Here is a 57,377-nt window from a genome sequence, read left to right as displayed (position 1 = left end):
ATCTGCTGAAGTAACAGCGTCTATTGCCGGATCTGCAGCAACACCAGCAATTGAACGCGTGGAGGATACAGAGCCCGCCTTATCCACTTTCCAGCTGCCGTCTTTCTGCACAATTTTAAGATCGATTAGACCCAGGTATCCGCCGCCGTAACCAGCCTGAACTGCCGGAGTACCGTTAATCTGACCTTTTGCATTGTCGATTTTAATGTCAGCTGAATTGTAAGGAAGTTTGGTACCGGGATCTTTAAAGGACGCATCCAGGTCACTTTCCTTTGCAGTCGGGAAAACTTTATGTGTATGAGAGAAAGTGATCGCGTCGATGCCTTCCACTTTACTCAGTTGGTTGATGTCGTTTTCTGCGCCGGAATCGGATGAAGCTGAAGAAGCATCAAACCCTGTATGCGCCATCGCCACAATGACTTGCGCACCGTCAGCTTTCATCAGAGGAACAAATTTCGCAGCAGTTTCACTGATATCCTCAACCTTTACTTTGCCGTCGAGCTTAGCCTTATCCCACTCCAGAATCTGTGGTGTAACGAGGCCAATCAGTCCCACTTTTACTTTGTATGATTGACCGTCTGAGCCTTTAACTTCCTTATCAATAATTTCGTAAGGCTTATATTTATTTGTGCCGTCAACGTTATAAATATTTGCATTGACATACTTGAAATCTGCATCAGTATCTTCTTTGTGTGTGGAACTTCCGTTAATAGTACGTTCGAGGTATTCCAAACCATAGTTAAATTCATGATTGCCGAAGGTAGCTGCATCATACTTCATTACATTCATAGCGGCAATTAGAGGATGAATCCGCTTGTCATTTGTTTCCAGGTCGGATTCGGTTGCCATGTACGTGCCCAGAGGAGTACCTTGAATCAAATCACCGTTATCAAGCAAAAGATTGTTGCTGTTCTGCTTTCTGGCTTCATTGACCAGAGTAGCTGTTTTGTCGAGACCCACTGTCGCTGAAGGGGCATCCTTGTAATAATCCCAGCCATAGACATTGGTGTGCACATCAGTAGTGCTCATCAGACGCAGATCTACTGTCACACCGGCTGCCGGAGCGGCCTTTGCTGTATCAGCTCCAAGAACTGAACCAACAAGCACACCCCCAAAAACCTGTGCAGTCAGAACTGTGGTTGCCAGAATTGAAGCTACCGGCTTGTTCCATCGTCTTTCTCCCATAAGTGATTAATCCTCCCAGTTTTTCTCTATTAGTGACCGAGGAGAATTGTACCATAAGCAAATATACGAATCTAGCAAAAAACATCAAATAGAGTCAATAGTTGTGTAAAATATCATATAATTCAGCGTGAATTTAGTCATAATGCCTTATTCCAAACCCAAAACCTTACATAATATACAAGGAAACGCGAAAAAGACATGTGAGATTTAGATACATTACTGAGTAAGATATCCATTAGTATAGTTCTTATAAAACAAACAGATCCATTCCCACTATCAAAAACTACATTATTCTATATTTATACAAAAAAATTCATAAACCCATCCCTTATTAAACGGTATAAATACTGACATGAACATCGGTGTCAGGGACAGAACATTGCCTGAATCTTTGTGAACTAGCAGCCTGTTTTGTTCACATCCAGCCGCCAATCATCCTTAGCCGGATCCGGGAAAGTACATTATAAAGGAAAATACCCCCCGCGAGGCAGTGGCTATACTGTCGCGGGGGGTAAAATTTTATATTAGGATCAGTTCTGCATTACAAAATCATTGTCAATCTTCGTATTCGCATCCTCGAAGGTACGCAGAATGTCATAACGCGTGTTGCGCTGTGCCGGGATCTTGCCTGCTTCACGGATCAGCTGGGTAATCGACTCAATGTTAACCTTGTAAGTCGCACCTGCCGAGGAAACGACGTTCTCCTCAATCATCGTGCTGCCAAAGTCGTTACAGCCGTACTGCAGGGACAGCTTGCCGACCTCAGGTCCCATCGTTACCCATGAGGACTGGAAGTTCTTGATGTTGTCGAGCACCAGCCGGCTGATCGCTACTGTCTTCAGGTACTCTTCCGGAGTCTGTCTATCCAGCTTGAGATTGGTGTTATCCGGCTGGAACGTCCAGGAAATGAATGCCAGGAAGCCCTCGGAGTCATATTTGTTCGCAATGCATTCATCTTGAGCTTCACGTACCCGCAGCAGATGCAGCGCGCGCTCCTCCATACTCTCGCCAAGGCCGATAACCATCGTAGCGGTTGTATTCATGCCGATCTTGTGTGCGGTCTTCATGACGTTCATCCAGTCTACCCAGGACCCTTTGAGCCGGCTGATCTTGCGGCGGGTACGGTCGTCGAGGATCTCTGCCCCGCCGCCCGGCAGCGAGTCAAGGCCGGCAGCATGAATCTCGCGCATCACCTGCTCCAGCGGCAATCCGGATACTTCGACCATCTTCATAATCTCCGCCGGGGAGAAGGAATGCATTGTGATCTCAGGGAACCGCTGTTTAATTCCGCGGAGAATATCCGTATAGTAGCTGAACGGCAGATTCGGGTTGGTGCCGCCCTGCATCAGAATTTCCGTACCGTTAACAGCAATGGTCTCGGCGATCTTCTGGTAGATGGTTTCATCAGGAAGCACATAGCCTTCCTCTGATCCGGGTCTGCGGTAGAACGCGCAAAAGCGGCAGTACACATCACATACATTGGTATAGTTGATATTCCGTCCAATGACGAATGTTGCCAGCGGATCGGGGTGCCAGCGCTTCATGATCACATCTGCGGCTGCGCCCATTTTTTCAATTTCGTTGCTCTCGAACAACCGGATTGTGTCTTCCAGCCCGAGGCGTTCGCCTTTCAGCGTCTTATCCAGAATAAGATCTATCGCACTCATCGTTCGCAGCCTCCTTCAAGTTCCATACATTATGGTTGATTAAATTTTAGAAATAAACATAGATAAGCATTCGTCCATCCATCGTAACACAATCCCGGCGGCTTGAGAAATCTTTTGATACCGCCCTGCATAACTCGGGACAGAAAAAGACGGCGGCGCATTAGCTGCGCTGCCGTCTCCCCTGTATATTTATTCAGCTGGTACAGCCTGCTCCAGTTCGATCCGGGCCGCTTCCAGCGCCTGGCCAAGATCAGCGATCAGGTCGTTTACATGCTCAATGCCGACGGAGAAGCGCAGCAGCCGGTCATCTACACCGACAGCATCGCGGATCTCAACCGGAATGTCGGCATGAGTCTGCACGGCCGGATAAGTCATCAGGGATTCAACACCGCCCAGGCTCTCGGCAAAAGCAATCAGGCGGATATGGCGGAGCAGCGGCTCCACGTACCGGGCATCCTTCACTTTAAAGGAGAAAATCCCGGTGTTGCCGGAGGATTGGCGGTTCTGGATTTCATACCCCGGATGATCCGGCAGCCCCGGATGGAACACCTCGGCCACAGCCGGATGCTCCAGCAGATAGCGAGCAATCGTCAAGGCGTTGCTCTCATGCCGTTCCATGCGCAGGGCCAGTGTCTTCATGCCCTTCATCAGCTGATAGCTGTCGTTCGGAGCAAGAACGGCGCCCAGCGAATTGTGCAGAACAGCCATTTCAGCAGACAGCTCGGCTCCTTTGGTCACGATCAGTCCGGCAAGTACATCGTTGTGGCCTCCCAAATATTTGGTTGCGCTATGAACGATGATATCCGCACCAAGCTCAAGCGGACGCTGGAAGAACGGGGTAAGCAGCGTATTGTCCACAATGGTCAGCAGCCCGTGATGGCCGGCCCAGGTACACACTGCTTCTATATCGGTAATCATCATCAGCGGATTGGTCGGCGTCTCGATAAATACAGCCTTCGTCTCCGGACGGCGGGCTGCCTCCAGCCCGTCAAGATCATTGGTATCCACATAGGAGGCCGTGATTCCGTACTTGGACAGAATCCGTTCCAGAAGACGATAGGTTCCGCCATACAGGTCAAGGGACACGACAAGGTGGTCGCCCTGCCCGAATAAAGCGAACACGGTGGTCAGGGCAGCCATGCCGGAGCTGCAGGCAAAGCCGGCATCGCCGGACTCCAGCTCAGCCGCAGCCGTTTCCAGTACGGAACGGGTCGGGTTTTTGGTACGGATATAATCAAAGCCGGTGCTTTGTCCAAGTCTCGGGTGACGGAATGCCGTTGCGTTGTAAATCGGATAATTAACTGCCCCGGTAGCGGGATCTTCCTGTGAGCCTATTTGTGCAAGTCTGCTTTCAATCCTCAGTTTCTCGTCCATCGTGAGCCTCCTAATGTGGGGTTATTGTACAGTTGCTTCTATATTATTAAATAATAGGGCCAATATCGAAGGGTGTCTCCTGGTATACATAGTAATTGAGCCAATTGGCGAACAATAAGTTGGCATGGGCGCGCCATACGGCCGGTGGTGTACGCTGCGGATCATCCTTGGGATAATAATGTTTCGGCAGCGCAATATCCATCCCCTTGGCAACGTCACGGTCATATTCCCATTTTAGCGAGAACGGGTCATATTCGGAATGTCCGGTAACAAAGATCTGTCTGCCGTCATGTGTCGCTACAAGGTAAACTCCGGCTTCCTCCGATTCGGCCAGAATCTGCAGCTCCGGGTTAGCTTCGATATCTTCACGCGATACGTCGGTATGGCGGGAGTGCGGCACATGGAATACCTCATCAAAGCCGCGCAGTAGCTTAACATTATTATGGCTCAAGGTGTGCGGGAACACTCCAAAGCATTTCTCTTCCAGGCTGACCTTGCGTACACCAAAGTGATGATACAATCCCGCCTGGGCGGCCCAACAGATATGCATGGTCGATGTAACGTTATGTTTGCTCCATTCAAAAATCCGCTTTAGCTCTTCCCAGTAATTCACATCTTCGAACTCCAGCTGCTCTACAGGAGCCCCGGTCACAATCAGGCCGTCGAACCGGCGGTTGCTGATTTCATCAAAGGTTGTATAGAAGCTCTTCAAATGTTCTGCTGAAGTATTCTTGGAGGTATGGGAGCTGGGATGAAGCAGGACTACATCGACCTGGAGCGGAGAGTTTCCGATCAGGCGCAGCAGCTGCGTTTCGGTCGTTTCCTTGGTTGGCATCAGATTCAGGATGGCGATCCGCAGCGGACGGATATCCTGGTGAAAAGCTTGGCTTTCATCCATTACAAAGATATTTTCTCCGGATAATACTTCTTTGGCCGGTAAACTGTCAGGAATTTTGATTGGCATAGCTGTGTCCACTCCTTAATCGAATTAGTACCTGATCTCAAACTGATTTCCATGCAAAAATGACCCTTCTCGCACGAGAAAGGTCATATAGGTTCAGTCATATGCGCCTCTCTCATCTGCCAGAACCAACGCCGGGGTTAGATCCCCTGCATAGCTTCCGCAAGAATTAGCACCGTGCGTATATACGCCGGTTGCCGGGTTTCATCGGGCCAGTCCCTCCACCTGCTCTTGATAAGATTTAGCTGTATTCAATTAATTTTCTTAAAATTCACTTTAAATCATGAACCTGCTTTTCGTCAAGTCCATACAATGCTGAAGAGCCCTTGAAATGAAAAGAATTTTGCTTGAAAGAGGCATACCCCGGCGTTATACTAGACAAGTGTTTCAACGGCACAAATGACGAGGAGCAGAGGTGAGAGAAGAATGGAAGGCGACCCGGGTACGCAGTTAAGCGTGCAAAGTGAGCAACCACACAGGATTAACATCAGCTTGCCGGCGGCGGGAGCACTACTTCTTCATGCTCTCGAGACGTCATTCTGGCCCGTTCATTGATTGTACTGCCGGCTAAGCTGATTTTTTCCGTGTGCTTTAATTAGCATAACCCTGGAGAAGACCGGGGACATAAGGAGTGAAATCAGATGAAAATCCGGCTGGTAAACGCAGGGGTTTTTACCCCGATTGATGACATTGAAGCAACACTGACCGCCCCCGCTGAAGGATTCTACTGGATTGATGCGGATGATGAGGATCTGGAGCAGCTACAGCCCCTGTTCAATCTGCATGATCTTGCCGTGGAGGACTGCCTCAGCGAAGAGGAGCAGCGGCCAAAAATTGAAATTTATGAGAGCCATTATTTTATAGTAGTAAACAGCATCCGGTTTGACGACGAGGAAATTTTCCTCCGGGCGCTGAATGTATTCCTGGGCAGACATTACATTATTACTGTCACCAAACAGAAGATTCACGAACTGCGCGTCCTGAAGCCCATTCTGTGGGAGCAGGAGGTCAGCGAGCCTGACCGCTTCCTCTACCATCTGATCGACATTGTTGTTGACAACTACTTCTCAGTCGGCGACCGGATTGAAGCGCGGATAGAGAAGCTTGAGGAAGATATCCTGATGCATACCAAGAAAACACATCTGAGCGAGATTATCGGTTTGCGCAGTGAAATTCTGTGGCTGAAGAAGATGCTTGGGCCGCAGAAGGAAGTCATCAACACTCTGAACAAAAAGGACCTGCGCCTGATCGACGACCAGCTGCAGAAGTATTTCAGCGATATTTATGAAAATGCGGTCAAGATCTCTGAAACCTTTGAGACCTACCGCGACCTGATGGGCAACTTGCGAGAAGCCTACCAGTCGAGTATTGCTAACCGCGCCAATGAAATTATGAGAGTGTTTACTGCAATAACTACAATATTCATGCCGCTGACCGTCATTACCGGTATATACGGGATGAACTTTGACAATATACCCGAGACCCATTCGCAGTACGGCTACTACGGCGTAATTGCTGTGATGGTAACGCTAGGCTGCGGGATGCTTGTTATTTTCCGCAAAAAGGATTGGCTATGAACGTTAACGGACGATTACGCTGAGGCGAAGGCTACCGCTACTGCAAAGTATGGGGAACCTTCGCCTTTTGCATATTCTAATAGCTTACCGCTTCTCCCATGAACTGGGACTCGCGGGTCCGCCGGAAGCGGATACGGATGAGCCGCAGGCGCTCATAATAGAGATCGAGCCCCTCCGCCGGCGAGAAATTATCACCGTACGCCTTATACAGCGCAGGCTTCAAAAAAGTATCGCCCATCAGCTCATAGGCTGTCCAGATCCTGTTCTGCTCCTCTGCTGAGACCTCCTTCAGCTCATTCTCGATCAGCTTCTCAACGGAGTAGCCCTCCTTCTCCAGCTCTTCAACCGCTTCCAGCACTTCACGGCGGCTGATCCCCCCGGTTGCCTGCAGCTGCTCCATGCCAAGCCCGTTCTCGATGCCCTGCAGCAGAATCCGCCGCAGCCGCAGACGTTCAAGCTGCTTCTTGTACTTGATCTCCTTCTGCTTGTACAGCCAGGACGAGAAACCCTCCTCCTCCACAGCCTCATTCACCCAGCCCAGCGGGTAGCTGTGCTCACGCGGAATCGCGGCCGTAATGCCCAGCCAGTCGCTGCCATGCTGCGCGGCCTTGCCCTCGCCGACTCCCGGAATCTGCAGCAGCTCCTCTTCCGTGCGCGGCAGATAAGCGCTGAGCATGCGCAGCAGACGGTTGCTGGCCAGAATATAAGGTGCCTTCCGCTCGCTGGACGCTTTGCCGCGCCGCCAGGCGCAGAGCTCCTCGTAGACGGCCTGATTGCCATATTGCTCACTGTAGTACTGCAGCTTCAGCTGCTCCCGGTTACGCCCTGCCAGCGTCTCTTCCTCGTGAAAAGCACCGTCAATCAGCGGGCGGTAGCCGTCCCCCATCTTTACTGCCAGTTCATGCCTGTAGACGCAGAGCATCTCATTCCATGAGCCGCCCTCATACCAGATATGCTCATCCGTTTCACGGGTTCCGGAGAAATCACGCCATCCGATGCGCCAGATCCCCTCCTCTTCCCCGATCCAGAGCTGGGCATATACCTCCTGATCCGCTCCGGACATTCTGGACAACCGGTTCAAAAACACAATCTGCATTGGAATCCCTACTTTCGTTGTCTTACAGCATGCATACAAGTAGAAACGGCTTCATCGTCCTAAACAGGACGGTATCCGGTTCTGCGAGAAAGATAAGGATAAAGGATTGGTGAAACCTATACTTTCTTATCTTTACGCAAAAAAGCACCTCTCCCACGAACTATCGTGAAAGAGGTGCTTCCTCGTAAACGCTATACTGTTAGAAACTACAATACCATATATTTCCGTACAGTCAATCCCTTTTTGAATCAGGCCCCCGCGAGCGCCAGCTTGGCCAGGCCAAGCGCCCCGGCAAGACCGGCGTTGTCGCCCAGCTGCGGCGGCACGATGTAGCTGCCGATCTCCTGATTCAGTGCAGCGTGCTGGACATATCCGCCGAGCAGCTCCTGCAGTTTGGAATGGATCAGCGGGAACAGCTGGCTCTGCTTCATGACTCCGCCGCCCATAACAATCTTCTGCGGGGACAGCACCAGCACGTAGTTCATCAGTGCATGAGCCAGGTAGTGGGCCTCCATCGCCCAGGCCGGATGATCCGCAGCCAGCTCGCCGGCAGGCTTGCCCCAGCGGCTGCCGATAGCCGGCCCCGCAGCCAGGCCCTCCAGGCAATCCCCATGGTAAGGGCAGAATCCGCTGTAGGTATCCTCAGGATGGCGCGGAACCAGAATATGTCCCATCTCCGGATGGGACAGGCCGTGAATCAGCTGACCGCCTATAACCGCACCGGCTCCAATACCTGTACCTACAGTAATATATAGACAGCTATCCAGACCCTGCGCAGCTCCCCAGGTATACTCACCGAGCGCAGCCCCGTTCACATCGGTATCAAAGCCGATCGGCACGTCAAAATGCTCCGCAACTGCACCCACCAGATTAAATCCTCCCCAATGAGGCTTAGGTGTAGTAGTGATATGGCCGTATGTTGGGCTGCCCAATACCGGGTCAATCGGCCCGAATGAGCCGATCCCGATGGCTTCCGCATTTTTTCCGGAAAAGTAGTCCAGCACAAGTCCCATCGTTTCCTGCGGCGTTGTCGTCGGGAAGCTGACCCGGTCGATTACCGACCCGTCCTCATGTCCGATTCCGCATACAAATTTGGTTCCCCCGGCTTCAATAGCTCCAAGTACTCTCACAGCAGCATTCTCCCTTCTAAAATAAGCGCAGGCCCCGCTTCCGGGCCGGTCAATGTATAATCCGCATATCAAAATAAAACGCTCTCTTAAAATGATTATACGTGCCTAGTGTCAGTATGACAAGCGGTTGACATACTCTCGGAAAAATAAAAAGAACCCGTCCCTCCACCATTATCTCCGGAAAAAGTGACGAGTTCTTATAAGCACCGCGTACGGACAACCAGCCATTTAATGCGGGAAATGGGCGGTTCTCCGCTCTCTGTAGAAGCGGCAGGCTGAGACGAATCGCTCTGCCGCCGGGAAATGGGAGGCGAGATGAATATGAGCATACGCGGCCATGACATTCCCCCGGAGATATCCTTCCGGCCGGCTGCCGCCCCGCCCCTTGCTCTCGTAGGCATACAGCCTGTCTTCCTGTTCATCGTAATTCATTAACGAGTAATGGAACTCATGGCCGCGCAGCCGCTCGCCCCGCTTCAGCAGCAGGCTGTCCTGCAGCGCTGTAACCTCTCGGTAGCCAAGCGCAGCACGGCGTTCCTGCATTACTGCGTCGGCAGGGATGACCCCGGCCATCCTGTGCACCGCTCCGGCACGGTCGGTAAGCGTCCGGGCCAGCACCATGTAGCCGCCGCATTCCGCATACAGCGGCATGCCGGCTTCAGCCGCTGCAAGCAGACCGCCAATAAAGCCGGTATTGGCGGAAATTTCTGCAGCGAATTCCTCCGGGAAGCCGCCGCCGAGATAGATGCCGTCCGCCTCCGGCGGAATCTGATCGCCGCGCAGCGGGCTGAACGGGATCAGCCGGGCACCGGCACGGCCCAGCAGCTCCAGATTGTCGGCATAATAGAAATTGAATGCCGCATCTTGTGCAACGGCGATGACCGGTCTTTGGACCGGCATAGCCGAACCTGCAGCGGCCGGGGCAGACCGCGCTGCCTCTGTTGGCCCGGCGGACGCAGCAGCGGATGCGTTCGCAGCGGTAAGCGCCGGGCAGGGCGGCAGCGGAGGCGCAGCCTGCGCGATCTGGAGCAGCTGCTCCAGATCCGCGCCAGCCGCAAGCGCATCAGCGGCATGCCCGAACAGCGCTTCCAGCTCGCCCCGCTCCACAGCGGGCAGCAGGCCCAGATGCCGCTCCGGGATGTCCAGCGCGGCATCACGCATCAGGCCGCCGATAACAGGGATGCCGCAGGCGGCTTCGATGGCCGTCTTTACCGTCTGGTAATGACTCTCGCTTCCGCAGCGGTTCACAATAACCGCAGCAATCCGCACCCGCGGCTCCAGCTCCCGGAAGCCGAGCACAACCGCGGCCGAACTGCGGCCCATGCTGCGCACATCCACGACCAGCACCACAGGGCTGTCTGTAATAATGGCAAGCTCTGCGGTGGAGCCTGTCAGCCCGTCCGCCTCTTTACCGTCATACAGTCCCATAACGCCCTCCACAACAGACAGTTCTGCGTCTTCTGAGGAATCCGCAAAATACTGCAGAAGATACGGGTGTGAGGTCATCCAGGAGTCGAGGTTACGGGCAGGCCGCCCCGTTACAGCAGCGTGATAGGCGGGATCAATATAGTCAGGGCCGCATTTGAAGCCCTGGACCTTCAGTCCGCGCCGGGCAAACGCCCGCATCAGCCCCAGTGTCACGGTTGTCTTGCCTGAACCGCTGCCGGTGCCGGCGACGATAACACGCGGGCGGTATTGTGGCAGCGAACGCCCAATCTCCCGGAATGGAACTCCTTTATTCATTTTCGGTCTCCTCCCTGCCGCCGCCGAAAGATATTCTGGCAACAGCAATGGTTACATTGCCGCTCTTTTTCTTGGCCAGCAGCAGCTCGCCGCCTCCTGAAGCCAGCAGGGCAGCCGGTTCACAGACGCCATAGGCTCCGGTTGCCTTGAATACAACGGCAGAGGGCTGCTTAAGCGGCACTGTATTCAGCTGCTCCGGTGTAAACAGGCTAAGCTCCCAGCCAAATTTACGGCAAAGCTCAAGCAGTCCGGCCTCATCGCCTTTAATCGTTATGGTCGCGGCGCCCCGGATGCTTGGCGGAGACAGCCGCAGCTCTGCCAGCGTCTCCATAACGACGGCCTCCAGCTCAGCCGCTGACGTCCCGCGGTTGCAGCCCAGCCCCAGCACCAGGCTGCGGGGCCGGTACACTGCAGCAGGCAGTCCGCGGAGCGCTGCAGCTTCAGTCTCATCCAGCAGCCGGTCGGTGATGACAACCGCCGCACGGTAAGGCTGCTGCAGCTCAGTCGTGCTGCCGCAGAGCCGGACATGCTCCGGCAATACGGCTCCCGCAGGCAGCCAGTCCGTTTCGCCCGCTTCCTGCAGCACGGCTACCGGTTCACCGTTGACCAGCGCTGCGCTGACGCTCTTCATCGGAGCAAAGCTCTCCGCCTGCCAGCCGAATTCCCGGCCCAGCAGATCGGCGGCAAAAATGCCCTGCACATCGGAGGCCGTCGTAATGACCGGACGGCTCTCCAGCAGCCGGGCGATGCGCAGGGTCAGCCTGTTCGCTCCGCCCAGATGGCCTGACAGTACGCTTATGACATGCGCTCCGCTCTCGTCGATTACAATGACGGCGGGATCATGCCGTTTGTCCTCCAGCAGCGGGGCCATCAGCCGGACGGCGGCTCCCAGTGAGAAGAACAGAATAACCGCCTCATACCCGCGGAATAATCCTGGCAGAAGCTCCTTGACCGGTCCGTCGAAAATCCGCCGTTCTCCCGGAATCTCCTCCAGCTCCCCGCTGTATTTGGCATAACAGTACACCTCGGTATCCGCCAGCAGGCCGCCCAGCTTCAGGGCCAGCCTGATTCCGTTGCGGGTAATGGCTACAGCAGCAAACTTACTAGCCATCCTGGCCGCTCCCCTGCCGGAAGCCGTGGGTAAAGGACCGGTCATAGAGCTTCGAGCGGTGGGCATCGCGGTTCACCAGCTCCGGGTCCAGCGCCCGGCCGGCCAGGATCATCGCATGCATGGTAATGCCGGCCTCCTGCAGATCCCGTTCCAGATGCTGCACGGTCGTCCGCACAATCTGCTGGTCCGGCCATGTAGCTCTCTTAACGACGGCTACCGGGGTATCGGGGCTCCAGCCGGCAGCTAGAAATTCAGCGGCGGCCTGTCCGGCAAGCGCTGCGCTCAGAAATAGCGCCACCGTGCAGTGATGGGCGGCCAGGGCACGCAGCTGCTCACGCTCCGGCACCGGGGTGCGCCCTCCGGCACGGGTCAGAATGACCGTCTGGGTCAGCTCCGGTACGGTCAGCTCGGCACCGAGCGCCGCTGCTGAAGCAAATACGGAGCTGACGCCGGGAATAATCTCACAGCTGACGCCGCACAGCTTCAGCAGCGACATCTGCTCGAGGATGGCCCCGTACATGGACGGATCGCCGGTATGCACGCGCGCCACACTCCGGCCTTCCTTGACCGTCCGGGCCATCAGCTCCACCTGCTGCTCCAGATCGAGCCCCGAGCTCTGCACAACCTGCGCGCCGGGCTTCGCACTGCGGACCAGCTCCTCGCTGACCAGCGAATCGGCATAGAGAACCAGATCGGCCGAGCGCAGAATCCGGCTGCCTTTGACTGTTATCAGCTCCGGGTCGCCCGGCCCTGCACCGACAATGTACACCTTTGGTTCAAGCCGCAGGCCGCTCATTTGCTCACCACCATCAGGCTCAGATACTCCAGCTCACGGCCGCGCAGCTCGCGGGCATCCCGCCATACCGTCTCATACGGTGAGGTTACTTTGGTCACCACGGAGGCTTTTCCGCCAAGACCCAGCTCGTCCAGCACATCAAGCACAGTATCCAGCACCTTGGCCACCTTCAAAAATACAACTGTGTCATGGTGCAGCAGCGCCTCCTTCAGCGCCTCCCGGTCCCCGGTTGCGGGAATGATGCCTACCCGCTGGTCGCCGTCGGCGAGCGGCTGTTCGAGAGCGGCGGCAGCGCCAAGCACCGAGGAAATCCCCGGTACGGACACTACCGGCACGCCGGGATGGAGCTCCTGCATCAGCCGGGCCAGATGGATAAAGGTGCTGTACAGATTCGGGTCCCCTTCCGTCACAAAAGCCACATCATTCCCGTGCCGCAGCTCATTCCAGCACAGCTCAACCGTCCAGCGCCAGCCGTTTGCCAGCTGTACCGGGTCTTTGGTCATCGGAAAGACAAGGCCGAGCATCGTTTTCTGCTCAGCATCCACATACATGTCCACGATTTCATGGGCGTAGGACTTACCGCCTTTGCGGGCCTCGGGGTAAGCAATGACCGGACATTCCCTTAGCAGCCGGCAGGCCTTTACTGTAATCAGCTCCGGGTCACCCGGACCGACACCAACCCCATACAGTGTACCCATGGCTAGCAGGGCAGGTCCATCTTCAGGAAGCAGTTCTTCCTTTAAGCTCATCTATGTATCCTCCTTTTAGTGTTAATTATGTTCCTCAATGCAGGTGGCAGTGGCACTGACTACGAAAACAGGATTCATCCCCTCGAACCGGGTCATGCCGAGAATCGGCCTGCCCCGCGATGCCTGCAGCTGCGTAACCTCTGTTTCCAGACCCGCCGCCGCCAGCGCCGTCAGGCTTCCGTGCAGCGTCTCCACCGTAATCGCCGCGATGACGATGACTCCCCCCGGCCGCAGCCGCTCAGCCGCATGGGCAATAATATCGGCAAGTTCGCCGCCGCTGCCTCCGATGAACACTGCATCCGGGTCGGGCAGCTGCTCCAGCCCCTCCGGAGCCCTGCTGTGAACAATGGTATAGTCGGCACGGAATTTGCGCCGGTTCGCCTCCATATTCGGCAGGTTAACCGCTTCTTTTTCCACAGCATATACTTTGCCAAGCCGGGCAATCCGCGCACACTCCGCAGCAACCGCCCCCGAACCGGAGCCGATGTCCCACACGACCGCATTCTCCGCCAGATTCAGCTCGGAGAGAACCAGTGCGCGGACCTCGCGCTTCGTGATCAGCCCCTTTTCCGGCTTGCGCTGGGCAAAGGCCTCATCCGGATAAGCAAATCCCCGCCTGCCGCCTCCTCCGCTTCCCGGCTTTCTGCGCAGAATAACCACATTGAGCGCAGCAAACTCATGCCGGGCCATGGCCTCCAGCTCCCAGAAGCCGCAGCACTCATCCCGGCCGCCCAGCCGTTCGCACACAAAGGCTTCATACTCCAGCATTCCGAACTCCAGCAGGTAAGCGGCAATGCGCGCCGGAGTGTTGACCCCGTCCGTAAGCAGCGCCAGCTTCGCTCTCCCGTCGATCCGCTGGGCCAGTCCTGCTATTGGACGGCCGTGCAGGCTGACCAGCTCCACATCCTGCCAGCTGTCACCCAGCCGGGCAAAGGCAAGCTGCACGCTGCTGTAATGGGGGATGACCTCCACATGCTGCGGACCAAACCGGCGCACCAGGTAGCCGGCAATCCCGAAAAACAGCGGATCGCCTGAAGCCAGCACAACGGTCTGACGCTCCCTGTATTTACCGTCCAGCCTTTCGGCAAAGGCCTCCAGACCGCCCTGCAGGACAAGCTTTTGTCCGCTGTACCGCGGGAAGAATGACAGCTGCCGCTCTCCGCCGCAGAGCACCTCACTTTCCTCAATTCTGCGCAGGCTCTGCGCGGTCAGCCCTCCGGCGCCGTCTTCGCCGATGCCTATGACATAAATAACATTATCCACGGATTTCCGCCCTCCCCAGCATCCGGCCCTTCATCGTAATCAGCACCATTTCCACTGTCATATCTCCGTCCATATGTCTGATACAATGCTTGCAGCCGTAACGGCACAGCAGCTCAAAAAAAGCACCGTTCCCTGCCTCCGTCATCAGATCGACTACCTGAGAAGCGGTATTCGCGCCTGTAATCTGCTGCACCAGCTGCACATCCGCCCCCGCCTCAGCGGCAACAGCCGAGAGAAAGCCGAAATCGACCGGTGCATTCTTCGAATGGATCAGCATCGCCCCTTGCGCAACCTTGGAATATTTGCCGGCCATGCCGACAAGCGTAACCTTTTGGAATCCGTAGGCTTTGGCATGGCCGAGCGAGAAGCCCACGTATTCCCCCATCTGGATAAAAGCTTCCTCCGGAAGCTCCGGGAACATCGCCATCGCGTATTTTTCACTGCTGCCGCCGGTGGTCAGGACCAGCCGGCTGTTCCCGGCAGCAGCGGCAACCGAAATCGCCTGGACGATGCTTGCCTGGTAGGCCTCGGTAGAGAACGGGGTAACCACACCCCGCGTACCAAGGATGGAGATGCCGCCCAGAATGCCAAGCCGCGGATTGAGTGTCTTCAGCGCAATCGCTTCACCTTCCGGCACACTGATCACAACCCGCAGCCCGCGTGCCGCGCCATGCTCTTCAAGTACCTCCGAGACAGCTTCGCGGATCATCCGCCGCGGTACCGGATTGATGGCGGCTTCACCTACGGCTACCGGCAGGCCCGGCTTGGTTACCCGGCCGACTCCGCGTCCGCCGTCAATCTCGATGCCGGGATGGTCCAGCCAGCTGACCGCCGCTTCAATCCTGGCCCGGTGCGTGGCATCCGGATCATCCCCGGCATCCTTTATGGTTGCACAGACTGCAGTCCCCTCCCCGCCGAGCTGCCATCCGGTCAATTCGAAGATGTGGCGGAAGCCGGCCGGCAGGTACAGCTCAACACCTCCCAGCTCCTCGCCTGTTATAAGCAGGTGTGCTGCTCCTTTGGCGGCTGCGGCTGCACAGGCTCCTGTGGTGTACCCACGGCGCATCGCCGGCGGACTCCCCGCAGCTTCCTTATTCCCGGTCATGGCCGCCCATGAGCGGCATCCGTTTCAGCCCGGCGGACCGCCAGCAGGCTCAGCGCATTGACGGCAGCAACAACGACAGTGCTGCCGCCCTTGCGTCCGATGTTCGTAATATATGGAATTTCCAGCCTGCGCAGCTCGTCCTTCGATTCAGCGGCAGACACGAAGCCGACCGGCATGCCGATAACCAGCCCCGGCCGGGCTTCGCCTGCTTTGATCAGACGGATCAGCTCCAGCAGTGCAGTAGGAGCATTGCCGATGACGTAGATACCGCCCGGAGCTTCCGCACAGGCCTTGCGTGTTGCCACAATAGCTCTGGTAAGCCCCTGTTCCCTTGCTGCTTCAATGACATCAGGATCGGAGATATGGACACGCACCTCCCCGCCGTAGCGCTGTAAACGCTCTTTGGCTATGCCCGCCTCCACCATCCGCACATCGGCGATAACCGGCTTTCCCGCGAGAATTGCCTGTATCCCTGCTTCCATAGCCTGCGGATGGAACACCAGACTCCGTCCGAGCTCAAAATCAGCCGAAGCATGGATGATCCGCTGCACGACCGGATACTGCTCAGCACTGAAATCATGGCTGCCCAGCTCCTCAGTAATCATCTGAAAGCTTAACTGTTCAATCTCCTGCGGCTGAACGGTCAGCGGTTTAAACTCTGTTCCGAAATCCATGTTCATCCCTCCCATTTCTCTCCTGCCTCACTTTTCCTGCCATAGTCCGCTGCCAGCTCCAACCGCCTCCGCCAGCTCTGCAAAGGAATCAAAAATCCTCCCGTTCCCTGCACAATGGAGCTGCGGACGAACGATCAGTATGACATACAGCCCCATATCGAGCGCTGCCTGCAGCTTTTCTTCAACCGAGCCCTCCGCGCCGCTCTCCTTGGTGATCATCACCTGTGTGCCATAGTGGCGGAACAGCGCTTCATTCATCTCCCGTGAAAAAGGCCCCTGCAGCGCAATCACATTACGCTGTTCAATTCCCAGCCTGCTGCACTTTTCCATATTCTCCAGGCAGGGCAGCAGTCTGACCGTCAGGCGGATCTCCGGATCACCCAGCAGCTGCTCTGCAAAAATCTCCAGCGTCTTGCCTCCGGTTGTCAGCATAACAGAGCCCTTGATCCTCTTCGCGGCAAGGGCCGCCTCCTCATAGGAATGCACTTTAATCAGCCGCGGATGCATGTCAAAAGCGAGACCCGGGCGCTCATAGCGGAAGTACGGCAATCCAAGTGCTGCAGCTGCCTGTATGGCATTCGCATGGGCTTCAAGCGCAAAGGGATGGCTGGCGTCTACGACAGCCCTATAATCCTCCTGCTGCAGAAGAGCAATCATCCCCTCCCGGTCCAGCCTGCCGGTTCTGGTGCTGACCCCGGCCTCCTCCAGCCGTTCCGCTGCACTCGCAGTAACGACCGAAGCCGTCAGCGGCAGGCCAAGGCGCACCAGGGATACCGCCAGCTCCCGTGCATCCCCCGTCCCGCAGAGCATCAATATCATCGCGGCTACAGCTCCCCGGGACTGCCTGCCGCAGCTGTCTCCGCTGCTGCGGTTCCGGACTCCTGCCTGCGGCCAGTTGCCTGGGCGGCAGATTGAGCCGGCTGACGGTCATGCAGATGGTCAGGCTCATGGCGGTGATGCTCAGGACTGTGCCCGTGTCCATGGGAGCCCTCATGCTCATGATGATGCCCGTGATGATGACCATGGTGAAGCTCGTGATGGTGCCCGTGATGATGTACATGTCCATCATTATCATGATGGTGGTGGTGATGGTGGGCTGCGGCTTCAGCACGGTATTTACAGGTATCGCAGTTGGCAAAAGCCCGGCCGCCCAGCGTCTCTTCGATCCGCTCCTTCAGCATCTCTGCCAGCAGCGGGTGGCTGCCGATACTGCTGCCTAACTCCACCCGGATCTCCGGATGAGCGGCCGCAAAGGCGGTCACGCGCTCCGTAAACTGCTGCATCAGCACTCCGGTGAACAGCAGGTACGGCAGCACGATTATTTTTCGTGCGCCCAGCGCCAGACAGCGCTCCAGCCCTTCGTCAAGGGATGGACCCGCAATCGCAATAAAGCAGCTCTCAACACTTTTGTATGCCGTTCTTTCCCACAGCAGCCTGGACAGCTTGCAGAAGTCACTGTTGGCGTCAGGATCACTTCCCCCGCGGCCCATCATAAGCACTACAGTATCTCCGGCCGGAACCGGAGCGCCCTGCATTTCAGCCTGCCCCTGTACTGCAGCAGCCTCCGCGATCCGGTCCAGCAGAATATCCACCGCCCGCTCCTGCACCCCGACCGGCCGCCCGTACACAAATTCCACTCCGGGATATTTCTTCCTGGCTTCGTCGATGGCCATAGGAATATCCAGCTTGGAATGGCCGGCGGCAAACAGGATAACCGGCACCACATATACGGTTGTTGCTCCCCCGGTTACACAGCGTTCAATGCCTCCGGCAATCGAAGGCGCTGCCAGCTCAATAAAACAGGTTACTATGTTCAGCTCCGGCATGCCGGCAGCAAGTCCGGCCGTAAAGCTCCTTAATTCCTCATTACCTGCTTCCACCCGGCTGCCGTGGCCTACAAGCAGTATTGTTTTTTTATTCATGCTGTTCTCCTCTTCGCTGCGGGCTGTGCTGCCCGTCTGTTCACTAACCCCTGCTCCGGACGTATCTACGTATTTTTCCGCAAAAAAGGCATGAAACTGCTCGCCCGGCTGGCCGTGTTCCCGGTATTGTCCGACAACCTCAGCCACAGCGGCAACGGTTTCGTCCTCATTCATGCCTGAGCGGACGCGGGTTCCGGCATGGGCCCCCCGCCCGGTTTTCTTGCCTCCAAGGTACAGCTCATAGCTGCCCCGGCTATAAACAACGCCTATATCCTCCAGCACAGCCGAGCTGCAGGCCATGCCGCAGCCCGCAACACTGATGTGCAGCTCCCGGGGAACCGGCTGGCCTTGCAGCAGCTTGTGCAGGCGGACCGCCGTTTCCCGGCCCTGGTCCTTCCTTAGCTCGCAGAAGTCGCAGGAGATTACCCTGACCGCATCGCCGGGCAGGCTGACATACAGTCCGGCAGCCGACAGCCGGGCAGCCAGCTCCGCCTGCTCAGCCTGGCTGCTGTGCAGCAGGAAATGCCCGTTCCGCGAGTACACGAGCTGGCCGTCATCGCCGGCCAGCTCCGCCAGCAGGCGCATCTGGGCGCCGCTGTATCTCCGGCTGCCGAGCTCCGGAGATACCTCAAGGCCGGCTGGCGCGAGCACCGCCGCGCTGCAGTCTAAGGCGGCAAGGGCAGCCGCCTGCTCTTTCCCGGCATCTGCCGGCGCGCCGCCGCCCGGCAGACTGCCGCCGCTGCCGGGGCTCAAGCCGGCAGCCAGCGACCACGGCTCCGCCGCCGGCCGGAGCCGCTCATGCGGCTTCAGCGCCTGCGCGTCGGCGCCAAGATTGTACTTGCGCTCGTAACCGCGCGGCGTAACCATCAGGCCTTCATAGACCGAAGTGGATGAGTTCCCGACGATTACCGTAGAGAGCATGCCGATTTCCTGCAGGGGCATGTCCTGCAGTGTGGTTATAATAATCTCCTGCCGCTCCCGGTAGGCATTCCTGACGATGCCGACCGGCGTGGAAGGAGCGCGGTAACGGAGCAGAATGCTGCGCGCTTCCTCGATCTGCCGGGTCCGCCGGCCGCTGCGGGGATTATAAAAGGCGATGACAAAATCCGCCGCTCCTGCCGCCTCAACACGCGCCGCGATGCTGTCCCACGGCGTAAGATGGTCGCTCAGGCTGATCGTGCAGGAATCATGCATCACCGGCGCCCCCAGAAGCGAGGCGCAGGACTGAATGGCCGATATTCCCGGAATGACCTCGACTTCAACTCCGCCTGAAGGACTCCAGCCCCGCTCCATCAGCACCTCATAGACCAGACCGGCCATACCGTATACACCGGCATCCCCGCTGGAAATAACAGCAATCGTCTGGCCTGCCTCGGCCCGGCGCACCGCTTCCTGGGCCCGGCTGACCTCCTCGGTCATTCCGGTGCCGACAATCTCCTGATGTGTCAGCAGCGGCCTGATCAGCTCCACATAGGTGTTGTATCCGATCACAGCCTCGCTCTCTTCAATTGCCGCCAGCGCACGCCCGGTAATCTGCTCAAGCGCGCCGGGGCCAAAGCCGATAATCAGCAGCTTTCCTTGCTTCTCCATTCCTGTCTCCCCCGTTCTAATGTAGATCTGTTACATGCTGCCCTCAGTACTTCAGAGCAGCTGCTGCAGAATGTCCTTGAAATCCCCCGCCGTCCGGGGAGCCGGGTATCCTGCCGTCAGACGGCCGGGCAGGCTGTACCACAGATCAGCCAGCAGCGGCATGCCAAGGCCGGTTGCCTGCAGCGCAGCGTGTCCGGCAAAAATCTCCCCGGGCGTCCCCTCCGCCAGGCAGCTTCCGCGGTCCAGCACAATAATCCAGTCCGCCCAGCGGTAAGCCAGGTTCATATCGTGCGTGGCCATCACAACTGTCGTTCCCGCAGCATGGATGCTCTCCAGACCGGAGAGCAGCTGCGCTTCAGACATTGGATCCAGATAGGCTGTCGGCTCATCGAGCAGAATCAGCTCCGGCTGCATTGCCAGCACACCTGCAAGTGCGGTCCGCTTTTTCTGGCCCAGGCTGAGCTGATGGATCGGCTTGTCTGTGAATTCCTCCAGCTTCAGCAGTTCAATCACTTCACTGCAGCGCCGGCGGATCTCCCTTTCATCCATCCCGGTACCCCGCAGCCCGAAAGAAATATCATCCTGCGGGGTACTCAGGATCAGCTGCTGCTCGGGGTCCTGGAACACCAGACCCGCAGTGCGCCGCAGCCTCCCCAGCTCCTTGCGCGAATAGACGAGCGGTCTGCCCGATACTGTGATGCAGCCCTGCTGCGGGCGCAGCACGCCGACGGCATGCAGGAACAGTGTAGATTTGCCTGAGCCGTTATGGCCGAGCACTGCCGTTCTGCTGCCCTGCGGGACCTTAAAGCTCAGTTCCTTCAGGGCCGGCTCCGCCGTGTCCGGATAACGGAACACGACACCGTCAAAAGACAGACTGTATTCCATATCTGTTGCAATCTCCTTAATTCCGGGCCTATCCCGGCTGAATGATTTGCTGTGCGGAATCTCCCGGGCCTTACAGCCCTCCGCTTGCGCGTCTTCTAATGACTTACAATCCACCACTGCGCGAGCAGCAGCAACACAATGCCCGCGTAGGCCTGCAAAGAATATTTAAGCGGTACCGGCCGCGCCACATAAGGGGGCAGCATGATCTCCCCGGTAAATCCGCGGGCTGTCAGCCCCTGGGACAGCCCGTAATAACGGCGCATCGTACCGGCAAACAAGGCTCCTGCCATTTCAGCAGTCTCACGCAGCCTGTCCCGGAAGCCCCTTTTCCCGCCGCGCAGTGTCCGTGCCAGCAGCATGCCCTGCGCCGTATCCCCGAGTATGAACAGGAAACGGTACATAATCAGCATCAGCTCCAGCACAATCTGCGGCATCCGCAGCCTGCGGAGCACTTGAAGAAGCTCATGGAACGGCGTTGTAAAAATAAGGAACAGAAAACAGCTCATGCAGGCGGCCACCCTTGCCAGCAGAAGTCCGGCACGCTGTAGCCCGTCCTCCGTGATGTACAGCGGCAGTGCCGGAAGCTGAATAAGGCCCACTTGCTGGCCGCCTGCAGAATGACCGAATTCCAGCAGCAGCGCCGGCATGCTCATAACGCAGAACAGCAGCGCCGTACCGGACAACAGCCCGTAGACACGCAGCGGAATTTGGGCATAGACTGTACACCATACCATCATCCAGACCGTAATCCCGGCCTGCAGTACCGGATGCAGCGTGCAGGCAAGGACGAACATCAGTGCAGCGAACAGGCTTTTCCACATGGGAGACAGCAGGCGCAGTGCATTCATGGATACACAGGCATCAATTCTTCTGATCATTCAGCTTCTGCCGGTCCTGCCTGCCTCTCAGCAGTCCTATGGTGTACCCGATCACTCCCGCTCCGATTGCCGCCTGCAGCGCAAACAGCATGCTCTCTGTTTCACCCGGCAGCTCCGTCAGCGGTCCGAACCAGGGCTTATAGTCCGGGGCAATCTCGGTGATTATTCCCTCCGCGGCATCATCGGCTCCGCCGAACTCCCCGTTCACAAACAGCAGCGGCAGCACCACCAGAAGGACAACCGCAAGCAGCATCAGCCCGTTTTTCCATATGCTTTTCATTACAGGCTCCCCCCTTTCGTTTGCCGCTTGAGCAGTGACAGCTCATTCGGACTGTATGACTTCAGCCAGTTCCACAGCAGCACCGTCAGCAGCCCCTCGCTTACCGCCAGCGGAATCTGGGTTATTGCAAAAATCCCGCCGAATTTCATCAATGAAGCAACCACACCACCGTCTGCCGCCGGAAAAGCAACAGCCAGCTGAAACGATGTCACCACATAGGTCATCAGATCTGCGGCCGCAGCGGCACAGAATACGGCCAGCTTTTCACGGTCGCCGGATTTCATGATCAGCCTGTACACCGCATAGCCGGCAAACGGTCCGGCCACCGCCATCGAAAAAGCATTTGCCCCGAGTGTCGTTATGCCGCCGTGCGCCAGCAATAACGCCTGGAACAGCAGCACTACCGAGCCGATCACACTCATTGGCACCGGCCCCAGCATGATTGCGCCGAGGCCTGTCCCGGTCGGGTGGGAGCTGCTGCCGGTGACGGAGGGCATTTTGAGCGCCGACAGCACAAAGGTGAATGCCCCGGACAAGCCGAGCAGCAGCTTCAGCTCCGGGTTATCCCTGGTCATTTGGTTCAGCCTGACAATGCCCAGCACAAAAAACGGGATAAACACTGCCCACCAGAAAACAGCCCAGCCTACAGGTAAAAATCCCTCCATGATGTGCATCGCTGCCGCCGTGCCCGGTTCATTCAGCAAAAAATAGACGGTAAATCCCGCGATCAGCGCTGCAAAACGCCAAATTCCGCTTTTCCCCATACCTTTTCCCCTTCCAAAATCACTGTTTTGTACAGCAGCAGACCAAAAACTCCCGCCCTTTGAGGGGCGGGAGTATATGTACGTCATCAGGTATGCAAAAGAGAGCCCTCTGCCTGCAGCAGTGCCGGACATCCTCGATTCCTGAACCTATTCGTACACCGCTCCTATCCGCGTAGAGTCGTGGTGTGCGCTTACAAGGTAGGTCTCCTGGCTCGAAATCATAACGCCCTGCCCCGTCTTCCCCGGTACTTGCCCGAGTGACATGCTGGAGCCTGGCTCTTTCTTACAGTGGCGGGACCGCTCGGGAGTTGCACCCGATTCCCTGTTACCCCTTGCTCTGGCAAGGGCACCTTGTTCGCTTGCTATTTTATCGAGTACATTATAATAATCTGCGTGCAAGCTTGTCTGTGATAAAAGTGAACCGGAAGCTTTCTTTGATTTGGCTTGTGTAAAATCGCCTTAACTAATATAATTATTAATTAATTAACATGTAACGGAGGTTCACCATGAAACTTGATCTTACCGAAGACTCTCTGCCGGTCTATGAAGCCTTATCCAGTGCAGTACGCCTGCACATGCTCCGGCTGCTTGCGGTACAGCCGATGAACGTCAAGGAGCTGGCCGGTGCAGTGAATCTCAGCAGTGCCATCATGACGATGCATGTGCGCAAGCTGGAGGCGGCCGGGCTGATTACTACCCATATGGCTCCCGGAAAGAGCGGGCTGCAGAAGATTTGCTCCCTTGCGGCCGAGCGGGCTGAGATTCTCTTCCCGGCCCCGGACAAAACAGAGCGTAAAGCCCACCGCAAGGAGATTCCTGTCGGACATTACTCCGACTTCCAGATTGAACCGACCTGCGGCCTTGCCACCACCACACAGGTGATTGGCAGCTTCGACGATCCGCGCTACTTCTGGGATATGGAGCGGATGAATGCCGGCATTCTCTGGTTCGGTAAAGGCTTTGTCGAATACAAAATTCCCAATTTCCTGTTATCCAGCCAGCAGCCGGAGGAGCTTGTGGTTACAATGGAAATCGCCTCCGAGGCACCGTCGATCAATAATAACTGGCCTTCGGACATCACCTTTACCCTGAACGGCACTGTGCTCGGCTTCTGGACGAGTCCAGGCGACTACGGGGACAGCCGCGGCAAGTATACCCCCTCCTGGTGGCCTGCGCTTACCAACCAGTACGGGCTGCTGAAGCAGCTGCGCATAACGCCGAAGGGAACCTTTATGGACGGCCTCAAGCTCTCGGATATTACGCTCGATCAAGTCGGCATCCGTGACAAGCAATGGACCTTCCGCCTCTCGGTTGAGGAGGATGCCGAGCATATCGGCGGACTCACCCTGTTCGGCAAAGGCTTCGGCAACTACAACGACGATCTGGTCGTTGAGCTGTTCTATACGGATGGCGCAGCCCTTGCCGAACCAGCCGGTTAACTCACCGGCAAGAAATATATTACAGCGGTAACTGTCCGCTGCGCCCCGGCTGCAGCGGAACCTCTGCAATAATACAACACACAAAAAAGCGGCAGCCGCGGACGTATCTCCTCGTCCATGACTGCCGCTGCTTTGCATTATGCGGATTGCCGCCCGCATGTTTAGGTCTTTGCCCGTGAGACCGTTTGCCGGCTGGGCAGCCTATGCTCCCGCAGGTGCAGGCATAGGCTGCCACAGTCCGCCCCCCGGCAGGGGACAGCCGCGCGCCTTCAGGCGGGCAACGACCGGAATGATGCAGCCGCAGGCTGTACAGGTCACGCCGTCCTGCAGCTTGGGACATGCTGTGCAGATTGCGTAACGTGCGGCATATACCTCCTCCGGGGCGGTATTATCCGGATTAAACATGGAGGACGCCAGAATCCGGGCAATCTGCGCCTCCGTAACCTTGTATTCTTCCCGGCAGCCCTTGCAGGCAGAAGCTGTGCTCATCCCAGGATCACCTTCTTCAGGCTTTCGGCTTAATGGCCAGTACAGTCACCGACATCGGAGCCAGTTCCACGCTGATTATGCCGTCTTCCAGGCTGAAGGCCGTGAACGGCTGCGGAGCCACCGCTTCCGGATCACTGAAGGTATTGTGCGCATCAATAGAGGCTCCGGCCAGCGTTGTGCCGGTAATTTCTACCTCCCGGCCGGCCAGTCCGCGCAGCTCAAGCGGCAGCTTGGCCGCTGCTGCATGATTCAGGTTGCACAGGCTCACATGAATCACGCCATCTGCGTTGACAGAAGCGGATGCGGACACTTCCGGAATTTCGCTGCCCTCGAAGCTGTATACTCCACTCTCCAGAGCCAGATCCAGCAGCTGCGCATCCTGATGCACCTTGTACATGTTGAATACATGGTACGTAGGGGTCAGGATCATTTTATCTCCTTCGGTAAGAATAACAGCCTGCAGCACGTTGATGGTCTGGGCAATATTCGCCATGCGCACCCGGTCGCTGTGCTTGTGGAAAATATTCAGCGTCAGTCCGGCCACCAGCGCATCGCGGATCGAGTTCTGCTGGTACAGGAAGCCCGGATTGGTGCCCGGCTCCACATCATACCAGGTCCCCCATTCATCGACGATCAGGCCGACACGCTTCTCCGGATCATACTTATCCATAATAACGCTGTGGCGGGTAACCAGCTCATCCATGCGAAGCGCCGCTTTCAGAGTGGAGAACCACTCCTTGGCTTCAAACCCGGTAGCCGCGCCCTTGTTGTTCCATTCACCTGTCGGGATTGTGTAATAATGCAGGGTCAGCGAGTCCATGAACCGGGTTGCTTCACGCATGAGCACTTCCGTCCAGTTGTAATCATCCACATTTGCGCCGCAGGCAATCCGGTGGATCTTGTTGTCACCATAATTGCGCACATAAGTCTGGTAACGGCGGTACAGATCGGCATAATATTCAGGACGCATGTTGCCGCCGCAGCCCCAGTTCTCATTCCCCACGCCAAAATAGGATACGCTCCACGGCTCCTCATGGCCGTTCTCCTTGCGCAGCTCCGCCATCGGGGACACGCCGTTAAATGTCAGGTACTCCACCCATTCGGACATTTCCTGAACGGTGCCGCTGCCCACATTGCCGTTGATGTATGGTTCACACTCCAGCATGGCGCACAGCTCCATAAATTCGTGGGTACCAAAATGGTTGTTCTCCACTGTGCCGCCCCAGTGTGTATTAATCATCCGTTTGCGGCCTTCACGCGGACCAATGCCGTCCTTCCAGTGGTACTCGTCGGCAAAACAGCCGCCCGGCCAGCGGAGCACCGGAATTTTGATTTCCTTAAGCGCTTCCACAACATCGTTGCGGATACCCTTCGTATTGGGAATCGGCGAATCCTCTCCCACCCAGATCCCTTCATAAATGCAGCGTCCCAGATGTTCGGAGAAATGCCCGTAAATATTGCGGTTAATTGTGCCTTTGCGGATGTCTGCATTCAGTACTGCACGCTGAGCCATAAAAAAATGCCACCTCTCATTAGTTAATGAAAATATTAATTACTAAACTTATATATTAATATTATAAGCACTGCCAGTTCCTTCCGTCAATCTTTAAATCAAGGCTCCGATTGTTCTGGCTAATCTTGAAGTGCTATTATAGCAGTGACGGCTAACAGCCAAATAAAGCAGACATGGAGAATATTATGATCAGACCCATTTGTAAAGATATGATTATCTTAAGCCAGAAGTCCGTTCCGGCAACCAAAGAGGATATCCAGGTGCTGGATGACCTTCTGGACACGCTGCGGGCCAATGCAGACCGGTGTGTCGGCCTCGCAGCTAACATGATCGGCATTAACAAGCGAATTATTGCCTTCAGCATCGGGCCGGTACATGTAGGCATGATTAATCCGGTCATCACCAAACGTACAGGTCCCTATGAAACAGAGGAAGGCTGTCTTTCCCTGGAAGGCGTACGGCATACGGTACGCTACAATTCCATTGAGGTCGGGTTCCTGGACCGGAACTTCAAGCAGCAGAAGCAGGTCTTTACTGACTTTACAGCCCAAATCATTCAGCATGAGGTCGATCACTGCGAGGGAATTATCATTTGAGTGCGTTAAAATAGCGGACTGCTCATCCTATCAAAAAAGCACCTTTGAACCGTTTACGGTCCAAAGGTGCTTTTTTGTACTATGGAACAGAGTAACCGGCCGCGGGAAAGCCTTTTGCCCGGTATTCCTGCGTTTAACCCAAATCCCCCAGCTCAATCTGCACGATACCGCGCTCATCACGGGCCTCAGCGATGCCGCCGATCAGATGCATCAGGCTGCCGAACTCCAGCTCCTGAAATTTGCGGGCTGCCGTATCGCGCTGCAGCTCCCAGAGGCATTCCGCCAAAGTGCACACCACCGGCACATCACAGCGGATTTCCGCCAGCTCGCGCGATAAATGCAGCATGTCCAGATCCGCTTCGATCTTGGAGCGTACGCCCTTGGGCAGAGCCTCCAGGTTCTCGATTACACCCTCTACGCTGCCGTATTCGGTCAGCAGCTTCAGGGCTGTTTTTTCGCCGATACCCTTGACGCCCGGATAATTGTCGCTCGTATCACCCATGAAGCCCTTGAGGTCAATGACCTGTCTTGGCGTAAGGCCCTTTTCCTCCAGCAGCTCAGCCGGATCATACACCTTATAGTTGGAACGGCCTTTTTTCATAATAACGACCTTGACGTTGTCGGTAACCAGCTGCAGCATATCATGGTCACCGGTCAGAATGTACACCTCGGATTCTGCGCCATAGCACGCAGCCAGCGTACCAATGCAATCGTCCGCCTCATAGCCCGCCAGCCCGATATTCGGCACCCCAAGCTCCGCTACCACTTCTTTTACCAGATCAAACTGCGGAATCAGCTCCAGCGGCGCATCGATCCGGTTCGATTTGTATCCGTCGTACTTCTCCGTGCGGAAGGTCCCCTTGCCCATATCCCAGCAGCAGACCACATGGGAAGGCTCAAACGTGCTCACCGCGTCGAAAAAATACTGCAAAAATCCGTACACCGCATTGGTCGGAAGCCCGGCCTTCGTTTTGCGGATATATCCTCCATAAGAGGTCGCATAAAAGGCCCGGAACAGCAGAGCCATTCCGTCGACGATCATTACCCGGCCCGTTGTTTCTGAACTCATGTGTAACCTCTCCTTATTTTCGGTTTAATTAGGTGGTGCTCCAGGCTTCTTTATATTGCTCTTCTTTATAGCCGACTGTGACTTTCTTGCCATCCGTAACCACGGGACGCTTGATCAGCATCCCATGAGCTGACAGCAGCTCAAGCTGCTCATCCTCACTGAGGGTGGCCAGCTTGTCCTTCAGGCCCAATTCCTTATATACCTCACCGCTCGTATTAAAAAACTTCTTCAGCGGCAGGCCGCTGTTCACCACAAGCACACGAAGCTCCTCCACTGTTGGCGGCTGTTCGGCGATATGCTGAAGCTCAAGCTCATGCCCCTGCTCCTTCAGCCATTTCACCGCGCTGCGGCAGGTACTGCATTTCGGGTATTGATAGACTTTTAAGTGACTCATATCTGACTCCTTCGGTGACTATGAAATAAATTATAGTTGCCGCAGCTTCTGCTCCAGCAGTGCCATATCCGGCGGCAGCGGCGCTTCAAAAACCAGCTCGCCCAGCCCGATCGGATGCTTGAACGACAGCCGCACCGCATGCAGCGCCTGGCGCGGAATCGCCGCATCCAGCTCAGCTATGACCGCAAGCTGCTCCGCATCCGTTCCGCTCCCGTACAGCGGGTGCCGGTACATGCCGTCGCCGATCAGCGGACAGCCGATCGAGCTCATATGCACCCGGATCTGGTGGGTGCGGCCGGTCTCCAGCTTCAGCTCGACCCGCGCCGCGCGGTCTCCATAGACCTCCTTGACCTCGTAGCGGGTCAGGGAGGGATAGCCGTCCGGCGTCACGATCCGCCGGTGCGGCTCTGCCGGGTCACGGTCGATGGGGCCGTCGATATCGCCGGCAGGCGAAGCAGGCACTCCGTGCACAAAGGCGGCATAACGCTTGTCCACGGTACCGGCGATCATCTGCTCGGAGATATGCTGATGGCTATACGGATTCTTGGCAATCACCAGCACGCCGGAGGTCTCCTGGTCCAGCCGGTGGACCGGCCGGAAACGGTACTGCTCCCCTTTGGCTGCCCAGTAGTGTACTACTCCGTTAGCCAGTGTATCCGTGTAATGCCCGTGTGTCGGGTGGACAATCATCCCGGCTGCTTTGTTGATCACCAGCAGATGCTCGTCTTCGTACAGAATATCAAAGGGGATATCCTGCGGCAGAATGTCCGCTGACGTCTCCTGCTCCATCCGGATCTCCACCCGGTCACCGCCGGCAACCTTCACACTGATATATACGCGTTCCCCGTTCAGCATAATGCCCTGTTCGGTCATTTTGAGCCGGGACAGCAGCTTGCGGGAGACATCCATCCGCTTCTGCAGGATGGTTTTGAGCAGCCAGCCGTCTTCCGACGGCGGCACAGTATACGTGATCGGCGGGTAATAGCTGCTCATCTTAGTTACGGAACACCTTTTTGCTGCGCACATATTCAACGTCAGCAATCCCCAGCCTTGTATTTGCCGCCCGCGCGAGCGCGAAGAAATAGTCCGACAGCCGGTTCAGATAAATAACCGCCTCCGGATTAATGTCTGCGCTGCGCCCGAGCGTAACCGCGCGCCGCTCCGCCCGCCGGCAGACCGTACGGCAGACATGCAGCACCGAAGACAGCTGGCTGCCTCCCGGCAGGATGAAGCGCTCCAGCACTGGATTCTCCGCCTGCAGCTGGTCAATCCATCCTTCCAGGCGGACAGCCATCTCGCTTTTAACCTTATACTTATTCTCGCTCAGCTTCACAAAAGCCAGATCCGAGCCGCAGTCGAACAGCTCATGCTGGATTTCCAGCAGCTGCTCCCGCACATCGCTGAATCTTTCATCCTCCATCAGGCTGCGGGCCTGCCCGACAAAGCAGTTCAGCTCATCTATCGTTCCATAGGCCTCAACACGGACATCATCCTTGCCTACCCGGCCGCCGATCACTGAGGTCTCTCCTTTATCCCCCGTACGCGTATAAATCGCCATAGTCATCTTCCTCTCCCTCAGCACAATAAATCACATAATGATAGTGTAATCGCATCTGTACAGATTAGGCAAATAAAGTGCGGCATTTCTGCCATGTAAATAACTGCCTCAGCATTTTTATTTGTACACCCATTCCTTTTACAATCCGGATTAGAAAGGAATATTTCGGTTAATAAAGCGGTAAACAAGCTCCCAGGGAGGCTGATTGTAATGCGTGTAAGAATAAATCCGAGGATTGAGCCTGTCGAAACGGGAAATCAGCCCTATCCGTTAATTTTCCGTATGTCGCGCTGGCATTATGTAATTGCCGCCTGCACAATCCTTATGTCACTGTTTTTTATCGGGTATGGCTTATATCAGGCTGAAACCGGGGCATTATTACTGCTGGTCAGCCTGGGGGCCCTGTTTCTGCTGCTCAGCCTGGCTTATATTTTTCAGATCAGCAATTCCTTTGTAGAACTGGACAACAGGACAATGCGTTACCGCGAATACAGAAAAATAGTTACACTTGATCTGGACCAGATCTATGTCGAGCTGATCGAAGGGTCATTTTACGTATACAGTCCACAGCATCCGAGAATCATCATAGGCAGCCAATACAAGGATGCGACGCTGCTGCACTCCCTTTTGTATAAGCACAGTGAAGAGAACACCTCGCGGGCGGACGCGGCATTCATCGAGGATTATAACGGCTATAAGAGCTTTAGCGACAAAATATCCGGTGATAACCGGCGCAAACAGCGGAGGAATGACCTGCTTCTGGTGCTGCTGTTTATCGCGGCCAATATTATTAATTATTACAGCAACCCGGGACGGGAGCTTATTGATTATGTTCTGTTCTTTATCCTGACGTTTGTGAGCTCCGGGGTGGCGATTTATACCGGAAGACGCAGGGCTGCACGCAGGAACGGACAATAAGCTCCAGGGCTTGAACGGTCAAACCGGGTCTTTTTTGAGAAAATCAATCATTTCCCCGTGCACATGCTCCGGCTGCTCATGATTAACGCCGTGGCCCGAGCCCTGAATGACCTTGTAGCGGAAATCCCCGGCATCCAGTACGCTTGTAAAGTCCTTCTTACGCTCCAGCCTGTAATCCCCCAGCAGAAAGTACAGCCTCTCCCGCACACCGGCCGCCTTGGCCTGGTCATATAACTGCAGCTTATGTACAAACATCGCCTGCTGGTTATGATGTTTCATCAGAAGCACCAGATGCTCGGCCACTTCGGGATGCCTTTCAGACAGCCGGGATTCCGGTGAACTGAGCTTGCCCACTACCTTAAGCAGATTTTTACGGGTCGGTACAAGGATTTCCGGGAACATCATCGTAAGCGTCTGCATCATGCTTTTTAAAGGTGCAGTGACCATCCCGCCTTCCATGCAGACAGCCTTCAGCACCCTTTCCGGCTCGTTAACAGTATAGTTAAAGGCCATGTACGCCCCGTTTGACACGCCTGCAACATAAAAATGCTCCAGTCCAAGCCCGTCAGCCACACTGCTGATCCAGTCCACCTGATCAAAGGCCTGTTTATTGAAGCTGCCGTTCGGGATACTTTTGCCGGGACCTCCCAGCGTATCGACTGCAATACAGTAAAAATGCCGGGTCAGCGCCTTCATGTTCAGCAGCCACATGACCGCCGAATTGTCACCTACACCGTGAAACAGCAGCAGCGGCGGCAAAGCGGCATCTCCGGCAGTGATAATATGGGTTGTGCCGTATGGCGTAGCAATATCAAGCTCCTGAAACTCCACCCCCCACTGGCCCAACAGCTCATTATAAGATTGCTGCACCTGTGATTTACCAGCCTCACTTTTGAATACCTTGACCATGACCCATTCCACCCTTCGGTTAAATAGCCTAACAGTCTCTCTTCATAAAACGCAGCACCAGGTCCACGGAAGGAAAAGAGTTCTGCTCCGTAGTCTGCTGCCTGGCAATCCCCAGCCCTTGAACAAAGGAGAAGTACGCAATAGCCAGCTGCAGCGGATCACCTTCGACAATCTCCTGATCCTGCTGGCCTTCCATAATCAGCGGAACCAGATGTTCAAAAGGCTCGCGGATTTTTTCCTTCGCGATACGCTTTGCTTCCTCCGGAATAGCTTCCGAGGTTGCCGTCTGGAGCTGAATCAGCCGCCAGTGCTGCATCGCCAGACTGTCCGGTGCCAGAAACGCTTCCGTCAGCCAGCCGATTCTCTCCCAAGCCGTCCCTTCCATCTCAGCCGCATACCGGACCGACAATCCTGCTCCGGTTGAAGCCAGCTCCACAATTCTCGTAAAAATCTCTTCCTTGGACTTAAAATACATGTACACATATCCTTGGCTGAACCCGGCGCTGGCGGCAATGTCCTTGATTTTGGCACCGGCAAAGCCCTTCCTGGAAAAGACCTCGACAGCGTGAAGAATAATCTGCCTGCATGCCCGGTCCGGCAGCAGCTGCTCAAACGTTTCAATAAATTTCTGCTCCAGTTGCTTGCTCTGAATACTCATGCCTGCCTCCTCAAAAAATGAATGATCGTTCATTCATATTCCATTATAAGTTAATTTATAGAAATGAACAGCTATATTTTTGGCATAAAAAAAGAGCCCGAAGGCTCTCTGTATAAGGGGAATCTCCACATAAGCCAGGCTTAGTGGTATGCCCCCCTCATATATTCATTTATTTTGAGGTCCAGCAGACAGCTGATCTCAATGACAAGCTCAGAGGTAAAGGATTTCTCCTGTACAAAGATCTGCTCCATTCTGCTGCGGAGAACCAGAATTTCATCTTCCAGAGTCCGCTTGCGCACAGCAGCAGCATCCACAGCAGAATGCCCGTTCTGCGGATAGCATCCCCCGCCATAGGAAGGCAGGTAACAATCGCCCATGAGCATCATTCGTTCCCCCTAATAAAATGGAATAGTCAAATAATACCATACACTAAGAGGAAGTTCCATTGATTGCCATACTCCGGCTCGTCACAATATCAGCTGTCTTATTCCGTACGCTCCCGTTCAAGCTGCTGGACAAAAGCCCCGATCCGCTCAATGGCTTCGTTCAGCTGGGCTACGGAAGTCGCATAAGAGCAGCGCAGATAGCCTTCGCCGCCGAGACCGAACACACTGCCCGGCACCGCGGCCACTTTGTACTCCATCAGCAGGCGCTGGGCAAACTGGTCGGAAGTGAGCCCTGTACGCTGAATGCTTGGAAAAGCATAGAACGCCCCCTGCGGTTCATGGCATTCCAGTCCGGCATCCCTGAGGCCCTTGACGATCAGGCGGCGGCGCTGGTTATAGGAGTCCGTCATCCGGTCCTTCTCCTCCATCCCGTTGGTGAGCGCCTCCAGAGCGGCAACCTGGCCCATGGACGGTGCACACATCACGGTGTACTGGTGGATCTTCAGCATCGCGGAGATCAGATCAGGATGCCCGCAGGCATAGCCCATCCGCCAGCCGGTCATAGCGAAGGCTTTGGAGAAGCCGCTGACCAGAATCGTCCGGTCCATCATGCCGGGCAGCGACGGGAAGCTTACATGATTGCTGCCATAGGTCAGCTCGGCGTAGATTTCATCGGAGATGACAATCAGATCATGCTTCTCGACTACCCTGGCAATCGGCTCCCAGTCCTCACGGGTCATGATGGCTCCTGTCGGATTGCTCGGATAACACAGGATCAGAATCTTGGAGCGCGGTGTAATCTTGGCTTCCAGATCTGCGGCCGTTAATTTGAAGTTATTCTCGCCAAAGGTTTCGATTCCGACCGGGATTCCCCCGCCGATGGATGTAATCGGTGAGTAGGAGATATAACACGGCTCAGGAATCAGAATTTCGTCTCCGGGCGAGATGAGGGCGCGGAGCGCCAGGTCAATTGCTTCACTGCCGCCCACCGTTGCAATAATCTGGTTGGCGGGATTATAAGTAACTGCAAACCGGGAATGCAGGTAATTCGCAATCCCCTCACGCAGCTCAGGCATCCCGGCATTGGATGTATAACCGGTAAAGCCTCTCTCTAATGAGTAGACGCAGGCTTCCCTGACATGCCAGGGTGTCTTGAAATCGGGCTCGCCGACACCGAGTGAAATAATGTCCTTGCTGCCTGCGGCCAGATCAAAAAACTTGCGGATCCCCGACGGCTGGATCTGCTGAACCAGCGGCGCCAGATAGGAATTCATGGATTTGCCTGATTCTCCGGTCTGCTTCTGATTATTCGTGATCATATGATTACTTCCTTTACGGAGATATCAGCAGACGATTGTCCTCTTCATGCTCTTCAAAGATGATACCGTCCTGTTTGTATTTTTTGAGCGTAAAGTTGGTTTTGGTTGAAAGCACCGAATCGATCGGTGAGAGCTTCTCGGATACAAAATTGGCGACCTCGCGGAGGTTGCGTCCCTCCACTTCGACCAGCAGGTCATAGGCGCCGGACATCAGATAGACCGATTTCACCTGCGGATACAGATAGATCCGCTCCGCTATGCCTTCAAAGCCGCGGCCGCGCTCGGGTGTAATCTGCACCTCGATCAGTGCGGTCACACGCTCATCGCTCACTTTATCCCAGTTCACGACAGTCGCATATTTTACGATGACATGATCCTTTTCCATCTGCTCAATCGCCGTCTTTACATCTTCTTCCTCCGCTCCAAGCAGGGTCGCCATCAGCGCCGCAGAGCTCCGGGCATCTTCCTTGAGCAGTTCCAGCACTTTCCTCTTCAATTCGTCCATTTCCTTCATGCCTTCCCCCCGGATAGTTCGCCTGCCGGCCTAAATTCTTCAGCGCGGCACAGCGAAAAGAGTTTAATACTAATATGACACGAAAATGTCGCTTCTGCAAACAAAATAACCCCACATGCGCGGGGTTAGGTTATATTTTGCCGAATGGTTTACGTCTTTTATCTGTCAATTCCTTATACTGTAACTTCAATTCCTTAAACCCATATTTCTCCAAACCTGACTCAGTCAAATAACATAGCGAGTCCGTCATTACTCGGCCTTCTTTTATTTCAACCATCTTCCATGGGTCATAGCTGTCAAGGTTCATGGAGCTTAATATTTCTGATATATCAGGTCTCCCAGCATCATATGTTCTGGATGTCAATAAGTGTGGTGGTGATTTTTTTACAAATGGCTTGGAGGATCTAGGATATTTGTATTTGTCTAAATTAAACGGTTTATAAAGATATCGGCGCCTTTTTTTTCCTGAAGAAAGTGTACCCAACAGAATTGGCTTTTCATTTTCTTTTGCAGGCATCCTTACTATATAGAACTTATCCATCTCACTGCTCCCCCTCAATTATTTTCAAAAAATCTAATCTTTCAACAAGACCAAATAACATACAGCTTAATATTGAATCCGGAATAATTCCCTTAAATCCATTTAATATAGTTTCGAATTGAGTGGATTGAATTTCAATAAACGGCTTAATAAGCACACCCCACATTTCAGAATAATACTCCTTGATATAAAACATTAGTTCAGTATTAGAACATCTATGAGGGATGCATGCATGTGCTTTGATATCAAACGTATAAGATTGCAGCTCCTTGTAGTTACTTTTTTCCAATAAACTTTGTGCATGTTTTAATGACAGACCATAACATAAGGAAGCAGCATTGTCATAAAGCGGGGATAAAGCAAATTCCTCTGTAACTGAAAAATTACCCAGATGTCTATCCCGATTTCCAATCAAATAGTCAAAAATAAACATGTTTAAAATATTTTTAAATGTGTTTATTGAAACTTCGTTTTCAATATCTTGTATAAGATAGATTGAACCCCAACCTTTATCTAAACCATGTTCAACTAAAGAACCAAACTCGGTAATATTTCCTATATCTAAACACATAACACCTGTTTGCCCATTATACACTCCAAATACAGCATCCATACAGGGTATTTTTAAAATCCCAGCTATTTTGGAAGCGATCTCCTCTGTCCACTCATCTCCAAACTTAAACAAACCTCTTTGGGTCCCGCTTTCGGTTTTTTTTGAAAGCCAAATCTTCCTTGTCACCCCGGAAACTGCAGCGTCAGGTAACTCTATCCAATCAGAAAAATCGGGTAATATTTTCATTTCCCCCTCCCCGACTCTAAAACCCGTCATGAGAATCTCCTTTTAGCTTTTCTATGTAATTATTATATTGCAAAGTTCAGTACAAGTTAAACATATGTATTGTAAATAAAAAACCGTCCGCCGAAAGAATTTCGGACGGACGGAAAATTCGGTTACGGCATCAATCGAGACAACCGATGTATACTGTGCTTCACCGCCTGCTGGGCAGGTTTACATATAGTAAGGGTTGTGATTCTGCACATTCGGCTGATGCACCGGTATTCCCGCAGCCTGATTGTATGCTCCGGCGCCGCCTGTTTTCTGCTGTACAAACTGCTGGCATTTCGCCTGCGTCTGATGAGCGGTCTGAATCTGCTTGTCCACATCCTGGCGCAGCGCTTTTCCCGGTGCAGTATACATGTTCAGCTGTGACATCTGGGTATACAGATCCCCCTGCAGACGGAGGGTATCCATGGTCAGATCATTGAACACCCGGCGGACAGTCGGACAATTCGATTCGGTTGCAGCGGTCGTATACTCGCGAACCGTGCGCTTCAAATCAGCAAGAACAGTATTCAGCAAGTCCTCGTCTGCCATAAATGCGGTTCCGTTTTGTGCGTACACTAGCATTACCTCCTGTTTTTGTATATAAATTGTTGGCTAAAAGAAGGACATCTCATTATTGCGGCTGTGTCGGTGCATATTGCTGATGCTGCTGCATCAGCTGGATCAGCGAATTCATGTGCTGGGTGTGACTCTGAATCTGCTGGACGCAGATCTGCTGAACCGTCTGGTTCTGGGTTGTGCCTGCGGTTGCAGCCAGCTGCTTGATGAGCAGATCCTCATTGGAAATGGAGTCGGCGATGTATTCCAGTTCTTTGCCGCTTAGCGCCTGCATATGGGTTGAGTGCATTTTCGTAATTCCCTCCTTCTTAATGTACAAGCAGTCCTTATTATGCCGCTGCAGCTTACGGTTTATGTAGCTCCTGCAACTTACCAGCTTACCCGCCGGAAAAATACTCCCTGATCCCTTGTATCAGAACAACCAGAACTGCCAATACTACCCTATCGGAATCTCATTAAGGAGAGATACACATGAGACTTAACAGCGGGCAGCTGCCCTGGGAATCCACTTTAAAAGACCGTCCGGTCTACTCTTCATTGAACGAAGATTTATCCTGCGACTGCCTGATCGTCGGCGGTGGCATGGGCGGGGCCATGATGGCCTACCGATTATCGCTCAGCGGGGCTTCTGCAGTCCTGATCGATAAACGGGACATTGCCGGCGGAAGCTCCCATGCCAATACCGGCCTGCTGCAGATCGCCAATGATAAATCATTGACCGCCTGCATCAATACATTCGGGGAAGCAAACGGTGTCTTATTCTATAAATTGTGCAAGGAAGCTCTGGATAACATTCTGGACCTGCCCGGGAAGCTTGATATTGATCCCCAAATCATCCCCCGCAGCAGCCTGCTCTATGCAAGTACGCCGGAAGATGTCCCGCTGCTCCGTCAGGAGCACGAAATGCTTACCGGCCACGGGTTTCATTCGGAATTCTGGGACTCAGACAAGATCCGGGCCCATTATTCATTTACTAAACCTGCAGCACTCTACTCCAGGGGGGATGCTGAAACAAATCCGTTCCGCACGGTCCACAGTCTGATTGGCAAAGCGCATTCCAATGGTGTCCGTGTTTATGAGCATACCAGAGCCCGTCATTATGAGTACCATGCTGACGGAGTGACCTGTTATACGGACCATGGCAGGATTTTTGCCAAGAACGTTATCTTTGCATTGGGATATGAAACCCAGGAGATGAAAAAAGACCGCGGCGCGGAGCTGATTAACACCTATGCCATAAAGACCCGTCCGCTGGACCGGCTGCCCAAGTGGCATGAGCAGAGCCTGCTCTGGGAGACAGCACGGCCTTATCTATACTTTCGCACCACTCCTGACAACTGTATCATTGCCGGCGGCAAGGACGAGCAGCTTACTGATCCGCAGCGGCGTGAGGTCCGGGTGCTCTCCCAATGCCAGCAGCTGCTCGAGGAGGTCGAAGCACTGTTTCCGGAGGTTAAAGGTGTCGGGGCAGAATATTGCTGGGGGGCTGTGTTCGGCACCACCCGGGACGGGCTCCCGTTTATAGGTCCTCATCCGGATTATCCGCACTGTTATTTCATTGAAGGCTATGGCGGCAACGGAACGGTCTACAGCATGATTGCGGCTGAGCTGCTGGCTGATACGCTGGCGGGCCGGCACCGCCCGGAGCTGGAGCTGTTCTCGCTGACCCGCAGCGCCAAGCCGTCGCCTGCTCCCGCTGTAGAGGCGTAGCTGAAACCGGCGGGCAGCTGCATACATGTATGAAACAACAGCAGCCCCGGCTCATGTGAGCCGGGGCTGCTGTTTGCTGTCTACCGCTTCTAAGCCGGCAGATGAATATAGCATACTTTATTGCGCCTGTACAAACTCGGCAGACTTAATGCCGGCCTGACGGCCAAAGATAATAATTTCGGCAACGGAGTTTCCGCCTATACGGTTCTGGCCGTGCAGTCCGCCCGTTACTTCACCTGCCGCGAACAGGCCGGTGATCGGCTGGCCGTCTTTATTCAGCACTTCGGTATTTGTATTGATTTTTACGCCGCCCATGGTGTAGTGAATCCCCGGAGCGATTTTGATGGCATAGAACGGTCCGGCAGACAAATCATGATCCATCCCGGTCGTTCTGCCGAAAGCTGCATCCTGTTTACCGGCAACCGCAGTGTTCCAGGTGTCAACCGTAGCCTGCAGCTTGTCGGCAGGCACCTGCATCGCCTCAGCCAGAGCCTGGACTGTATCGCCCTGGATGACAAAGCCCATTTTTTCATACTGCTCAATGGCTTTGACGCGTGATTTTACGCCGGAATCGAATACGAGGTACGCCGCTTTTTCAGGAAGGCTGTTAATGGCTGCTGTTACTTTATCACGTGTATCCAGCTCATTGGTGAACCGTGTGCCTTCGCTCGACACAAGCAGACCGCCTTCGCCGCGGACTGCTTCACCGATCAGGTAAGACTTTTCCTGCTGTACTGTCGGGTGAACCTGGATCTGATCCATATCAACGGTGGTACCCCCCATTGCCAGAATCATTTTGATTCCGTCGCCGGTGCTGCCGATCTGGTTAGTGGTAACATAACCCTCAAGATCCGGTCTTACTTCGGTAATCATATCCATGTTGGAGCCGAAGCCGCCTGTGGTTACAACGACCGCTTTACCTGTAATGGCTTTTTCATCCGCCTGGTTGAACAGCACCTTCACGCCGTTCACTTTGCCGTCCTGCTGGGTAATTTCCTTAACATCAGCGTTTACGAACAGCGGAATCCCCTGCTCCTGAACATTCTGCACCAGCCCTTTAACCAGGTACTGGCCGATGGCCGAGCCGTCTTCCGGACGGTGTGTGCGTTTCTCGTTCATGCCGCCGGTAATGGTAATATTGTTCAGCCGGATGCCGATCGAATCCAGCCAGTCAATGGCTGCAGCGGAATTGTCGACGAAGAAACGGAGCATTTCTGTATTATTGGTGTCATGGCCGCCTTTCAGCGTCTGCTCATAAAACAGATCGTTGCTGTCTTCGATGCCCTGCTCCTTCTGGAACTTGGTCTCGGAAGCATTCATCCCGGAGGAGGATTTTGTTGTATTTCCGCCGGCGACCGGCATTTTCTCCAAAATAACCGGGTTCAGTCCCTTCGCCTTCGCTTCAAGCGCAGCGGTCATACCGGCGCCGCCCGCACCGACAATGATAATGTCGTAGCTCTCTTTTAACTGATCCAGTGGTGTATAGCTGGCTACTGATGCCCCGGACACGGCTTCCGCCTCTTTCGGTGCTTCCGTTGCGCTTGCTGCGCTGTTAGTGCTCTTATTCCCACTTGCGTTATTTTCCGTATTAGTGCTGTTGTTTCCGTTACCGCATCCGGCGATAACAAGAATAACGGAGAGAATGAGAAGAAGAGCGGCTGCTGTTTTCTTTTTCATGTGTAACCGTTGCCCCCTTGTGCATATTTTCACAATAATCATAGCTGCGCGGGGAGGTCTTTGGAAGCTTACGTAACTAAAGAAAACATTTTGTAACTAAAGTAACTGAATTTTGTTAATCCATCATACCGGCTGCTATGCGGATGACCTCATCCTTTGTTAGCTCAGCATTCTCCTGACGAACGGACATATTATAGATGATTTGCGCTTCCGGCTCAGACCAGACCAGTCTATACTTATACCCCAGATCAATTTTTTCATTGCTGGAGGGTTCGAGATAAATGAGCTGTTTGCCGCCAATTTCAATATTTTCCACTTTTGTCGTTTCGGTCCACAGCAGGCTTTCTGCTGGTTCAGCATTTTCATCAACACGCGAGGCACTGATTCTTACCTGATTCTTCCCCTTCTTGTACACCAGAGTAGAAGAATCATAAGCAATATTATCCGCCAACTCCCGTTTCCAGGTCAGCCGGAAGCCGTCTCCCAGGTCAATCTCGCCTTCGCCTTCAAATTGCTTATCATCCTCAACCTTTATCAAAGAGGGCTTGATTACCGCCTCATCCAAGGCATACCCTTCCGGCATATCTCCCGGCTGCTTCACTTCCGGAGCATGGTACTTCTCTACACTGGCCATATAAGCAGAATAGTCCTTGATTATAATCGGAGGACAGTATACTCCAAGATGAGCTTCTTCTTCCCTGTCTTCACGTTCGATAACATAAGTGGCATACTCTCCGGAATGCAGCAGTGTCTCTAGGGCACTGTAGCCCTGTGAATATTTCGTCTTATAGAGTTCATCCTCCTCGCTCGGCTGCGCCTGGGCCGGCCAAGGTATCAAGGGTTCATCCGGCTTCATGATCATACCGCCTGAGTTCGTCGCCGGAATCGGCTTATAGGGCAGCACCTTGTACTGAAATTGGCCTCCCAGCTGGAGTTCACCGGAATATCGGGTATAGCCGCCACCCAGCAGGGCTATAAAAAAAAGTGCCGCAATCCAGCCCTGAACAGGAATCCGCAGGATCCGCCTCCGGCTCTGCTTCGTTCCGGCTTCTGCCTCCAGCCTGCGCATAATGCTAGGAGCCTCTCCGGTTGGCGGAGAGATCTGCTCTTCTGCAACGGGTAAGTTTGCGCCAAGCCCGAGCACTTTCATTACCGGTTCATGAACATCAACGGGGATGAAACTATCAGACCGGTCCCCGTCCTTCAGAAACCGCTCCTCCGCGGTCAATTCACTCTTGTCCATAGTTGTATCTCCTTTCTCTCCAACACCTTTTTCAGCTTGTTTCTGGTCCGTTCATATCTTTTGCGTGCGGTAGCCGTGCTGACGCCCAGAATTTCACCGATTTCCGCAAACGATTTTTCTTCATAAATACGCAGAATCAGCAAATTCCGGTCTTCCGCACTCAGCTTCTCCAGGGAGGTTGAAACCGGTTCACTGAACAGGCTGTTCTCGACCATTTGTTCGGCGCTGTTCACACTAAACTCCTGCCGGAGAAGCTTGCGCAGTTGAAGCTGGAATTTCTGCCGCCTCAACTGGTTCAGACAATGATGGTAAGCAATCTTGTAGAGCCATGATACGAAACCCGCCTGCGGCTTGTACCGCCCGATATTCTGATAAGCCTTAATCAGGATATCCTGCACCGCGTCCTCTGCCTCTACCCTGCTGTTCAACAGCCGGAAGCAGTAGAGGTATATCTGCTGCTGGTACAGCCTAATCACATCTGAGAACAGGCTGCCCTCTCCGGCCTGTATCCTCCTGATCTTCTCTTCTATGGAATCCACGCTGGTCTCCTTTCTTCTATTTCTTCTGTTTCTTCTGTTTCTTATAGATATAACACTTGGGCAGCTAGAGGCGTGACATTTATTTTATGGGCGTTCGGGGCCTGAACATGTTCACCGGCTAAATACCTGAATGAACTGAATATAACTATAGGAATGTACGCAGGATAATTAGGTTAAGTATATAGTATGGGATAACATCCGCCGGATTGTTGTTCTACATTATCGGGAGGTGCTTGTCATTTGATTGAGCTAGTCGTTGTTTTAGTGCTGATCCTTGTTAACGCTTTTTTTGCAGCTTCAGAGATGGCTTTGATTTCACTGAACGACAATAAGATTAGACTGATGGCCCAGGAAGGCAACGCGAAAGCCAAGCTGCTTCAGGGATTGCTCGAGGAGCCCAGCCGTTTTCTGGCGACGATCCAGATCGGGATCACCCTTGCCGGTTTTATGGCCAGCGCCTTTGCTGCCGAGAATTTTGCAGGTGACCTGTCTGCCCTACTCGTTTCACTTGGTATTCCAATTGCGGTTAACATTCTTGATACCATATCCCTGGTATTCATTACTATAATTTTGTCCTATGTCACACTCGTGCTGGGCGAGCTTGTACCCAAACGTGTGGCTATGAAAAAAGCCGATGCCATTGCCATGTTCGTTGCGTCACCGCTCAACCTGCTGTCAAAGATAGCTGCCCCTTTTGTAAAATTGTTAACCGCCCCACTAATCTGCTGGTCCGGTTATTCGGTGTGGACCCTAATGAGAAGGATGAAGAGGTATCCGAGGAAGAAATCCGGATGATGCTTGACAGCGGAACCCAGCTGGGAACAATCCAGGCTGCCGAGAAGCTGATGATCAACAATATATTTGACTTTGACAACAAGCAGGTGTCGGATATTATGACCCACCGGACCGACATTACTGCGCTGTCAGTGCATGATACACCTGAAGAGGTGGCCCGGAGGGCTGAGAAGGAAGGCTACAGCCGTTTTCCGCTGTATGAAAATCATATAGACAATATTGTGGGAATTCTGCACAGTAAGGATTTGATCCGGTTTATTAACGGGGGCAGCGGCGGTTCATGGAATTTACGGGAATTGGCCCGCCGTCCCTATTTTGTTCCCGCTTCGAAAAAAACACATGAGCTGTTTGAGGAGCTTCAGCAGAACCGTGTGCATTTTGCAGTAGTGGTGGATGAGTATGGCGGGACTGCAGGGATCGTGACGATGGAGGATCTGCTGGAGGAGATTGTCGGGAATATTTATGACGAATATGACGAGCATGAGGAAGAATATACACAGCTTGATGATCAGACTTACTTATTCAACGGAACCATGAGTTTACGCGAGGTACAGCAGGTGCTTACGGCCAAACTGCCGGTGGAGGATTATGATACACTCAGCGGGTTCGTAATCGGCCAGATCGGCCGGATTCCTTCCTCCCATGAGAAGCCCGAATTTGTCTATGGCAGATATAGCTTCTCTGTCCATGAGGTAGGCCAGCGGCGGATCCGCAAGATTAAGGTAACGCTGCATCAGGCTGCGGGGTGAACGGTGGGCTGGCCGGGGCTCAATAGAGGGATTTTTCCCTCTATTGCCTGCCGGATCGGCCTGGCCGGGGCTCAATAGAGGGATTTTTCCCTCTATTGCCTGCCGGATCGGCCTGGCCGGGGCTCAATAGAGGGATTTTTCCCTCTATTGCCTGCCGGATCGGCCTGGCCGGGGCTTAATAGAGGGATTTCTCCCTCTATTGCCTGCCGGATCGGTCTGGCCGGGGCTTAATAGAGGGATTTCTCCCTCTATTGCCTGCCGGATCGGCCTGGCCGGGGCTTAATAGAGGGATTTCTCCCTCTATTGCCTGCCGGATTGGCCTGGCCGGGGCCCATTAGAGGGATTTCTCACTCTATTGGCTGACGGCACTGCCCTACGGCGGCTCATTGCCCCGCAGCAAAATACCCGCGCTCTATTCGCCGGACATAAAAGCCCAAAGGACCGCAAAAGGGTCCTTTGGGCTTTTACCGGCCGCTGCCGCTAATATATTTTCCAATAATTTCATGACCCTCAGGCGTAACAGTGTACATATAAACCGGACGACCAACCGCACCATAGCCGATCTCCATGCCAAGAACTCCGGCGTCCTTGAGAAAAGCCAGATATTTGCGGACTGAAATCCGGGAAATAGGAGCACCAGCAGTTATATCCTCTGTGGAGAATTCCGGCCTGTTCAGCTGCAGGATGATGCTCCAGATGCTTTCGAGCGTTCCCTCTGACAGCCCCTTCGGCAAAGGTAAAGCTGCAGCCTTCTCCTCTTCCGTCCCGCTATGCGGCCGCAGCAGCTTGTCGAGCTGCTCCTGGCTGAGCGGCTCCTCCTGCTTCATCAGGGCGTAGTAATCCTCCTTGTATGCAGTCAGCGCCGCCTGGAACCGGGCGAATTCGAACGGCTTGATCAGGTAATCAACGGCTCCCAGCTGCAGCGCTTTGCGGATACTGGCATTATCACTGGCGGCGGAGATGATAATAATGTCGGCTGTGCTGCCCTGCTCACGCAGGGAGGACAGCAGCTGCAAGCCGTTCGTCCCGGGCATATAGATGTCCAATAGCACGAGATCAATCTCCTGCTCGGCAAGCACTCTGGCAGCCTCCACGCCCGAGGTAACCCAGCCCGCGCACTCGAAGCCCTCGACCTGCTCCAGATAATGGCGGTTGAACTTGGCAACCATCGGGTCATCCTCAACAATCAGCACTCTAATGTTCATATGCTCTCCTCATCCTTTACAGCATACGGCACTTCTACGATAAACGTAGTTCCCGTCCCGTTTGTTCCATCCACACCCTGTGAAAGGACTTCAAGCCTGCCTCTGAGCTTCTCTACACTTTTGCACACCAGATAAAGACCGAATCCGCGGCCTTCCCCTTTAGTGGAGAATCCCTGCACATAAATCTGCTGCTGCAGCTGGTCCGGAATTCCCGGCCCGCTGTCTTGTACAGTACAGCTAAGAACCCCGCTCTCATAGGTAAAAGCGAGCTCAATTGCCCTGACCGCCTGCCCTTCCAGCGCATCCATGGCATTGTCCAGCAGGTTGCCCGCAATGGTAATCAGCTCGTGAATGGTCTGGGGATCAGCAGCTTCCGGTAAATAGCTGTCTGCAGTCAGCGTAAGCTCCGTTCCGGCCTCCCGCGCCCTGCTGAGCTTACCCAGCAGAAACCCGGCCATCACCGGGTCTTTGATCTGGCGTGTAATGGAGCCGATCTCGTTCTGGTAATTGCTGACTGTTCCCGAAATATACTGCTGCAGCTCCTCATAGAGGCCCATATGCGTCATGCCCATAATGACATGCAGCTTATTCATAAACTCATGCGCACCTGCCCGGAGCGCATCGGCATACACGGAGATGCCGGATAAGCGTTCCGCCAGCACGACCAGCTCGGTTTTGTCACGGAAGGTGGCAATTGCCCCGGCAATTTCACCATTCACCCGGATCGGCACCCGGCTGGCCAGCAGAGTGATACCATTAAGCTCAAGCTCCTGATCCTGCCAGGCCTCACCGGTTGCCAGCACCTGCTCCAGTCTGAGCTCCGGCCAGTACGCGCTGATCTTCCGGGTGTTGCCGTTACCGGCAATACCTGCTTTGGCAAGAAGCCGTTCAGCTTCTACATTGACCATGGTAATAACGCCTTTGTCATCCACTGCAATAATCCCCTCGCGTATGGATTGCAGCATAGCGCTTCGCTCCTGCAGCAGCTGCGAAATATCGGCGGGCTCCATGCCGAAAATCATACGCTTAATCTTCAGGCCCAGAATGATAGCCCCCCCGGCTCCAAGAACCGCACCGGACAGCAGGATCGCGATCAGGGTCCATTCATTTTGCCTGACCAGCTTCTGCACCCGCTCCATCGAGAGCCCGACAACGACAACGCCTACCTGATGGCCTCTGTTCGTATACACCGGAACAAAGGCACGCAAGGAGGGTCCGAGCATGCCTTGCCCCTCCGAGATGCTCTCCCCGCCGCGCAGGGCTGCCTGCTGGCCGCCGCCGGCGAACGGTTTGCCGATCAGCGAAGCATCAGGATGTGAGTAACGGATGCTGTTCATATCAATGACAACTACAAACATAATATCATTGCGGCGGGTTATTTTGGAGGTATAGGCCTGGATTTCCCTGTTGCTTCCTGTGTTCAGGCCCTCCGAGATCAGTGGTATCAGGGCAATGGTGCGTGCAATGGTATATGCCTTATCCTCCAGTGCATGCCGGGTCTGCGGGATAATCTGATTCCTGAAAATAAAATAAAGCATCAGCAGCACCACCAGCACCACCGCTGATACCATAACAGCAACCTTAGTTCTTAAACCGATTCTTTTTTTTCTCGCCATTTATGATAAGTCCTCTCCGGCATGTCCTGCTCCCATTATGACATATCGCCGGCCCCCCTGCGCTGGAGCCTGCGGCGGAGTACAAGCCAGCTGCCCAGCGGAGCTGTGCCAAGCGCAAGCAACAGAACAATAATAACCTGCGTAGTGCCGCTGACTGACAGCACACCGATAAACACCAGGATACCCAGCAGCCGCCCGCTCATCAGGCTAAGCTCCCGAAGTACCACCCATTCAACCCGTTTACTCGCACTTTCTGCCGTTTCGCCCATCAGGTCAAAGCTGATTGAAGTCATCGGCAGCATGTATAATGGAATAAACAGCGAGGTTCCGATCCCCATCAGCAGCAGCGTACCGTAGCTGAGCTTCCAGAGCAGCGGCACGATCACCGCCACCAGCAGGATTCCGCCTGCAAGCATGCCTGCGGAGCGGAGGCGGGGCTTGAACCATTTACCGGCCGCATAATAGCTGACCAGGGAGACCGAGGAAGTAATCAGCGCGAATTGCCCGAGCTTGCTCTCTGTCTGTGCTGCAATGTAAACCAGCAGACCGATGAGGAAGGAAAAGACACCTTCCCGTATGCCTTGAAACACCAGGGCGCCGGCAACAGGCCGCCATGCGCTGCCGCTTCGCCTCAGCTCTCTCCACGGCTCCAGCCACAGATAGGCTCCTTCGCTTTTTCGCTTCTTCAGAAAGAAACTCAGCACAGCTGCAGCTGCGTAGATACAGAGCGATACGATGAACACCACCCGGTATCCGCGCTGCCCCTGGAGCCTTGAGATCAGCCAGCCGGACAGAAACGGGCCGACAATACCGGTCAGTGAACCAAGCAGGCCCATCCATCCGTTATAATAATCACGATTGTGTGCATCCGTTATTTCGAAATAGATAATATTATAGGACAGCCAAAATAAACCGATGGCTACGCCAAGTGTCAGGCCCAGCGGCCAGATGTAGCTTGACGCAGCTTCCCCGGTCCACAGCACCAGCAAATAAAAAATGCCCGAAACGGCGATTCCCAGCCGCAGGGCATTCATTTTATTATGTTCCTTGACCCATTTACCGGCCAGCCAGAAGCTGAGGCCCACCGCTACCTGCTGGCTGAACGTAAACCAGCCGATCATGCCATAATCCTGACGGGATTTCCACAAATATACATTCAAAAAAGTACCCGCCAGCACACTGGCCAGCATATTTAAACCGTTCACCGCAAGCAGCAGAGCCGCCTGGTTTTCTGGTGTTTTCTTCAATGTAACGCCCTCCTGCCATCTGTCTGGACTGGACAACCAATCCGGTTTAGCTTGTCCGGCAGGAGGACGGATTATAAACATTTCAAGTTATTTCCCGCTGCTCAGGTTGCGTACAAACTGAATACGGTCTTCCTGGGCAAGACTTTGCTGCACATGGAAGCAGGAAGGACAGACGTACAGATTCAGCGAGAACGGTGCCTTGAGTACAGGCCCGTCCAGCGCTTCGGAAGCTGCCGGCTCGAACTGGTCTACCGGCTGCTTACCGGCCAGCACCAGCAGCTCGTGGCACTGCGGGCATTCCGGCGCCTCAAGCTGCGCCGCCAGAACCGCTGCTACACTCTGCTCATATTGCTGCAGGTCATACTCTTCACCAAACTGGCTGAGCGTATTATAAATCGGTACTACGCTTTCTTTATCATCATCGTCCCACAAATTCTCGTTACTGATCTCGTCTGTTTCCGCCTCTTCCTCGGCTTCCGGCTCATCATCCTCAAGATCATCCACGCCTACGGTAATCGTACGGTAGCCGCTGAGCTCATTATTACAGTGGGGGCAGGTCTCTTCAGGCCCAAACTCCTCGTCCCACACAATTTCAGTATGGCACCACGGGCATACAGTTGTTTCCATTGTTTCTGTCTCCTTCTTACCTCACATATAAAATTCAGTTAATTACCAGATATAATATACCTGCTGCTAAAAAAGCTACGGCGGAGATAAACAGCACCCGGATCAGAATTTTCATCAGTTCTACTCCTAAGTCAGGATATCGCGGCGCCAATCACGTAGGACAGCGAGACCGAGATCAGCAGTGCTGTGAACCCGACAGCCCGGTTATCCGCGGCAATTTCATCATCAATCGAAAAAACGGGGGTCAGAAATTCAAACAGGAAATAAGCGAGCAGCAGCAGCAAAAATCCGACCAGCGACCATTTCATCGTCTCATAAATCGAGGCCCCCGCCTGAATACTGAAGCGCAGAATGTTACAGATCCCGAAAATTTTGCCGCCGGTAGCCATTGCCACCGCCAGATTCCCCTTGCGGATTTCGTCCCAGCAGTTATACTTGGTCACCATTTCAAAGAAGGACAGGAAGATTACCAGACCCAGAATGGCTACAGTGAAATAACCGAGCAAAGCGCCCAGCGGATGATCCAGCAAAAGATCAATATCCCCTTGCATAATTCCCCTCTTTCTGCCGTGCTTCCCCGCTACTCAAGCTCAGCTACGGTTACACCCGCGCCGCCTTCGTTGTAATTTCCAAGCCGGTAGCTTTTGACATGTCTATGTTTGCGCAGATACTCCTGGATTCCGGTCCGCAATATGCCGGTTCCCTTGCCGTGGATAATATAAATCTGTCCCAGATTGCCCAGGAACGCTTCATCAATAAAACGGTCCGTTTCCATGATCGCTTCCTCAAGATTGGCTCCGCGCAGATCCAGCTCACTGCGGACATTCTCGTCACGGGTACGCTTGACCGTTGTTGCCCTGCGCAGTGCAGGCGCAGGCTGATCCGGAGCGGATGCCAGAAACTCGAGATCGCTCACATTGACCTTCATTTTCATGATTCCGAACTGGACAACCGCCTCTTTGGTTCCGCTCAGCTCTACAATATAACCCTTCTGGTTCACACTTGGCAGCTTCACCTCATCGCCGGGCTGCAGCTGGCGCGGTGCTTTTGCAGCGCGGGACACTGCTTTTTTGCGCGGGGCCGGTTCTGCTTCATCCAGGCGGCGGCGTGCTTCGATCAGCTTATGCTCCTTGACCGAAGCTCCTTCCTCCATGGCCAGGCGGCGCAGATCGCTGATAATCTCCTCGGCTTCCTTGCGCGCCTTGTCGAGAATGGCGCTGGCATCCTTCTCGGCCTTTTCCAGCCGCTTGTCACGCTGGCTTTCCAGCTTCTCCAGCTCAAGCTGCTGCCGCTTGCGGAATTCCTCCGCTTCCCGGCGGATCACCTCAGCCCGCTCACGCTCCTGCTCGGCGGTAAGCCGGTTCTCCTCCAGGGAAGCAATCATATGCTCTACGCGCAGATCTTCTTCCTTCACTTCACCGCGTGCATGCTCCAGAATGGCGCCTGGCAGACCCAGCCGTTCAGCAATCGCGAAAGCGTTGCTTCGTCCAGGCACACCGATCAGCAGGCGGTAAGTCGGGCTTAAAGTCTGCACATCGAATTCCATGCTGGCATTAATGACACCTTTGCGTTCATAGGCGTAAGCCTTCAGCTCGCTGTAGTGCGTAGTCGCAATCATCCGGCATTCGGTGCGGTGGATATGCTCCAGAATGGCGATGGCCAGCGCCGAGCCTTCCGCCGGGTCTGTTCCGGCACCCACCTCATCCAGCAGAATAAGACTCTTGGGAGTCATCCGCTTCAGGATGGAGATAATATTGGTCATATGGCTTGAGAAGGTACTCAGGCTCTGCTCAATGCTCTGCTCATCCCCGATGTCCGCATAAATAGCATCGAATACGCACATCTGGCTGCCTTCCTCCGCCGGAATGAACAAGCCGGACATGGACATCAGGCTGAGCAGTCCCACTGTCTTCAGTGTTACTGTCTTACCGCCGGTATTCGGACCGGTCACGATAATCGAGCTGTACTGGTTGCCCAGCTCGGCGTCAAGCGGTACTACAAGCTCTGCCGGAATCAGCGGATGGCGGCCTTTGCGCAGCTTGAGATAGCCCCGGTCATTCATCCGCGGCTGGGTTGCCTTCATCTCCCTCGCGATCCGTGCCTTGGCAAAGATGAAATCCAGCTGGCCCAGAATATCGACATCGTAGGCCATCTCCTCAGCAATACTGCCGACCAGATCGGTCAGCCTGTGTAGGATGATTTCAATTTCACGCTCCTCGCGCAGCCGGGTCTCCCGCAGCTTATTGTTCATCGCTACGATTGATTCCGGCTCGATGAACAGCGTAGCTCCTGAACCGGACTGGTCATGCACAATCCCGCCAAAGTGAGCGCGGTATTCCGCTTTGACCGGAATAACGAACCGGTCACCGCGGATCGTCACAAGCTGGTCCTGGAGCATTTTGGCTACAGAGGACGAGCGGATCATCGAATCGAGCTTCTCGCGGATCCGTGTTTCACCGCCCCGCAGCTCACGGCGGATATTAGCCAGCTCAGGACTAGCCGAATCAAGCACATTCGCGTCCTCGTCGATGCAGGTGCGGATGGCATCCTCGACATGCTTTTGCTCGGAGAGCAGATCACTTAAGGCATACAGCATGTCGATCTTCTCATCCTCATGCATAGCCGCGAGGAACCGCTTGACTCTGCGCGCCCCGCCAATGGTGTTGCCTACGGAGAGCAGCTCGGACGTTCCGAGCATCCCTCCAATTGATGCACGCTTCAGCGCAGGCCGGATATCGCTTACTCCTCCAAAGGAAGGGATTCCTTTGAGCCGGTCCACATTGACCGCTTCGTCCGTGGCCTGAAGCAGCCTTTTCACCCCTTCAAAGTCACCGGAAGGCTTCAGCTCCTCTGCGGCAAGCCTCCCCATCGGGGTCTGCGTATATTGCATCAATTTATTTAAAATCTTGCGATATTCAAGCGTATGCAAAATTTTGTCGTCCAATTACAGTCACAGCTCCCTTCATAGATGTTTACATTATACCTAATTCGGCCCATTTACGCTATTTGGGGCATAGAAAAGCCGGCCTAAGGTCACAATAATAACTGCACATATCCTTATGCGAAGGCCAAAGGAGGTTTTTCCAGTGAGATTTTTAGGTCATGTAGTCCGCTTCATTGTGGCAGCCCTCGTACTGCTTGTTGTCGGCTGGATTGTACCGCAGTTTACAATCGGCGGGTTCTGGAGCGCATTGATTCTGGCTCTGGTGATTGCACTGCTCGGCTGGGTAGTTGAAGGAATCTTCGGCAAAAAAGCAACCCCGTTCGGACGCGGTATTGTCGGCTTTCTGGTCAGCGCTCTGGTCATCTGGATCGCCCAGTTCGTCGTGAGCGGAGTCAGCGTGACAATTCTTGGCGCCCTGCTGGCGGCGCTGGTCATCGGGATCATAGATCTGTTCCTGCCGGTGTCCACACCATTTGAAGCCGGTAAATAACTTCCTGCTGCAAGCAGACAATGAAACCCCCTTTCTCCGGTTCTACCCGGAAACAGGGGGTTTATTGTGAATCCTCTCAGGCATAGACAGTTTCTTCCTTATGTGAATGGGAGGCGGTCACAACAGCATTTTTACCGCCGTGTTTGGCGGAGTAGAGAGCGTTATCCGTTTTGCGGAACAGCAGCTCTTTGCCGTCGCCAAGCTGATAATCGCATAATCCGATACTGACCGTAATCGGCTTCCCGCCGGCATAAGAATGCTCCATCCGGCCGATGGCCAGCCGCAGCTCCTCAGCAGCCGCATAGGCTTCGTGAACATTTTTATCGGTAAAAATAACCGCGAACTCCTCCCCGCCATATCTGGCAGCAAAATCGTTCAGTCCGATCCTTCCCTTCACCTGGCCCGCTACTTCTTTGAGCACTAGATCGCCGACCCAGTGGCCGTAAGTGTCATTTACACGCTTGAAATTATCGATATCAAACAGGGCCAGCTGCAGATGCAGGCCGTTGCTTTCACACTGCTCCAGCAGCGAATCCAGATATTCGTGGAAGGTTTTATGATTATAGAGGCCGGTCAGCGCATCAATTTTGAGCAGCTTATCCGAAATGGCCCGCTCCACCATCAGCTCCTGCTCCGACTTGGTCAGCTGCTCCAGATGGTCCCGGACCTCACGCGCGCGGATAATCGCCATGCGGGACATGACCACAAATACAATAAACACACATTCCACCATAAAAAACTCCAGCATCGGCTTATCCAGCATGGTTCGCTCCAGCCCGAAATAAACGCCAGCATAAAACACAACACTGAACAGGCCCAGATAATGCAGCAGCTTCTGGTCAAAGTAAATCAGCGATATCATAATCGGCATCATCAGGGTCATCTGTGCCCCGTCCACAAACGGCTCGAGGACAAAATACATTAAATAGGAAACAACGAAGCCGCAGCCGACAACAGCCTGCTTCTGATACAGAACGGCAGTGCGCAGCCACATTTCTGCCAGAATCATCGCAATAACAATCATAATGTTGCAGGCAACGAATAAATGCCCTTTACCCGGCAGAAGAGCCGACTTTACCTCAGGCATGTGGGTGGAGAGCACAAAAATAAACTGGGCTGCCAGCATCAACAGGACAAGCACCCAGTACCCGTTTAATATTCTGCGGTGCCACATCTCCGCATTTTGTTCATCAATTGCTATATTAATGTAGATCCCCTACTTTTAGCCGATATATAATAGCTTTTATTATAATGAATTTGAATTATCTTTGCATCATTTATTTGCATGATTCGACAAACAACGACGTTTCTCTACTGTCCGGTATTTTTTCAAGGTTTATGAAAGACTTCCAGCAAAAAGTAAGCTATGCTAATGGGGAAACGACTCTGAGGAGGATGTCCATGTTCAAAAAGCCGGCCTTATTGCTGTCTATTCTCTGCCTGATCCTTCTGTCTGCCTGCGGCAGCGGGAAGGAGAATTCCTCCGCTTCAGGCGGATCATCAGAAAACGCTATTGCGGCGGAAGATGAGCTCACGATTACAGCAACAAACTACAGCTTTGACCAGGAAGAATATCATCTGAAAAAGGGCGTGCCGGTAAAAATCATTTTTAAAAATGAAAGCGGCAACCACGGCATTCTTGTACCTGAGCTTGAACTGAGATTAGACACCAAAACCTCCTCGCAGGTAATTATTCCAGAGGAAGCGGGAACGTATGAAATGACCTGTGCCATTATGTGCGGCTCCGGCCACAGCTCGATGAGCGCCAAGGTAATAGTTGAATAAAATACAAAACGGATGCTGCCCATAGTGGTCAGCATCCGTTTTGTCATGCATCCGCCATTCAATTGTCCTGCTCGATCAATTGAATCCATTCATTATATTCATTCTGCAGCTTGGCATATTCCGCCTGAAGGTCACGGTGTTCCTTGGCCAGCTTGTCCAGCTCGCCCTCTCTGAGCTCGAACTGTGCCTGCATCAGCCGGAGCTGACTCTGGGCCAGTTCAAAATGCTCCCCGATCTCATCCAGCTGCTGCTGCGCTTCACGCTGTGTCTCGCTTAACGATTTGGCCTGTGCCTCCGCCTCCCCGGCTTCCTGCTGCCAGATCTCAATTTCCTCACGCAGAGCAGCTTCCGTACCGCTCCACTGTGTTTCCCGCTGCTGCAGCTCTTCATACTGCTGCTTCCAGGAGGCTTCAGTCTCGCGGGCTTCCCGGATTGCTTCCTGCTGGCCGGCAGCTGCCGCTGCAGCTTCACGGGCAGCCTCGGACAGCTCTTCAAAGCGCCGTGCGGTTTCCTCGGTTTCAGCCTCCAGCAGGTTGTATCTTTCCTCCAGCTGCTCTTTGTCCTGCAGCAGGTCGTCATACTGTGCAATCAAGTCCTCGTACCGGCTGCGCAAAGCCGCAAGCTGCTTGCGTACTTCCGCCGCGTCTTCACGCTGTGCGGCAGATTCAAGCTCGGCTTCTGCCCGCAGGCCGGCCTCGCGTTCCAGCCTCTGCTGCATTTCGAGAGCCTGGCTGCGCAGAGCTTCTATCCCGTGCTGCAGCGAATCTGCCCGCTCTTCCGCTTCCAGCAGGCTCATTTCGAGTTCGCCGATATCTGCCATATGCTTATCGGCAAGCTCCTGCCAGTTCCGCGCCTCTGCTTCGGTACGGGCAAGCTCATCCTGTAGACGGCTCTGCTCCGCTCCGGCTCTTCCGAGTTCGCTGCGCAGCTCCTCTGCTTCACTGCCTGCCAGCTCATATTGCCGGCGCAGCTCTTCCAGCTCGTCGCTCAGCAGCGTCTGCAGCTCTGCGGACGACTGCAGTTCCCTGCGCGACTCGCCGAGCGCCGCTTCCTTCTCCTGCAGCAGACTGCGCAGCTCTGCTGTCTCTTGGCCTGCCTGCTCATATTGCCGGCGCAGCTCTTCCAGCTCGTCGTTCAGCAGCGTCTGTAATTCAGTAGACGATTGTAGTTCACTACGCGCCTCGTCGAGCGCCGCTTCCTTCTCCTGCAGCAGACTGCGCAGCTCTGCTGTCTCTTGGCTTGCCTGCTCATATTGCCGGCGCAGCTCATTGAGCTCGTCGTTCAACAGCGTCTGCAGCTCTGCGGACGACTGCAGTTCTCTGCGCGCCACGCCGAGCGCCGTTTCCTTCTCCTGCAGCAGACTCCGCAGCTCGGCTGTCTCTTCGCCTGCCTGCTCAAATTGCTGGCGCAGCTCATTAAGCTCGTCGTTCAGCAGCGTCTGTAATTCAGTAGACGATTGTAGTTCCCTGCGCGCCTCGCCGAGCGCGTCTTCCTTCTCCTGTAGCAGACTGCGCAGCTCTGCTGACTCTTGGCCTGCCTGCTCAAAGCGCTCACGCAGACCGGCTGATTCCCGCTGCTCCTGCTCATGGCGCTGACGCAGCTCTTCAAGCTCCGCGTTGACCAGCTCCGCAAGCTCTGTTGCCGACTGTAGCTCTTCCCCGGAGCGGTTCAGCCGCTCCTCTGCCGACTGCAGGGCATCCCTGAGTCCGGCCGCATCGTTCTGCGTCTCATCATAACGCTGATGCAGCTCTTCCAGCTGCCCGTTAAGCAGAGCAAGCTGCTCGGCTGAAGTGCGCTGCTCCCCGGCGAGCTGCTCTCCCCGGGCAACAGCCGCTTCATACTCGGCCTGCAGACTCTGCCGGGCATCGCGTTCGCTCTTAAGCCCCGCTTCGGCCGCACGCAGCCGTGACTGAAGCTGTCCCGTACCTCCGCGCAGCTCATTAAGCTGCTTGTCCAGCTCCTGAAGCTGCTGCTTGTGACGGTGCTCCTGCGTGCCCTGGGACTGCCGGAGCTCCTTGTTCTTGGCCTGCTCCTTCTGCAGCGCTTCCCGCTCCACGCTGAGCTCCTTCTCAAGCGCTGCCTTGGTATCTGCAAGCTCCTTGCTGAGCACGGCGCGGATCTCTACAACTTCCCCGCCCAGCGATTCCCGGGTCTGTGCCAGCTCCTGCTCCAGCTGAGACAGCGTTTCCGCTTTCTCCTGCAGCAGTGTATCACGGAGGTTATTCAGCTCCTCCGCATGCGCCGCCCTCAATTCGTCAAGCTGCTGCAGACGCGCCTCATCAAGTGCCGCCAGCTCCTGCCTGTGGCCATCGCGGCTTACCGCCTGCTCCTGCTCATAGACATTGCGCAGCTCCTGCAGCTCCGCCTCGCGGGCCTGCAGCTCTCCGGCAAGCTTCTCCCGGTCAGCAGCCGCCGCCTGCTCCGCCTGCTGCAGCTGCTCGGCATGAGCCTTACGCTCCTGCTCCAGATTATCCAGGTGACGCTTGCGTTCCTCTTCAGCCTCTGCTACCAGCCGGGCGGCTTCCGCCTTGGCCGACTCCCTTAGCCGTTCATATTCTTCCTGCCGTTCGCGCTGGACTTCCAGGAGGCGTGACACCTCTACCCGCAGTTCGGTACGCTCACCGGTCAGCATATTTAGTTCATTTTTGAAGTCCTGGACCTGGATAGCCTGCTCTGCCATATGTACGGCTGCAAGCACCGCGATCCGCGGGGTATCCAGTCTGGAATGGGATTTTGAAATGGCGTGCATATGCTCGTCCACATAACGGGCGACTTGCTTCATATATTCAGTGCTGCTTCCGACTAATTTATAGGAAGTTCCATATATCTCCACGGCGACACGGGTCCGGTCCATAGCCACAGTTGTGCCCTCCTTTGTATGTGTGCGGATTCTAAGCTGATTGCCCTGCTCCTATTGTATCGTGATTTCTGGACATTTGGCAAAACAACCGTCTTATTGGATAAATTCTGCCGGTACCCCGCACTTTTGTACTTAAAGATGTGTATAGGAAAAGCCGCGCGAATCCCGGTCTAATTGGATTCGCTGCGGCTTTGCACAATTCCTGCTACTTTCTTAATTCTGCACCAAAAGTTTGCTGAAGCGCGGAAACGACCTTTTCGTGCACTTCTGATACCTCTTCATCCGTCAGTGTATGCTCTGTATGGCGGTACAGAAGGGAGATGGCCACACTCTTTTTGCCGCTTTCCATTTTACCGCCGGTATAGACATCGAATACCTGTACGTTCTGCAGCAGCGTTCCGCCGTTCTCACGGATAACGTTCAGCAGATGGCCGGCAGGAACAGTCTCATCGACAACAACGGCAATATCCCGTTCCATCCCCGGGAAGCGCTGCAGTTCACTGTACTGCAGATTAGTCCGGGCGTTGTCATACAGCGGCTGCAGCTGCAGCTCAGCCACATAGGTGTCCTCAAGGTCAAGCTTATGCTGCAGCTCCGGATGAAGTTGGCCCATCGTGCCAATCAGCGTACGTTCTGCTCCTTCAAGCAGATAAATGGAAGCGGAACGGCCCGGATGATAGTCCTGCGGCGCATTGCCTTCATATACGATACGTCCGGTGAGCCCAAGATAAGCAAATACGCTCTCCAGTGCTCCCTTGAGATCGAAGAAATCAACAGGTTCAGCCGTTATATTCCACTGTTTGGCTGTACGGGTTCCGCTCAGCAGCAGCCCCAGTACCGGCAGCTCACGCGGCTGGCGGGTTAGCTGCTCTTCGTCAGTGAAAAACACATTGCCGATCTCGAACAGCGCCAGATCACTCTGCCGGCGGTTCGTATTATAGAGGGCAATATCCAGCAGCTGCGGCAGCAGGCTGGTGCGCAGCACACTGCGCTCCTCGCTCATCGGCATGGCCAGCTTCACAGCCTGCTCGCCTGCGGAGAACGCAGGGAACAGCTTGCTCTGCTCCGGCTGGATGAAGGAATAGCCCATTACTTCCTGGTATCCGCCAAGAGCCAGCATACGGCGCAGTTCACGGCGTACGGATTGCTTGTGTGTCAGCGCCCCAGGAGTCGTAACCCCTTCAATCAGGGTTGTCGGAATATTATCATAGCCGTACAAACGGGCTACCTCTTCAATCAGGTCCACATCGTAGCTGATGTCTCCGCGCCGGGAAGGCACCTGCACTTCAACCAGCCCTTGCGCGGCATCGCCGCACTTGAAGTTCAGTCGTCCGAACAGTATCTTCACTTCCAGCAGCGAAAGCTCTGTACCCAGATAGTCGTTCAGCTTCTCAAGCGAGAGCGTCAAGATCTTCTCCGGAGCAGAATCGCTGCC

The 57,377-nt window shown here is 54.4% G+C and carries 53 protein-coding genes, 3 pseudogenes and 2 riboswitches (2 of these 58 cut by a window edge); of the genes and pseudogenes, 9 read left to right on the top strand and 47 right to left on the bottom strand.

From position 1 onward, the window contains the following. The 4 genes from AC4G46_RS09355 to metA form a co-directional block, all read right to left on the bottom strand. Positions 1-1,185: the start of a bifunctional 2',3'-cyclic-nucleotide 2'-phosphodiesterase/3'-nucleotidase gene (locus tag AC4G46_RS09355; protein ID WP_491127688.1), read on the bottom strand. The gene continues 3,129 nt to the left of window position 1, outside the view; 1,185 of the gene's 4,314 nt are visible here — the first part of the coding sequence; the start codon lies at positions 1,183-1,185; the stop codon falls past the left edge of the window. Positions 1,186-1,715: 530 nt separating this feature from the next. Beyond that, on the bottom strand, positions 1,716-2,852 hold the full coding sequence (gene mqnC / locus AC4G46_RS09350) for a cyclic dehypoxanthinyl futalosine synthase (protein ID WP_491127687.1): 1,137 nt from the start codon (positions 2,850-2,852) through the stop codon (positions 1,716-1,718). A 189-nt stretch (positions 2,853-3,041) separates the two neighbouring features. Further along, positions 3,042-4,226: an aminotransferase class I/II-fold pyridoxal phosphate-dependent enzyme gene (locus AC4G46_RS09345; protein ID WP_491127686.1), complete on the bottom strand. Its 1,185-nt coding sequence runs from the start codon at positions 4,224-4,226 to the stop codon at positions 3,042-3,044. Positions 4,227-4,272: 46 nt separating this feature from the next. Then, positions 4,273-5,190 carry a homoserine O-acetyltransferase MetA gene (metA, locus tag AC4G46_RS09340; protein ID WP_491127685.1) on the bottom strand — a complete coding sequence of 306 codons (918 nt, stop codon included), beginning with the start codon at positions 5,188-5,190 and terminating at the stop codon, positions 4,273-4,275. A 109-nt stretch (positions 5,191-5,299) separates the two neighbouring features. Beyond that, positions 5,300-5,428, bottom strand: a riboswitch (SAM riboswitch). Between the two features lie 400 nt (positions 5,429-5,828). Between metA and corA the strand changes: the two genes are divergently transcribed. Beyond that, entirely contained in the window at positions 5,829-6,764 is a 936-nt protein-coding gene (gene corA, locus AC4G46_RS09335; RefSeq protein ID WP_068728979.1) for a magnesium/cobalt transporter CorA, read from the top strand. 76 nt (positions 6,765-6,840) lie between these two features. Here corA and AC4G46_RS09330 read toward each other — a convergent pair whose 3' ends face one another. From AC4G46_RS09330 to AC4G46_RS09255, 16 genes and pseudogenes are all read right to left on the bottom strand, one after another. Beyond that, complete coding sequence (locus tag AC4G46_RS09330; protein ID WP_491127684.1) at positions 6,841-7,860, bottom strand: HRDC domain-containing protein; 1,020 nt, start codon at positions 7,858-7,860, stop codon at positions 6,841-6,843. Positions 7,861-8,108: 248 nt separating this feature from the next. Beyond that, positions 8,109-8,990 (bottom strand): ROK family protein, encoded by an 882-nt coding sequence (locus tag AC4G46_RS09325; RefSeq protein ID WP_491127683.1) that lies wholly within the window; start codon positions 8,988-8,990, stop codon positions 8,109-8,111. A gap of 228 nt (positions 8,991-9,218) precedes the next feature. After that, complete coding sequence (locus AC4G46_RS09320) at positions 9,219-10,733, bottom strand: cobyrinic acid a,c-diamide synthase CobB (RefSeq protein WP_491127682.1); 1,515 nt, start codon at positions 10,731-10,733, stop codon at positions 9,219-9,221. Next, the gene (locus AC4G46_RS09315) at positions 10,726-11,844 is read right to left on the bottom strand and encodes a cobalt-precorrin 5A hydrolase (RefSeq protein WP_491127681.1); all 1,119 of its coding nucleotides are present in this window, start codon (positions 11,842-11,844) and stop codon (positions 10,726-10,728) included. Before AC4G46_RS09315 ends, AC4G46_RS09320 begins: the two co-directional genes overlap by 8 nt. Then, positions 11,837-12,631 carry a precorrin-4 C(11)-methyltransferase gene (gene cobM, locus AC4G46_RS09310; RefSeq protein WP_491128833.1) on the bottom strand — a complete coding sequence of 265 codons (795 nt, stop codon included), beginning with the start codon at positions 12,629-12,631 and terminating at the stop codon, positions 11,837-11,839. The genes AC4G46_RS09315 and cobM overlap by 8 nt, the downstream gene beginning before the upstream one ends. Before the next feature lie 5 nt (positions 12,632-12,636). Then, the gene (gene cobI, locus AC4G46_RS09305) at positions 12,637-13,389 is read right to left on the bottom strand and encodes a precorrin-2 C(20)-methyltransferase (protein ID WP_491127680.1); all 753 of its coding nucleotides are present in this window, start codon (positions 13,387-13,389) and stop codon (positions 12,637-12,639) included. 21 nt (positions 13,390-13,410) lie between these two features. Further along, entirely contained in the window at positions 13,411-14,652 is a 1,242-nt protein-coding gene (cbiE, locus tag AC4G46_RS09300; protein ID WP_491127679.1) for a precorrin-6y C5,15-methyltransferase (decarboxylating) subunit CbiE, read from the bottom strand. Further along, positions 14,645-15,757 (bottom strand): cobalt-precorrin-5B (C(1))-methyltransferase, encoded by a 1,113-nt coding sequence (locus tag AC4G46_RS09295; protein WP_491127678.1) that lies wholly within the window; start codon positions 15,755-15,757, stop codon positions 14,645-14,647. The genes cbiE and AC4G46_RS09295 overlap by 8 nt, the downstream gene beginning before the upstream one ends. Beyond that, positions 15,754-16,431 carry a precorrin-8X methylmutase gene (locus AC4G46_RS09290; RefSeq protein ID WP_491127677.1) on the bottom strand — a complete coding sequence of 226 codons (678 nt, stop codon included), beginning with the start codon at positions 16,429-16,431 and terminating at the stop codon, positions 15,754-15,756. Before AC4G46_RS09290 ends, AC4G46_RS09295 begins: the two co-directional genes overlap by 4 nt. 27 nt (positions 16,432-16,458) lie before the next feature. Next, complete coding sequence (gene cobK / locus AC4G46_RS09285; RefSeq protein ID WP_491127676.1) at positions 16,459-17,250, bottom strand: precorrin-6A reductase; 792 nt, start codon at positions 17,248-17,250, stop codon at positions 16,459-16,461. 5 nt (positions 17,251-17,255) lie between these two features. After that, positions 17,256-18,326: pseudogene (locus AC4G46_RS09280) on the bottom strand (sirohydrochlorin chelatase); the annotation flags it as partial. Positions 18,327-18,365: 39 nt separating this feature from the next. Next, a pseudogene (gene cobJ / locus AC4G46_RS09275) lies at positions 18,366-19,943 on the bottom strand (precorrin-3B C(17)-methyltransferase); the annotation flags it as partial. Between the two features lie 51 nt (positions 19,944-19,994). Continuing rightward, positions 19,995-20,828 carry an energy-coupling factor ABC transporter ATP-binding protein gene (locus AC4G46_RS09270; RefSeq protein WP_491127675.1) on the bottom strand — a complete coding sequence of 278 codons (834 nt, stop codon included), beginning with the start codon at positions 20,826-20,828 and terminating at the stop codon, positions 19,995-19,997. Positions 20,829-20,923: 95 nt separating this feature from the next. Next, complete coding sequence (gene cbiQ, locus AC4G46_RS09265) at positions 20,924-21,706, bottom strand: cobalt ECF transporter T component CbiQ (protein WP_491127674.1); 783 nt, start codon at positions 21,704-21,706, stop codon at positions 20,924-20,926. After that, the gene (locus AC4G46_RS09260) at positions 21,690-21,986 is read right to left on the bottom strand and encodes an energy-coupling factor ABC transporter substrate-binding protein (protein WP_491127673.1); all 297 of its coding nucleotides are present in this window, start codon (positions 21,984-21,986) and stop codon (positions 21,690-21,692) included. Before AC4G46_RS09260 ends, cbiQ begins: the two co-directional genes overlap by 17 nt. Then, complete coding sequence (locus tag AC4G46_RS09255; protein ID WP_491127672.1) at positions 21,986-22,750, bottom strand: energy-coupling factor ABC transporter permease; 765 nt, start codon at positions 22,748-22,750, stop codon at positions 21,986-21,988. Before AC4G46_RS09255 ends, AC4G46_RS09260 begins: the two co-directional genes overlap by 1 nt. 180 nt (positions 22,751-22,930) lie before the next feature. Then, positions 22,931-23,119: riboswitch (cobalamin riboswitch) on the bottom strand. A gap of 137 nt (positions 23,120-23,256) precedes the next feature. Between AC4G46_RS09255 and AC4G46_RS09250 the strand changes: the two genes are divergently transcribed. Next, positions 23,257-24,189, top strand: a complete 933-nt coding sequence (locus AC4G46_RS09250; RefSeq protein ID WP_491127671.1) for an ArsR/SmtB family transcription factor — start codon at positions 23,257-23,259, stop codon at positions 24,187-24,189. A 201-nt stretch (positions 24,190-24,390) separates the two neighbouring features. Here the strand turns inward: AC4G46_RS09250 and AC4G46_RS09245 are convergent, their stop codons facing one another. Then, entirely contained in the window at positions 24,391-24,678 is a 288-nt protein-coding gene (locus AC4G46_RS09245; RefSeq protein WP_491127670.1) for a hypothetical protein, read from the bottom strand. Between the two features lie 16 nt (positions 24,679-24,694). After that, entirely contained in the window at positions 24,695-26,191 is a 1,497-nt protein-coding gene (locus tag AC4G46_RS09240; protein ID WP_491127669.1) for an alpha-N-arabinofuranosidase, read from the bottom strand. 185 nt (positions 26,192-26,376) lie between these two features. Here AC4G46_RS09240 and AC4G46_RS09235 point away from each other — a divergent pair, with 185 nt between their 5' ends. After that, the gene (locus AC4G46_RS09235) at positions 26,377-26,787 is read left to right on the top strand and encodes a peptide deformylase (RefSeq protein ID WP_491127668.1); all 411 of its coding nucleotides are present in this window, start codon (positions 26,377-26,379) and stop codon (positions 26,785-26,787) included. Positions 26,788-26,920: 133 nt separating this feature from the next. Here the strand turns inward: AC4G46_RS09235 and AC4G46_RS09230 are convergent, their stop codons facing one another. The 4 genes from AC4G46_RS09230 to AC4G46_RS09215 are packed head-to-tail and all read right to left on the bottom strand — an operon-like array spanning position 26,921 to position 29,808. Next, positions 26,921-27,856 carry a 5'-3' exonuclease gene (locus tag AC4G46_RS09230; protein ID WP_491127667.1) on the bottom strand — a complete coding sequence of 312 codons (936 nt, stop codon included), beginning with the start codon at positions 27,854-27,856 and terminating at the stop codon, positions 26,921-26,923. Between the two features lie 28 nt (positions 27,857-27,884). Further along, positions 27,885-28,250: an arsenate reductase family protein gene (locus AC4G46_RS09225; RefSeq protein WP_491127666.1), complete on the bottom strand. Its 366-nt coding sequence runs from the start codon at positions 28,248-28,250 to the stop codon at positions 27,885-27,887. Between the two features lie 30 nt (positions 28,251-28,280). After that, positions 28,281-29,243, bottom strand: coding sequence for an RluA family pseudouridine synthase (locus tag AC4G46_RS09220; RefSeq protein WP_491127665.1), 963 nt, complete (start codon positions 29,241-29,243; stop codon positions 28,281-28,283). A gap of 1 nt (position 29,244) precedes the next feature. Continuing rightward, positions 29,245-29,808: a cob(I)yrinic acid a,c-diamide adenosyltransferase gene (locus AC4G46_RS09215; protein WP_090713827.1), complete on the bottom strand. Its 564-nt coding sequence runs from the start codon at positions 29,806-29,808 to the stop codon at positions 29,245-29,247. 210 nt (positions 29,809-30,018) lie between these two features. On the opposite strand from AC4G46_RS09215, the gene AC4G46_RS09210 reads away from it, so the two are divergent. Beyond that, positions 30,019-30,726, top strand: coding sequence for a hypothetical protein (locus tag AC4G46_RS09210; protein WP_491127664.1), 708 nt, complete (start codon positions 30,019-30,021; stop codon positions 30,724-30,726). A gap of 18 nt (positions 30,727-30,744) precedes the next feature. On the opposite strand, the gene AC4G46_RS09205 is transcribed toward AC4G46_RS09210, so the two are convergent. The 9 genes from AC4G46_RS09205 to AC4G46_RS09165 form a co-directional block, all read right to left on the bottom strand. Next, positions 30,745-31,635: an alpha/beta fold hydrolase gene (locus AC4G46_RS09205; protein WP_491127663.1), complete on the bottom strand. Its 891-nt coding sequence runs from the start codon at positions 31,633-31,635 to the stop codon at positions 30,745-30,747. A gap of 28 nt (positions 31,636-31,663) precedes the next feature. Beyond that, on the bottom strand, positions 31,664-32,293 hold the full coding sequence (locus AC4G46_RS09200; protein WP_491127662.1) for a TetR/AcrR family transcriptional regulator: 630 nt from the start codon (positions 32,291-32,293) through the stop codon (positions 31,664-31,666). 140 nt (positions 32,294-32,433) lie between these two features. Beyond that, positions 32,434-32,679 carry an aspartyl-phosphate phosphatase Spo0E family protein gene (locus AC4G46_RS09195; protein WP_491127661.1) on the bottom strand — a complete coding sequence of 82 codons (246 nt, stop codon included), beginning with the start codon at positions 32,677-32,679 and terminating at the stop codon, positions 32,434-32,436. Between the two features lie 98 nt (positions 32,680-32,777). Continuing rightward, on the bottom strand, positions 32,778-33,998 hold the full coding sequence (locus tag AC4G46_RS09190; protein ID WP_491127660.1) for an aminotransferase class I/II-fold pyridoxal phosphate-dependent enzyme: 1,221 nt from the start codon (positions 33,996-33,998) through the stop codon (positions 32,778-32,780). Positions 33,999-34,011: 13 nt separating this feature from the next. Beyond that, on the bottom strand, positions 34,012-34,512 hold the full coding sequence (locus AC4G46_RS09185; protein ID WP_039871479.1) for an Lrp/AsnC family transcriptional regulator: 501 nt from the start codon (positions 34,510-34,512) through the stop codon (positions 34,012-34,014). Positions 34,513-34,642: 130 nt separating this feature from the next. Continuing rightward, on the bottom strand, positions 34,643-35,053 hold the full coding sequence (locus tag AC4G46_RS09180; RefSeq protein ID WP_491127659.1) for a hypothetical protein: 411 nt from the start codon (positions 35,051-35,053) through the stop codon (positions 34,643-34,645). Position 35,054: 1 nt separating this feature from the next. Next, positions 35,055-35,852, bottom strand: a complete 798-nt coding sequence (locus tag AC4G46_RS09175; protein WP_491127658.1) for a HipA domain-containing protein — start codon at positions 35,850-35,852, stop codon at positions 35,055-35,057. A gap of 210 nt (positions 35,853-36,062) precedes the next feature. Further along, the gene (locus AC4G46_RS09170) at positions 36,063-36,455 is read right to left on the bottom strand and encodes a spore coat protein (protein ID WP_491127657.1); all 393 of its coding nucleotides are present in this window, start codon (positions 36,453-36,455) and stop codon (positions 36,063-36,065) included. Between the two features lie 55 nt (positions 36,456-36,510). Next, entirely contained in the window at positions 36,511-36,744 is a 234-nt protein-coding gene (locus AC4G46_RS09165; RefSeq protein WP_491127656.1) for a hypothetical protein, read from the bottom strand. 182 nt (positions 36,745-36,926) lie between these two features. Here AC4G46_RS09165 and AC4G46_RS09160 point away from each other — a divergent pair, with 182 nt between their 5' ends. After that, positions 36,927-38,165: an NAD(P)/FAD-dependent oxidoreductase gene (locus AC4G46_RS09160; protein WP_491127655.1), complete on the top strand. Its 1,239-nt coding sequence runs from the start codon at positions 36,927-36,929 to the stop codon at positions 38,163-38,165. A gap of 117 nt (positions 38,166-38,282) precedes the next feature. Here AC4G46_RS09160 and AC4G46_RS09155 read toward each other — a convergent pair whose 3' ends face one another. The 3 genes from AC4G46_RS09155 to AC4G46_RS09145 all read right to left on the bottom strand — a co-directional run bounded on the left by AC4G46_RS09155 (position 38,283) and on the right by AC4G46_RS09145 (position 41,624). Then, a complete protein-coding gene (locus AC4G46_RS09155) occupies positions 38,283-39,842 on the bottom strand; it encodes a flavocytochrome c (protein WP_491127654.1) in 1,560 nt (519 codons plus the stop codon). A gap of 115 nt (positions 39,843-39,957) precedes the next feature. After that, entirely contained in the window at positions 39,958-41,085 is a 1,128-nt protein-coding gene (locus tag AC4G46_RS09150; protein WP_491127653.1) for a DUF4367 domain-containing protein, read from the bottom strand. Further along, the gene (locus tag AC4G46_RS09145; protein WP_491127652.1) at positions 41,067-41,624 is read right to left on the bottom strand and encodes an RNA polymerase sigma factor; all 558 of its coding nucleotides are present in this window, start codon (positions 41,622-41,624) and stop codon (positions 41,067-41,069) included. Before AC4G46_RS09145 ends, AC4G46_RS09150 begins: the two co-directional genes overlap by 19 nt. Positions 41,625-41,927: 303 nt before the next feature. On the opposite strand from AC4G46_RS09145, the pseudogene AC4G46_RS09140 reads away from it, so the two are divergent. Then, a pseudogene (locus tag AC4G46_RS09140) lies at positions 41,928-42,403 on the top strand (CNNM domain-containing protein); the annotation flags it as partial. Between the two features lie 12 nt (positions 42,404-42,415). Continuing rightward, on the top strand, positions 42,416-43,168 hold the full coding sequence (locus AC4G46_RS09135; RefSeq protein WP_491128832.1) for a hemolysin family protein: 753 nt from the start codon (positions 42,416-42,418) through the stop codon (positions 43,166-43,168). Between the two features lie 464 nt (positions 43,169-43,632). Here the strand turns inward: AC4G46_RS09135 and AC4G46_RS09130 are convergent, their stop codons facing one another. From AC4G46_RS09130 to AC4G46_RS09105, 6 genes are all read right to left on the bottom strand, one after another. After that, complete coding sequence (locus AC4G46_RS09130; RefSeq protein ID WP_491127651.1) at positions 43,633-44,373, bottom strand: response regulator; 741 nt, start codon at positions 44,371-44,373, stop codon at positions 43,633-43,635. Further along, positions 44,370-45,989, bottom strand: coding sequence for a DcuS/MalK family sensor histidine kinase (gene dcuS / locus AC4G46_RS09125; RefSeq protein ID WP_491127650.1), 1,620 nt, complete (start codon positions 45,987-45,989; stop codon positions 44,370-44,372). The genes AC4G46_RS09130 and dcuS overlap by 4 nt, the downstream gene beginning before the upstream one ends. Before the next feature lie 35 nt (positions 45,990-46,024). Next, positions 46,025-47,236: an MFS transporter gene (locus tag AC4G46_RS09120; protein ID WP_491127649.1), complete on the bottom strand. Its 1,212-nt coding sequence runs from the start codon at positions 47,234-47,236 to the stop codon at positions 46,025-46,027. A gap of 87 nt (positions 47,237-47,323) precedes the next feature. After that, on the bottom strand, positions 47,324-47,863 hold the full coding sequence (locus AC4G46_RS09115) for a hypothetical protein (protein WP_491127648.1): 540 nt from the start codon (positions 47,861-47,863) through the stop codon (positions 47,324-47,326). A gap of 131 nt (positions 47,864-47,994) precedes the next feature. Then, positions 47,995-48,414 carry a DUF350 domain-containing protein gene (locus tag AC4G46_RS09110; protein WP_221802612.1) on the bottom strand — a complete coding sequence of 140 codons (420 nt, stop codon included), beginning with the start codon at positions 48,412-48,414 and terminating at the stop codon, positions 47,995-47,997. A gap of 29 nt (positions 48,415-48,443) precedes the next feature. Next, entirely contained in the window at positions 48,444-50,807 is a 2,364-nt protein-coding gene (locus tag AC4G46_RS09105) for an endonuclease MutS2 (protein WP_491127647.1), read from the bottom strand. Between the two features lie 142 nt (positions 50,808-50,949). On the opposite strand from AC4G46_RS09105, the gene AC4G46_RS09100 reads away from it, so the two are divergent. Then, positions 50,950-51,297: a phage holin family protein gene (locus AC4G46_RS09100; protein ID WP_491127646.1), complete on the top strand. Its 348-nt coding sequence runs from the start codon at positions 50,950-50,952 to the stop codon at positions 51,295-51,297. 76 nt (positions 51,298-51,373) lie between these two features. On the opposite strand, the gene AC4G46_RS09095 is transcribed toward AC4G46_RS09100, so the two are convergent. Continuing rightward, the gene (locus AC4G46_RS09095) at positions 51,374-52,471 is read right to left on the bottom strand and encodes a GGDEF domain-containing protein (RefSeq protein WP_491127645.1); all 1,098 of its coding nucleotides are present in this window, start codon (positions 52,469-52,471) and stop codon (positions 51,374-51,376) included. A gap of 227 nt (positions 52,472-52,698) precedes the next feature. Between AC4G46_RS09095 and AC4G46_RS09090 the strand changes: the two genes are divergently transcribed. Continuing rightward, positions 52,699-53,082 (top strand): cupredoxin domain-containing protein, encoded by a 384-nt coding sequence (locus AC4G46_RS09090; RefSeq protein WP_491127644.1) that lies wholly within the window; start codon positions 52,699-52,701, stop codon positions 53,080-53,082. A gap of 58 nt (positions 53,083-53,140) precedes the next feature. On the opposite strand, the gene AC4G46_RS09085 is transcribed toward AC4G46_RS09090, so the two are convergent. Both AC4G46_RS09085 and pheT read right to left on the bottom strand, forming a co-directional pair. Further along, positions 53,141-55,942, bottom strand: coding sequence for a hypothetical protein (locus AC4G46_RS09085; protein WP_491127643.1), 2,802 nt, complete (start codon positions 55,940-55,942; stop codon positions 53,141-53,143). Between the two features lie 205 nt (positions 55,943-56,147). After that, positions 56,148-57,377: the 3' portion of a phenylalanine--tRNA ligase subunit beta gene (pheT, locus tag AC4G46_RS09080; protein WP_491127642.1), read on the bottom strand. Its footprint extends 1,215 nt past the window's final position; only the last 1,230 of its 2,445 coding nucleotides appear in the window; the start codon falls outside the window, past its right edge — the gene reads right to left on this strand; it ends in the stop codon at positions 56,148-56,150.

It is taken from the genome of Paenibacillus sp. fava2, assembly GCF_058313675.1.
The sequence above is the reverse complement of the archived record's forward strand: the minus strand, read 5'-3'. Positions and strand labels throughout refer to the sequence as shown.

Bases quoted from the DNA above. Each gene is read 5' to 3' on its own strand.
- mqnC (WP_491127687.1), bottom strand. From the start codon at position 2,852: ATGAGTGCGATAGATCTTATTCTGGATAAGACGCTGAAAGGCGAACGC.
- AC4G46_RS09345 (WP_491127686.1), bottom strand. From the start codon at position 4,226: ATGGACGAGAAACTGAGGATTGAAAGCAGACTTGCACAAATAGGCTCA.
- metA (WP_491127685.1), bottom strand. From the start codon at position 5,190: ATGCCAATCAAAATTCCTGACAGTTTACCGGCCAAAGAAGTATTATCC.
- corA (WP_068728979.1), top strand. From the start codon at position 5,829: ATGAAAATCCGGCTGGTAAACGCAGGGGTTTTTACCCCGATTGATGAC.
- AC4G46_RS09330 (WP_491127684.1), bottom strand. From the start codon at position 7,860: ATGCAGATTGTGTTTTTGAACCGGTTGTCCAGAATGTCCGGAGCGGAT.
- AC4G46_RS09320 (WP_491127682.1), bottom strand. From the start codon at position 10,733: ATGAATAAAGGAGTTCCATTCCGGGAGATTGGGCGTTCGCTGCCACAA.
- AC4G46_RS09315 (WP_491127681.1), bottom strand. From the start codon at position 11,844: ATGGCTAGTAAGTTTGCTGCTGTAGCCATTACCCGCAACGGAATCAGG.
- cobI (WP_491127680.1), bottom strand. From the start codon at position 13,389: ATGAGCTTAAAGGAAGAACTGCTTCCTGAAGATGGACCTGCCCTGCTA.
- AC4G46_RS09295 (WP_491127678.1), bottom strand. From the start codon at position 15,757: ATGACCGGGAATAAGGAAGCTGCGGGGAGTCCGCCGGCGATGCGCCGT.
- AC4G46_RS09290 (WP_491127677.1), bottom strand. From the start codon at position 16,431: ATGGATTTCGGAACAGAGTTTAAACCGCTGACCGTTCAGCCGCAGGAG.
- cobK (WP_491127676.1), bottom strand. From the start codon at position 17,250: ATGATATTGATGCTCTGCGGGACGGGGGATGCACGGGAGCTGGCGGTA.
- AC4G46_RS09270 (WP_491127675.1), bottom strand. From the start codon at position 20,828: ATGGAATACAGTCTGTCTTTTGACGGTGTCGTGTTCCGTTATCCGGAC.
- cbiQ (WP_491127674.1), bottom strand. From the start codon at position 21,706: ATGATCAGAAGAATTGATGCCTGTGTATCCATGAATGCACTGCGCCTG.
- AC4G46_RS09260 (WP_491127673.1), bottom strand. From the start codon at position 21,986: ATGAAAAGCATATGGAAAAACGGGCTGATGCTGCTTGCGGTTGTCCTT.
- AC4G46_RS09255 (WP_491127672.1), bottom strand. From the start codon at position 22,750: ATGGGGAAAAGCGGAATTTGGCGTTTTGCAGCGCTGATCGCGGGATTT.
- AC4G46_RS09250 (WP_491127671.1), top strand. From the start codon at position 23,257: ATGAAACTTGATCTTACCGAAGACTCTCTGCCGGTCTATGAAGCCTTA.
- AC4G46_RS09245 (WP_491127670.1), bottom strand. From the start codon at position 24,678: ATGAGCACAGCTTCTGCCTGCAAGGGCTGCCGGGAAGAATACAAGGTT.
- AC4G46_RS09240 (WP_491127669.1), bottom strand. From the start codon at position 26,191: ATGGCTCAGCGTGCAGTACTGAATGCAGACATCCGCAAAGGCACAATT.
- AC4G46_RS09235 (WP_491127668.1), top strand. From the start codon at position 26,377: ATGATCAGACCCATTTGTAAAGATATGATTATCTTAAGCCAGAAGTCC.
- AC4G46_RS09230 (WP_491127667.1), bottom strand. From the start codon at position 27,856: ATGAGTTCAGAAACAACGGGCCGGGTAATGATCGTCGACGGAATGGCT.
- AC4G46_RS09225 (WP_491127666.1), bottom strand. From the start codon at position 28,250: ATGAGTCACTTAAAAGTCTATCAATACCCGAAATGCAGTACCTGCCGC.
- AC4G46_RS09220 (WP_491127665.1), bottom strand. From the start codon at position 29,243: ATGAGCAGCTATTACCCGCCGATCACGTATACTGTGCCGCCGTCGGAA.
- AC4G46_RS09215 (WP_090713827.1), bottom strand. From the start codon at position 29,808: ATGGCGATTTATACGCGTACGGGGGATAAAGGAGAGACCTCAGTGATC.
- AC4G46_RS09210 (WP_491127664.1), top strand. From the start codon at position 30,019: ATGCGTGTAAGAATAAATCCGAGGATTGAGCCTGTCGAAACGGGAAAT.
- AC4G46_RS09205 (WP_491127663.1), bottom strand. From the start codon at position 31,635: ATGGTCAAGGTATTCAAAAGTGAGGCTGGTAAATCACAGGTGCAGCAA.
- AC4G46_RS09200 (WP_491127662.1), bottom strand. From the start codon at position 32,293: ATGAGTATTCAGAGCAAGCAACTGGAGCAGAAATTTATTGAAACGTTT.
- AC4G46_RS09195 (WP_491127661.1), bottom strand. From the start codon at position 32,679: ATGATGCTCATGGGCGATTGTTACCTGCCTTCCTATGGCGGGGGATGC.
- AC4G46_RS09190 (WP_491127660.1), bottom strand. From the start codon at position 33,998: ATGATCACGAATAATCAGAAGCAGACCGGAGAATCAGGCAAATCCATG.
- AC4G46_RS09185 (WP_039871479.1), bottom strand. From the start codon at position 34,512: ATGAAGGAAATGGACGAATTGAAGAGGAAAGTGCTGGAACTGCTCAAG.
- AC4G46_RS09180 (WP_491127659.1), bottom strand. From the start codon at position 35,053: ATGGATAAGTTCTATATAGTAAGGATGCCTGCAAAAGAAAATGAAAAG.
- AC4G46_RS09175 (WP_491127658.1), bottom strand. From the start codon at position 35,852: ATGAAAATATTACCCGATTTTTCTGATTGGATAGAGTTACCTGACGCT.
- AC4G46_RS09165 (WP_491127656.1), bottom strand. From the start codon at position 36,744: ATGCACTCAACCCATATGCAGGCGCTAAGCGGCAAAGAACTGGAATAC.
- AC4G46_RS09160 (WP_491127655.1), top strand. From the start codon at position 36,927: ATGAGACTTAACAGCGGGCAGCTGCCCTGGGAATCCACTTTAAAAGAC.
- AC4G46_RS09155 (WP_491127654.1), bottom strand. From the start codon at position 39,842: ATGAAAAAGAAAACAGCAGCCGCTCTTCTTCTCATTCTCTCCGTTATT.
- AC4G46_RS09150 (WP_491127653.1), bottom strand. From the start codon at position 41,085: ATGGACAAGAGTGAATTGACCGCGGAGGAGCGGTTTCTGAAGGACGGG.
- AC4G46_RS09135 (WP_491128832.1), top strand. From the start codon at position 42,416: ATGATGCTTGACAGCGGAACCCAGCTGGGAACAATCCAGGCTGCCGAG.
- AC4G46_RS09130 (WP_491127651.1), bottom strand. From the start codon at position 44,373: ATGAACATTAGAGTGCTGATTGTTGAGGATGACCCGATGGTTGCCAAG.
- dcuS (WP_491127650.1), bottom strand. From the start codon at position 45,989: ATGGCGAGAAAAAAAAGAATCGGTTTAAGAACTAAGGTTGCTGTTATG.
- AC4G46_RS09115 (WP_491127648.1), bottom strand. From the start codon at position 47,863: ATGGAAACAACTGTATGCCCGTGGTGCCATACTGAAATTGTGTGGGAC.
- AC4G46_RS09110 (WP_221802612.1), bottom strand. From the start codon at position 48,414: ATGCAAGGGGATATTGATCTTTTGCTGGATCATCCGCTGGGCGCTTTG.
- AC4G46_RS09095 (WP_491127645.1), bottom strand. From the start codon at position 52,471: ATGTGGCACCGCAGAATATTAAACGGGTACTGGGTGCTTGTCCTGTTG.
- AC4G46_RS09090 (WP_491127644.1), top strand. From the start codon at position 52,699: ATGTTCAAAAAGCCGGCCTTATTGCTGTCTATTCTCTGCCTGATCCTT.